General features: G+C 53.7%; 39 protein-coding genes (2 of these 39 cut by a window edge). 13 read left to right on the top strand and 26 right to left on the bottom strand.

Translation table 11 applies throughout. From position 1 onward, the window contains the following. The 7 genes from KR49_RS07860 to KR49_RS07830 all read right to left on the bottom strand — a co-directional run. On the bottom strand, positions 1–707 hold the 5' portion of the coding sequence (locus KR49_RS07860; RefSeq protein ID WP_043693790.1) for an alpha-E domain-containing protein. The gene continues 277 nt to the left of window position 1, outside the view; the window shows 707 of its 984 coding nt (coding positions 1–707); the start codon lies at positions 705–707; its stop codon lies beyond the left edge, outside the window. Next, positions 701–2,173 carry a circularly permuted type 2 ATP-grasp protein gene (locus tag KR49_RS07855; protein WP_043697113.1) on the bottom strand — a complete coding sequence of 491 codons (1,473 nt, stop codon included), beginning with the start codon at positions 2,171–2,173 and terminating at the stop codon, positions 701–703. The genes KR49_RS07860 and KR49_RS07855 overlap by 7 nt, the downstream gene beginning before the upstream one ends. A gap of 350 nt (positions 2,174–2,523) precedes the next feature. Continuing rightward, positions 2,524–3,273 (bottom strand): type 1 glutamine amidotransferase, encoded by a 750-nt coding sequence (locus KR49_RS07850; protein ID WP_043693787.1) that lies wholly within the window; start codon positions 3,271–3,273, stop codon positions 2,524–2,526. Beyond that, positions 3,270–4,979: an urease subunit alpha gene (gene ureC, locus KR49_RS07845; RefSeq protein WP_043693783.1), complete on the bottom strand. Its 1,710-nt coding sequence runs from the start codon at positions 4,977–4,979 to the stop codon at positions 3,270–3,272. Before ureC ends, KR49_RS07850 begins: the two co-directional genes overlap by 4 nt. 3 nt (positions 4,980–4,982) lie before the next feature. Then, positions 4,983–5,303, bottom strand: coding sequence for an urease subunit beta (locus KR49_RS07840; protein ID WP_043693780.1), 321 nt, complete (start codon positions 5,301–5,303; stop codon positions 4,983–4,985). Positions 5,304–5,314: 11 nt separating this feature from the next. Beyond that, positions 5,315–5,617 carry an urease subunit gamma gene (locus KR49_RS07835; RefSeq protein ID WP_043693777.1) on the bottom strand — a complete coding sequence of 101 codons (303 nt, stop codon included), beginning with the start codon at positions 5,615–5,617 and terminating at the stop codon, positions 5,315–5,317. 18 nt (positions 5,618–5,635) lie between these two features. Continuing rightward, complete coding sequence (locus KR49_RS07830) at positions 5,636–6,589, bottom strand: urease accessory protein UreD (RefSeq protein ID WP_043693774.1); 954 nt, start codon at positions 6,587–6,589, stop codon at positions 5,636–5,638. 100 nt (positions 6,590–6,689) lie between these two features. On the opposite strand from KR49_RS07830, the gene ureE reads away from it, so the two are divergent. The 8 genes from ureE to urtE all read left to right on the top strand — a co-directional run bounded on the left by ureE (position 6,690) and on the right by urtE (position 13,788). Next, positions 6,690–7,142, top strand: coding sequence for an urease accessory protein UreE (gene ureE / locus KR49_RS07825; RefSeq protein WP_043697111.1), 453 nt, complete (start codon positions 6,690–6,692; stop codon positions 7,140–7,142). Then, complete coding sequence (locus KR49_RS07820) at positions 7,139–7,810, top strand: urease accessory protein UreF (RefSeq protein ID WP_043693771.1); 672 nt, start codon at positions 7,139–7,141, stop codon at positions 7,808–7,810. Before ureE ends, KR49_RS07820 begins: the two co-directional genes overlap by 4 nt. Further along, positions 7,810–8,412, top strand: coding sequence for an urease accessory protein UreG (gene ureG, locus KR49_RS07815; protein ID WP_043693768.1), 603 nt, complete (start codon positions 7,810–7,812; stop codon positions 8,410–8,412). Before KR49_RS07820 ends, ureG begins: the two co-directional genes overlap by 1 nt. Positions 8,413–8,529: 117 nt before the next feature. Further along, positions 8,530–9,840, top strand: coding sequence for an urea ABC transporter substrate-binding protein (urtA, locus tag KR49_RS07810; protein ID WP_043693766.1), 1,311 nt, complete (start codon positions 8,530–8,532; stop codon positions 9,838–9,840). A 73-nt stretch (positions 9,841–9,913) separates the two neighbouring features. After that, positions 9,914–11,071, top strand: coding sequence for an urea ABC transporter permease subunit UrtB (gene urtB / locus KR49_RS07805; protein ID WP_043693762.1), 1,158 nt, complete (start codon positions 9,914–9,916; stop codon positions 11,069–11,071). Between the two features lie 20 nt (positions 11,072–11,091). Then, positions 11,092–12,213 (top strand): urea ABC transporter permease subunit UrtC, encoded by a 1,122-nt coding sequence (urtC, locus tag KR49_RS07800; protein ID WP_043693759.1) that lies wholly within the window; start codon positions 11,092–11,094, stop codon positions 12,211–12,213. Between the two features lie 50 nt (positions 12,214–12,263). After that, complete coding sequence (gene urtD, locus KR49_RS07795) at positions 12,264–13,007, top strand: urea ABC transporter ATP-binding protein UrtD (RefSeq protein ID WP_043693756.1); 744 nt, start codon at positions 12,264–12,266, stop codon at positions 13,005–13,007. Positions 13,008–13,041: 34 nt separating this feature from the next. Next, positions 13,042–13,788, top strand: coding sequence for an urea ABC transporter ATP-binding subunit UrtE (urtE, locus tag KR49_RS13335; RefSeq protein ID WP_071839716.1), 747 nt, complete (start codon positions 13,042–13,044; stop codon positions 13,786–13,788). Positions 13,789–13,856: 68 nt separating this feature from the next. Here urtE and KR49_RS13330 read toward each other — a convergent pair whose 3' ends face one another. The 5 genes from KR49_RS13330 to KR49_RS07765 all read right to left on the bottom strand — a co-directional run bounded on the left by KR49_RS13330 (position 13,857) and on the right by KR49_RS07765 (position 18,038). Beyond that, positions 13,857–14,141: an FmdB family zinc ribbon protein gene (locus tag KR49_RS13330; protein ID WP_043693753.1), complete on the bottom strand. Its 285-nt coding sequence runs from the start codon at positions 14,139–14,141 to the stop codon at positions 13,857–13,859. 39 nt (positions 14,142–14,180) lie between these two features. Beyond that, the gene (fmdA, locus tag KR49_RS07785) at positions 14,181–15,386 is read right to left on the bottom strand and encodes a formamidase (RefSeq protein WP_043693750.1); all 1,206 of its coding nucleotides are present in this window, start codon (positions 15,384–15,386) and stop codon (positions 14,181–14,183) included. A gap of 213 nt (positions 15,387–15,599) precedes the next feature. Beyond that, entirely contained in the window at positions 15,600–16,646 is a 1,047-nt protein-coding gene (locus KR49_RS07780; protein ID WP_052378211.1) for a formamidase, read from the bottom strand. A gap of 130 nt (positions 16,647–16,776) precedes the next feature. Beyond that, complete coding sequence (locus KR49_RS07775; protein WP_156957162.1) at positions 16,777–17,205, bottom strand: hypothetical protein; 429 nt, start codon at positions 17,203–17,205, stop codon at positions 16,777–16,779. Between the two features lie 590 nt (positions 17,206–17,795). Beyond that, positions 17,796–18,038 (bottom strand): DUF1830 domain-containing protein, encoded by a 243-nt coding sequence (locus KR49_RS07765; protein ID WP_043693743.1) that lies wholly within the window; start codon positions 18,036–18,038, stop codon positions 17,796–17,798. A 336-nt stretch (positions 18,039–18,374) separates the two neighbouring features. Here KR49_RS07765 and KR49_RS07760 point away from each other — a divergent pair, with 336 nt between their 5' ends. Next, complete coding sequence (locus tag KR49_RS07760) at positions 18,375–18,557, top strand: hypothetical protein (protein ID WP_043693740.1); 183 nt, start codon at positions 18,375–18,377, stop codon at positions 18,555–18,557. Between the two features lie 62 nt (positions 18,558–18,619). Here the strand turns inward: KR49_RS07760 and KR49_RS07755 are convergent, their stop codons facing one another. After that, the gene (locus tag KR49_RS07755) at positions 18,620–19,897 is read right to left on the bottom strand and encodes a glycosyl transferase (protein ID WP_043697103.1); all 1,278 of its coding nucleotides are present in this window, start codon (positions 19,895–19,897) and stop codon (positions 18,620–18,622) included. Positions 19,898–19,966: 69 nt separating this feature from the next. On the opposite strand from KR49_RS07755, the gene KR49_RS07750 reads away from it, so the two are divergent. Together KR49_RS07750 and yedP are read left to right on the top strand one after the other, a co-directional pair. Next, the gene (locus tag KR49_RS07750; protein ID WP_043693735.1) at positions 19,967–21,694 is read left to right on the top strand and encodes a sugar phosphorylase; all 1,728 of its coding nucleotides are present in this window, start codon (positions 19,967–19,969) and stop codon (positions 21,692–21,694) included. Then, the gene (gene yedP / locus KR49_RS07745) at positions 21,691–22,485 is read left to right on the top strand and encodes a mannosyl-3-phosphoglycerate phosphatase-related protein YedP (protein ID WP_043693732.1); all 795 of its coding nucleotides are present in this window, start codon (positions 21,691–21,693) and stop codon (positions 22,483–22,485) included. Before KR49_RS07750 ends, yedP begins: the two co-directional genes overlap by 4 nt. Before the next feature lie 45 nt (positions 22,486–22,530). Here the strand turns inward: yedP and KR49_RS07740 are convergent, their stop codons facing one another. Genes KR49_RS07740 through queC form a run of 3 tightly spaced genes read right to left on the bottom strand, consistent with a single transcriptional unit; the run spans position 22,531 to position 25,312 of the window. After that, complete coding sequence (locus KR49_RS07740) at positions 22,531–23,340, bottom strand: aminotransferase class IV (RefSeq protein ID WP_043693729.1); 810 nt, start codon at positions 23,338–23,340, stop codon at positions 22,531–22,533. Then, a complete protein-coding gene (locus KR49_RS07735) occupies positions 23,337–24,635 on the bottom strand; it encodes an anthranilate synthase component I family protein (RefSeq protein WP_043693726.1) in 1,299 nt (432 codons plus the stop codon). Before KR49_RS07735 ends, KR49_RS07740 begins: the two co-directional genes overlap by 4 nt. Further along, on the bottom strand, positions 24,632–25,312 hold the full coding sequence (queC, locus tag KR49_RS07730; RefSeq protein ID WP_043693723.1) for a 7-cyano-7-deazaguanine synthase QueC: 681 nt from the start codon (positions 25,310–25,312) through the stop codon (positions 24,632–24,634). Before queC ends, KR49_RS07735 begins: the two co-directional genes overlap by 4 nt. A gap of 197 nt (positions 25,313–25,509) precedes the next feature. On the opposite strand from queC, the gene KR49_RS07725 reads away from it, so the two are divergent. Both KR49_RS07725 and KR49_RS13920 read left to right on the top strand, forming a co-directional pair. Beyond that, a complete protein-coding gene (locus KR49_RS07725) occupies positions 25,510–25,785 on the top strand; it encodes a DUF6447 family protein (protein WP_043693720.1) in 276 nt (91 codons plus the stop codon). A 26-nt stretch (positions 25,786–25,811) separates the two neighbouring features. Further along, a complete protein-coding gene (locus KR49_RS13920; RefSeq protein ID WP_162176158.1) occupies positions 25,812–26,636 on the top strand; it encodes a hypothetical protein in 825 nt (274 codons plus the stop codon). A 6-nt stretch (positions 26,637–26,642) separates the two neighbouring features. Here KR49_RS13920 and KR49_RS13015 read toward each other — a convergent pair whose 3' ends face one another. The 10 genes from KR49_RS13015 to aspS all read right to left on the bottom strand — a co-directional run. Continuing rightward, a complete protein-coding gene (locus KR49_RS13015; protein ID WP_052378209.1) occupies positions 26,643–27,890 on the bottom strand; it encodes a peptidylprolyl isomerase in 1,248 nt (415 codons plus the stop codon). A gap of 21 nt (positions 27,891–27,911) precedes the next feature. Then, positions 27,912–36,095: a hypothetical protein gene (locus tag KR49_RS07715; RefSeq protein WP_156957160.1), complete on the bottom strand. Its 8,184-nt coding sequence runs from the start codon at positions 36,093–36,095 to the stop codon at positions 27,912–27,914. Between the two features lie 428 nt (positions 36,096–36,523). Then, positions 36,524–50,098: an Ig-like domain-containing protein gene (locus KR49_RS07710; RefSeq protein ID WP_043693714.1), complete on the bottom strand. Its 13,575-nt coding sequence runs from the start codon at positions 50,096–50,098 to the stop codon at positions 36,524–36,526. 228 nt (positions 50,099–50,326) lie between these two features. Continuing rightward, the gene (locus tag KR49_RS07705) at positions 50,327–51,691 is read right to left on the bottom strand and encodes a hypothetical protein (RefSeq protein WP_043693710.1); all 1,365 of its coding nucleotides are present in this window, start codon (positions 51,689–51,691) and stop codon (positions 50,327–50,329) included. Between the two features lie 79 nt (positions 51,692–51,770). After that, entirely contained in the window at positions 51,771–51,974 is a 204-nt protein-coding gene (locus KR49_RS07700) for a hypothetical protein (RefSeq protein WP_156957159.1), read from the bottom strand. 127 nt (positions 51,975–52,101) lie between these two features. Then, positions 52,102–52,716: a 7-carboxy-7-deazaguanine synthase QueE gene (locus KR49_RS07695; RefSeq protein ID WP_043693704.1), complete on the bottom strand. Its 615-nt coding sequence runs from the start codon at positions 52,714–52,716 to the stop codon at positions 52,102–52,104. Then, entirely contained in the window at positions 52,713–54,347 is a 1,635-nt protein-coding gene (locus KR49_RS07690) for a CTP synthase (protein WP_043693701.1), read from the bottom strand. The genes KR49_RS07695 and KR49_RS07690 overlap by 4 nt, the downstream gene beginning before the upstream one ends. A 70-nt stretch (positions 54,348–54,417) precedes the next feature. Further along, positions 54,418–54,894, bottom strand: coding sequence for a Dps family protein (locus KR49_RS07685; RefSeq protein WP_043693698.1), 477 nt, complete (start codon positions 54,892–54,894; stop codon positions 54,418–54,420). Between the two features lie 32 nt (positions 54,895–54,926). Then, a complete protein-coding gene (locus KR49_RS07680; RefSeq protein WP_043693694.1) occupies positions 54,927–56,060 on the bottom strand; it encodes an RpoD/SigA family RNA polymerase sigma factor in 1,134 nt (377 codons plus the stop codon). An 85-nt stretch (positions 56,061–56,145) separates the two neighbouring features. Next, positions 56,146–57,671 carry the 3' portion of an aspartate--tRNA ligase gene (aspS, locus tag KR49_RS07675; protein WP_043693691.1) on the bottom strand. Its footprint extends 304 nt past the window's final position, so the window shows 1,526 of its 1,830 coding nt (coding positions 305–1,830); its start codon lies off the right edge, out of view — the gene reads right to left on this strand; it ends in the stop codon at positions 56,146–56,148.

The following is a 57,671-nucleotide window of genomic DNA, read 5'->3' as shown; positions in this document are numbered from 1 at the left end:
GAACGGGGAAAGATCGGATCCAGCAACAGAAACCGAGCCACCGATGACGGTGTGATGGCCTGTTGCACGCTCTGGCGATACATCTGATAAGCGCCAGCTGTGCGCAGCAGAGAGATCCATTGCAGTTCATCCAGCACCCCCCCCACTTCCGTGGGCGCTGGCAGCAGCAGGAAATATTTCACGTCGAGGATGCGTGAGGTTTTGTCCGCCCGTTCGATCAGCCGGCCCAGTCGGCTGAACAGCCATGTCTGATCCCGGTTGAGGGTGACGTCGGTGATGCCGTAGAAGAGCTGACAACCTCTCCGGATGCTGCGCAGCTGCTCCTGATCCGGTTCTTGCCAGAGCGCTTCGCCGTCCTGCACGTTCCAGTAAAGATCGTTCAGCTGCTCCCACATTTCGGTGGTGATCACATCTCTGATCTGCCTTGCGTTTTCACGGGCATTGGCGATGCAACTGACGATGCTGTTCGGGTTGTCGCGATCCAGAAGCAGAAAGCTCACGACCTCTTTCGGAGATCCCTGGGAATACATCTGCTCGAAGCTGTCCCGATCACCAATGGCATCGACAAGGGGCAGCCAGGGTTCCGCGCTGCCGGGTGGGCAGTCCAGTGCCATGGCTTCACTCACTTCGAGGAACCGTGAGATGTTCTCGGCGCGTTCGATGTACCGGTTGATCCAGTACAGCGAATCAGCCACTCGGCTCAGCACGGCAATGCCTCCTGTCTCGGAGCAGATACAGGGTTCTCACTCACCACCCAGGTGTCCTTGCAGCCTCCACCCTGGGACGAATTCACCACCAGGGATCCCCGCTTCAGCGCCACGCGGGTCAGTCCTCCAGGACTGACCCAGTTGGTCTTGCCCCGCAGCACGTACGGACGCAGATCCACATGGCAGGGGTAGAGCTCTCCTTCGCTGAGGGACGGGACCGTGGACAGCTGAAGGGTGGGTTGGGCGATGAAATTGCGAGGGTGAGCTCTGATCTTCGCGGCGAAGCCATCGATCTCCCCAGCCGTGGCGTGAGGGCCGATCAGCATTCCGTAGCCACCAGCCTCGGCGACGGACTTCACCACCAGTTCGTTCAGATGTTCGAGCACGTAACGCAGATCGTCGTCCCTGGAGCACAGATAGGTAGGAACGTTGTCAATGATCGGCTCCTCATTGAGGTAGTAACGGATCATGGACGGCACGTAGGCGTAGATGAGCTTGTCATCGGCGACTCCGGTGCCGGGGGCATTGGCGATCGCAACCCGACCGGATCGCATCACATCGATCAGGCCCGGCACGCCGAGCATCGAATCACGACGGAAGACAGTGGGATCGAGAAAGTCATCGTCGATGCGGCGGTAGATGACATCGACAGGCTCCCGTCCAGCGGTGCTGCGCATCCAGACCCGACCGTCCTCACAGATCAGATCCCGGCCCTCCACCAGGGTGATCCCCATCTGCTGGGCCAGGTAGCTGTGCTCGAAGTACGCACTGTTGAACACTCCAGGGGTGAGCAGAACAACCCTCGGTGCATCGCTCCACGGAGCCAGATCCTGCAACGTGCGCAGCAGATGCGATGGGTAATCGTCGATCGGTTGCACGATGCGCCCTTCGAACAGGCTCGGGAACAACCGCTTCATCACGCGCCGGTTTTCCAGGAAGTAGGCCACTCCCGAGGGGCATCGCAGGTTGTCCTCCAGAACACGCCAAGTTCCCTCTCCGTCCCGGATCAGATCCAGCCCGGAGATGTGGCACCAGCGGTTGAGGGGAGTGGTGATGCCCTGCATCTGAGGGCGCCACCCCTGGGAACTTTCCACATCTTCACGAGGAATCACACCGTCCCGGAGGATCATCTGCGGGCCATAGACATCCTCAAGAAACTGATCGATGGCTTCCAGGCGTTGAAACAACCCTCGTTCCAGTACAGACCAGTCCTGGCGGTGGATCAGCCGGGGTAGAGGGTCGAAGGGCAGGATCCGCTCACCGCCCTGAAGCCCTGAGCCATTCAGGCGAAATGTGGCTCCAAGACGCCGCAGCAGGTTGCTGGCGGATGCGTGGCTGCGGTTCAGTTCCGCCAGTCCCATGGCGCCGAGGGACGACAGCAGCGGTTCGAGATCTTCCCGGGGTGCGGATTGTTCACGGCAGAAATATTCGTCGTACCCGTCGGTCGGTCGGTACTGGGTGAACATCGCCAGAACAATGGATGCACGCATCCAAAAACTCGACAGGGGGCGCATGGGTTGCCGTTGCTACACATTGCTCGACTTGGGTTCCAAAAGCGGGATCAGCATGTGATTTGCGTATCTCTGGTGACGTGAAGCCCCCCTCTGAATGCGGTCTTCGGCTGATCTCCCGTGGCGTTCCAGACAACGTGAATCCACCAGGAGAAAAAAGAAATCTGTATCCTCTTAAACTGTTTTTAATCTTCTGCTCAACTAAAAAAGATTTGAGGGATGAAACTGGCCTTTCTTCCTCGGAGGCTGTCTTCTCACACCAGCAGCCTCCAACACATCATTGATCCAGGCATCAACTGCTGATCTCAAAGCTCAGCCAGGAGTTGAGTTAGAGCATTGGAAAAGAGCCTTCGGCCACTGCGGTTCAGATCCGCACTTAGGCGTTTCCAGTCGTTCTGAAGTTGTTCTGGCCCATCCGCTCCCATGGCGTTCACCACATAGCTGCGATCAGCTCTGATCCAGTTCTCCAGGCTGGAACCGGAGACTTCCAGATGGCACTGCAAGCCGATGGCATGGTGTTTGACCCGGAACACCTGCTCCTTGCAGTGCAGTGAAGAACCCAGCAGTGTTGCTTCGGAGGGCAGGCGGATGCGATCGCCATGCCAATGCAGCACGGTCTCGCTGGGATGAAGCCCCTGCAGCAGCGGCTCCTCGCTTGGGTCAACAACCCAGTGGATGGCACCGAAGCCAACCTCCTTCAAGGGGTGCGCCGGGTGGCCCACCAGCAGCTGTTCAACGCTTCCCCCGGCCGCCATCGTCAGGAGTTGTGCGCCCAGGCAGATCCCCAGGACCGGTTGCTGGTGCTGATGCCAGGACGTCAGCCAGTCCAGTTCCCGTTGCAGCCAGTCCATGCCTGGCTGCAGGCGGTCGTTCACGCTCATGGGGCCTCCCAGCACCAAGGCGATGGTGTTGCGGCACCCATCCGGATCAGGGAAGTGATCTCCCAGAGATGGCCGACGGACGTCGATCTGCATTTGCCGTTCCCGGGCCAGATCGGCAATCAGGTCGGGACCTTCGTGGTCGACATGCTGCACCACCAGCAGGGTGGTGCTCAAAGCAGCAGATAGCGCTGCGCGAGGGGAAGCACCTCCGCGGGTTCGCAGGTGAGCAGTTCGCCGTCGGCGAACACTTCATAGGTCTGCGGGTCCACGCTCACATTGGGCAGGCTGGAATTGAGCTTCAGAGCGCTTTTGCCAACGCTGCGGGTGTCTTGGACGGCCAGGCAGGTCCGTTCCAGCCCGAGTTGGCTCTGGATGTCGGCATCCATCGCTGCCTGGCTGACGAAGGTGAGGCAGTTGTGGACCAGTGCCTTGCCGAACGCTCCGAACATCGGCCTGCCATGCACAGGGCCCGGGGTTGGGATCGAGGCGTTGGCATCACCCATCTGGGCCCACACGATGGAACCTCCCTTGAGCACCAGTTCAGGACGGATGCCGAAGAAACCAGGCTTCCAGAGCACCAGATCGGCGAGTTTGCCGGTTTCGACGGATCCAACCTCGCTGCTGATGCCGTGGGCCAGGGCTGGATTGATGGTCACTTTGGCGATGTAGCGCTTGAGCCGGTGGTTGTCGTTGCGATCGGAATCCTCCGGGAGCGCTCCCCGCTGCACCTTCATCTTGTGGGCCGTCTGGAAGGTTCGGGTGATCACTTCGCCAACGCGGCCCATGGCCTGGGAATCGCTGGCAATGATCGAGAAGGCACCCAGGTCGTGAAGGATGTCTTCGGCGGCAATCGTTTCGCGGCGGATGCGTGATTCGGCAAAGGCCACGTCCTCAGGGATCTTCGGATCCAGGTGGTGACACACCATCAGCATGTCGAGGTGCTCCTCGAGAGTGTTGCGGGTGTAGGGCCGGGTGGGGTTGGTGCTGCTGGGCAGCACGTTCGCTTCACCGCAGATCTTGATGATGTCGGGGGCATGACCACCGCCGGCACCTTCTGTATGGAACGTGTGGATGGTGCGACCCTTGATCGCGGCGATCGTGTCCTCAACGAAGCCCGCTTCGTTGAGGGTGTCGGTGTGGATGCAGACCTGCACATCCATCCGGTCCGCGACCGACAGACAGGCATCGATCGCTGCCGGTGTCGTGCCCCAGTCCTCATGCAGCTTGAGCCCGCAGGCCCCTGCCAGCACCTGCTCTTCCAGGGCCTCAGGTGTGCTGGCGTTGCCTTTGCCGAAGAAGCCCAGATTCACCGGCAGGCCTTCAGCGGCCTGCAGCATGCTGGCGATGTGGAAGGCGCCGGGGGTGCAGGTGGTGGCGTTGGTGCCGGTGGCAGGTCCGGTTCCGCCACCCATCAGGGTCGTCACACCACTGGCCAGGGCGGTTTCGATCTGCTGCGGGCAGATGAAGTGGATGTGGGTGTCGATGCCACCGGCGGTGAGGATGTGGCCCTCGCCGGCGATCGCTTCGGTGCCCGGTCCCACGATGATCGTCACCCCCTCCTGAGTGTCAGGGTTGCCGGCTTTGCCGATGCCCACGATCCGGCCGTCCTTCAGGCCCACGTCAGCCTTGACGATGCCCCACCAGTCGAGGATCAGGGCGTTGGTGATCACCGTGTCCACGGCGCCACTTGCCCGTGGGATCTGGGACTGGCCCATGCCGTCGCGGATGACTTTGCCGCCCCCGAATTTCACCTCATCGCCATAGACGGTGTAGTCCTTCTCGACTTCGAGGATCAGATCGGTGTCGGCGAGGCGGACCCGGTCGCCTGTGGTTGGTCCGTAGGTCTCGGCGTAGGTCTTGCGGGAGATGCGGAAAGGCATGGATCAGGCGTCAAGGGGTCCGTTGATCTGGCCGTTGAAGCCGACCACACGCCGTGCGCCGGCGAAGGGAATCAGGTTCACGTCCCGGCTGTCGCCGGGCTCGAACCGGATCGCTGTGCCAGCGGGGATGTCGAGCCGTTGCCCGCGAGCGGCGATCCGGTCGAATTGCAGAGCGGCGTTGGCTTCAGCGAAGTGGAAGTGGGAGCCCACCTGCACGGGGCGGTCGCCGCTGTTGGCGACGCTGATGGTGGTCACAGGGCGACCGGCGTTGAGTTCGATTTCGCCGGGTTCCGGAAGCAGTTCGCCGGGAATCAGGGGTGGCATCAGGGACGTCCTCAGCGAATGGGGTCGTGCAGGGTGACGAGCTTGGTGCCATCGGGGAAGACCGCCTCGATCTGCACTTCATGCACCAGCTCCGCGACACCGTCCATCACCTGATCACGGCTCAGCCAGGTGGTGCCCTCCTGCATCAGTTCCGCAACGCTTTTGCCGTCACGGGCGCCTTCCAGAACCAGGAAGCTCAGCCAGGCCGTCGCCTCAGGGTGATTGAGCTTGAGGCCGCGGTTGAGCCGTCGCTCAGCCAGCAGGGCCGCGGTCACGATCAGGAGCTTGTCCTTTTCCTGAGGACTGAGATGCATGGGAAGACTCGGTCATGCTCAGTGTGTCTCCGCAATGGCCTCAGCAGTGTTCTCCTTGAACATCAAGCTCTGCAACGGCTGGTCCTGCAAGGGCTGTTCTTGTAAAGGCCAGACCCGCGGGATGCGGGGAAGGGCGAGACCCCGCAATGCCCGTGTCCGAGCCCAGATGCGGCTGAACCAGAAGCGGGCATCCCGGCTCGAAGGACCGATGTAGCGGGCAACAAGCCCTTGATCCAGCGTGCTGCAGCGCATCGTGCCGATCAGGCCATGACGGTCGTCCCGTGCATCCTTCAGCAGCATGGAGATCGCTTCGGGACTGAGCGGCTTGGGTGCCGCCCATACCAGGGACCCGAACACCGGTGCACCGGCCAGTCCGTGGCAGTCCGTCAGGCTCGATCCACCGAGCTCCAGCCGATCCACCAGCTCCCAGCGCGGTGAATCGGCTCCATGGCGCTGAATCTCCAGGCATGAGCGCCAGCATCCCTGATTCAGCCGTTCCTCCGCGGCGGTCCGCCCCAGCCGCACGATCTCCGCACTGAGAAATGAGGCGTTCTCCGGCAGGCACACCCTCAACGATTGGTGAAACAGTGCATCGGCGTACAGCACCATTTCCTGAGGCAGCCATTCCAGATCGCTGTTGTCATCCAGGGTGCAGGTCACGCCCTGCCTGGACCAGGCTCCATCGGGATTCAGGCGGCTGCGGCCGACAGAGCCATAGACCTTCTGAGCAGCCACGCTGGTGATCAGGCTGCGGCTTTCAGCTTTCAGGTTCAAGTCGATGCTGAGCTGATCGCCGCCCACCAGGCCACCGGCGGTGTGAAGAAGGGGCAGTTCGCAGCGGCCGTCGTCCCCCGCCTCCGCCCGCAGCAGTTTGAACGGAGCACGGCAGCCACCCTGGTGACGGGTTCTGCCGCCGTCATTGGTTGTGAACTGCAGCCTGCAGTGGCCGTGCCAGGGCTCGAGTCGTTGCATGGTTGCCACGCTCCATGGCTGCTCTCGACATCTCTGTAGCAATCCATACCAAGCCATCCGCTGCTGCTGGGCAGGCTCCCAACCAATCGGGATGGGATGGGTGACGGAATCGGTGCTTGTGCTGGAGCAGCGCCTCGCTCCCAATTCCTTGAAGCCAGATCTGCGATTACCCCTGACGGCTGATGAAAGAACGGTGCTGCGAGGTCGTCGCCGCACGGTCTGCGGCCGGGAGGTGCTGCTGCAGTTGCCGCGGGACCAATCGCTCCAGCCCGGAGATCAACTCTGTGATGCTGATGGAATCACGCGGGTGGAGGTGACAGCGGCACCCGAGGCGTTGCTGCGGGTGCAGGCCGCGACTCCACTGGAGTTGATGCAGGCCGTTTACCACCTGGGCAATCGCCATGTTGCCCTCGAGCTTCATCAGCAGGAGCTGTTCTTGCTGGATGATTCCGTCCTCGCCGATCTGCTGAAGAGCCGAGGTCTCAAACTGAGTCGGTGCGTTCGGTCGTTCGCTCCGGAGGCGGGTGCTTATGGAGTGCATCAGCACGGATGACATCGCTTGCCCTGCTTCAGCTGGTGAGTCCGGCTTTACCGGTCGGAGGATTCAGTTATTCCGAGGGCCTGGAAGTGCAGATTCAGGCCGGCATGCTCGCGGACGAAAGGGCTCTCGAGGGCTGGCTGGAGGCAGAGCTGACCAGGGGCTCCCTGCGGCTGGAGGCAGCGTCGCTGGTGACTCTCGCCGATGACTGCTCGGCCTGGGTTCGGCGTGGGGATGCTGCGGCGCGCCAGCGTCTGTTGAATCTGGACGGCTGGCTCCTGGCGACGCGTGATGCCGCCGAGCTGCGCGCGCAGCATCGTCAGATGGGTCAGTCCTTGCTGCTGTTGTTGGCAGAGATGGGCCATTCCCTGCCGGCTCCTTTATCTCTGGCCTGGCCGGCGTCATGGGCCTGGGCCGCGAGGGCTTTGAAGCTCTCAGACAGAGAAATGGTGCAGGGTTACCTCTACAGCTGGGTAGCCAATCAGCTCAGTGCAGCGGTCAGGTTGTTGCCGTTGGGTCCGTCCCGGGCCCAGGTGCTGCAGCAAAGAGCGCTTCCCTTGATCGCCGATCAGGCTGAGCAGCTGCTTGATCGTGATCCTCGGACGTTGTGGAGTGGTGGTGTCGGTGTCGGGCAGGCGCAGCTCGCCCATGCTGAGCTCTATTCACGCCTGTTTCGAAGCTGATGAGCAGCAAGCTGCGTTTAGGAGTCGCCGGCCCGGTTGGTTCAGGAAAGACAGCGCTGGTGGAAGCGTTGTGCCGCCGCCTGCGTGATCAGCTTCAGCTCGCTGTCGTTACCAACGACATCTACACCCAGGAGGATGCCCAGTTTCTGACGCGGGCTGGTGCTCTGGAGCCTGAACGGATCCGAGGCGTTGAGACCGGCGGTTGCCCGCACACGGCGATCCGAGAGGACTGCTCGATCAACCGAGCTGCAGTGGCGGAGCTTGAGGCTCAGTTTCCGGGTCTTGATCTTGTGCTGGTGGAAAGCGGTGGTGACAACCTCGCCGCCAGTTTCAGTCCGGAACTGGTCGATCTCTGCATCTATGTCATCGATGTGGCTGCTGGAGACAAAATTCCACGGAAGGGAGGGCCTGGTATCACCCGTTCGGACCTTTTGGTGATCAACAAAATCGATCTGGCATCAATGGTGGGTGCAGATCTTGTGGTCATGGAGCATGACACCAAGCGGATGCGTGGTGATCGCCCCTGGTGTTTCACAAACCTTCAAACCGGAGAAGGCCTCGAGAGCGTGGAGGCATTTGTGTTGCAACAGCTACCGAATTAAGTCAACGAATCGCGGCAATTCCCAAAATGTTATTGTCGATACAAAGCGGGTCCAAGTCGGTTCATACGGTCCCATGGTCGCCCTCATGGCGGTCTCATCCACCGTGTGTCTTTCTTTATGAATTCAACGTTTACGAAGCGTCTGCTCGCTGCATTCGCGGCCACGACAGTGGGAGTCACGATGACCGCCTGTGGCGGTGGCAGCGATGATTCCGCTGGTGGTGGTGGTAGCGACTTTGATGGTGAAATCAAGGTTGGCATCCTTCATTCCCTGAGCGGAACGATGGCGATCTCCGAAACGACTCTGAAAGAAGTCGAGGAGATGGCGATCAAGGAAATCAATGAAGCCGGCGGTGTCAAGGTCGACGGCAAGAGCTACAAGATCACCTACACCTCCGAAGATGGTGCCTCGGATTGGCCCACCTTCGCAGAGAAGTCTCAGAAGCTGATCGACGCCGACAAGGTTGCCGTTGTGTTCGGCGGCTGGACATCGGCTAGTCGGAAAGCAATGCTTCCGGTTTATGAAGCCAAGGATCATTTCCTCTTCTACCCGATTCAGTACGAAGGCCAGGAGTGCTCCAAGAACATCTTCTACACCGGCGCTGTTCCGAACCAGCAAGCTGAGCCTGCAGTTGATTGGCTGTTTGAGCAGTTCGCCGACAAGTACGGCAAGAAGGTCTACCTGGTCGGTTCTGACTACGTTTATCCCAGAACTGCTAACACCATCATCAAAGAGCAGGTCAAGAGCCTGGGTGGTGAGACGGTCGGTGAGGACTACATCCCTCTCGGCAACACTGAGGTGGCGCCCATCATCGCCAAGATCAAGAAAGAGTTCCCTGATGGTGGAATCATCATCAACACTCTGAATGGCGATTCCAACGTTGCCCTGTTCAAGCAGTTCAAGGCAGCAGGAATCACTCCTGACAAGTACCCGATCATGTCCTTCTCCATCGCTGAGGAGGAGATCCGTCAGATTGGACCTGAGTATGTGGGCGGCACCTACGCAGCCTGGAACTACTTCATGTCCCTCGGTACTGAAGCCTCCAACACCTTCAACGCAGCATTCCTTGCTGAGTACGGTGACGATCGTGTGACGAACGATCCTATGGAGTCGGCTTACAACATGGTTTACCTCTGGAAGGCTGCTGTTGAGAAGGCCGGCACGTATGAGGATCTTGATGCAGTGCGGAACGCACTGATCGGCATCAAGCTTGATGCTCCTCAGGGTCCGATTGAGATGTATCCCAACCACCACATCTCGCAGACTGTGCGGATTGGTGAAGCCAAGGAGAATGGCCAGTTCGAGATTCTCTGGGATAGCAAGACTCCCGTTCCTCCCATTACCTGGAACCAGTACGTTCCTGAGACCAAGGGTTACAAGTGCGACTGGACGCTCGATCGTCCTGACGCCGGAAAGTTCAAGATGTGATCGTTACGTCTGAACTCATTTGAATAGTGGGCCACAATAAACTTGTGGCCCCTTTTTTTTACCCCATGTACTGATGGAATTAATTTTTTCACAGCTCCTTGATGGGCTCAGCATCGGGTCAGTACTGCTTCTCGCAGCGACAGGCCTGGCCATCGTTTTTGGTTTGATGGGAGTGATTAATCTCGCTCATGGCGAGTTGATGATGGTTGGAGCTTATGTGACTTTTGTCACACAAAATATGTTCAAGCCACTCGGCGAAGGCATTTTCCAACTTTATTATCTTTTTGCGCTCGTTTTTGCCTTCGTCATCACCGGCTTCGTTGGAGTTCTTCTGGAAAGAACATTAATACGACAGCTATATGGGCGACCTCTTGAAACATTGCTCGCTACGTGGGGTGTCAGCCTCGTTCTGATTCAATTCATTCGTAGTGTTTCAACAAGTATGGTTGTAGGGATATTAGTTGCCATCATTCTTGGTTATTGCTTTCAGCGTTTCTCGCCTACAAAACTCAAGAGCGCTTCGTTCTATCCCTATCTTTCAGGACTCGTCTGGGTTGTGGCATCAGTGATTGGTTTCGTTTCAATCACTGCGATGTCAGCTTCTAAACCACTTTCTAAAGCTTGGTTCGGGCCTCGAAATATTGATGTGACGGCCCCGAAATGGTTGCAAGGAAGCTGGGGTTCGATTGCGGGGATTGAGTTGCCGGGTATTCGAATCTTCATCATTATCCTCTCTGCTCTGCTGCTTGGTTTTGTGGCATGGTTTCTTACAAAGAGTGTCTGGGGATTACGCATCCGTGCGGTGACTCAAAATCGTCAGATGAGCAATTGCCTCGGTATTCCCACTGACAGCGTCGATAGCATCACCTTTGGCATTGGGTCTGGCCTGGCTGGTGTGGCTGGGAGTGCGATTACCTTGCTTGGCTCCGTGGGTCCCAATCTCGGTGCTGCCTATATCGTTTCCTGCTTCATGGTTATTGTTCTGGGAGGGGTGGGAAATCTTGTCGGCACTGTGATTGCTTCGATGATGCTTGGAATCATTCAATCCATCATTGGATCCGGCGCCATTCTGATTGCTTTCCCAGACATACCAGCTGCTCCTGCTGCTGTCATTGAGTTCTTCGCAACAACGAGTATGTCCTATGTGCTGATCTTTATCTTTATTATTTCGTTCCTTCAATTTAAGCCAACTGGGATGTTCCCTCAGAAGGGCCGATCCGTCGAATCCTGATCTTTGCGTTTTCATTTTCCATGAAAATTTTCAAAAAGCTGCTTCCCTGGCTTCTTCTAGCCTTCGCATTCTTTGTTCTACCGACGATTCTTTCACAGTTCCGCCTCAATCTTTTTGGAAGGTATTTTTCTCTAGCTATCGTTGCTTTAGGCATTGATCTTATCTGGGGATACACCGGACTTCTCAGCCTGGGTCAAGGTATCTTTTTTGCCTTGGGTGGTTATGCCATAGCCATGCATCTTCTGTTGGTGACCAATAATGATTTCACCACGGGAGCCAATGGACTACCAAAGTTCTTCGAGAATTACGGTGTTGATAACCTCCCATTTTTCTGGCAACCATTCTGGTCATTCCCCTGGACACTGATCGCTATTTGGTTGATTCCTGCTGTGGTAGCTGGTCTTGTTGGATATCTAATTTTTAGAAACCGCATCAAGGGAGTTTATTTCTCCATTATCACCCAAGCATCCTTGATGGTTTTTTACCATTTCTTCAATGGACAGCAGAAGCTCGTTAATGGAACAAATGGTCTTAAAACTAGCACCACTGAGATATTCGGAATGATTGTGGGCTCAGACGATGCTCAACTCATGTTTTATCGAATCACTCTTATAATTCTGCCGTTTGCCTACCTTCTTTGTAAGTTTCTGACCAGCGGACGTTTCGGTGATGCTTTGATCGGTATCAGAGACGATGAGGCGCGTTTGCGTTTCAGTGGTTTTAATCCAGTCCCATTCAAAGTCATTGTCTTTCTGGTTGCTGGCGCCTTAGCTGGTATCTCTGGGGCACTTTATACAGTTCAGTCAGGTATTGTTTCACCTCAATATATGGCCATTTCAATGTCCATTGAAATGGTGATTTGGGTTGCTGTTGGTGGTCGTGGAACATTGATCGGACCGATTATTGGTGCTGTTTTAGTCAATTATTTGCGAAGTCTGGTTAGTGAAGCGCTGCCTGAAGCCTGGTTGTTTGTGCAGGGTGGCTTGTTCATCTTTGTGGTTGTGTTGATGCCTGATGGCATTTATGGATGGTTTAAGAATGGCGGATTTACATCGATGATGGCAGCCTTTGGAATTGCAAAGAAATCTTCAACATACCCAAAGCTAGAAATGGATGAGGGTTATACGACTCAATCTCAATAATCTTTTCTTGGTCAACCTTCGCTTTCATGTCAACCAACACTGTTTAAGCTATGTCAACACCAATTCTTGAATTAAATGATGTCAGCGTTGATTTTGATGGTTTCTTTGCATTGACTGATCTCTCCATCTCTCTGGAGCATGGTGAACTAAGGTCAATCATTGGACCCAATGGCGCTGGTAAAACAACTTTTCTAGATGTCATCACTGGAAAGGTTAAGCCAACCAAAGGCTCAGTCTCCCTGAGAGGTTCCAGCATTATTGGTTTGTCGGAACAGAAGATTTCAAGGTTAGGTGTTGGTCGAAAGTTTCAGACACCTCGTGTGTTTGAAAATCTTTCGGTCTCCAGAAATCTTGAGTTGGCTGCTTCACCGAGCAAGATGCCATTCAGTCTGATGTTTGAAAAGCTGAATAATACGGCTAAAGATGAGGTCTATCGCTTGATGGATTATGTGGGCCTTGCTCCTTACGCCAAGGTCTTGGCCGGTTCCCTGTCTCATGGTCAAAAGCAATGGCTTGCGATCTCAATGCTTGTTGCTCAATCTCCAGACATCATTCTTCTGGATGAGCCAGTGGCCGGCTTGACCGATGAAGAGACGAACAAAACAGCTGAACTGATTAAATCCCTTGCAGGTGAACATACCGTGGTGGTCATTGAGCATGATATGGAGTTTATTCGTGATCTTGCCGCACCAGTCACTGTGTTGCATCAAGGGCAGTTGTTGACGGAAGGTTCACTCGACGAAGTGAAGTCTGATCCAAAAGTGATTGAGGTTTATCTCGGTCAATCCGAATAACGTCATTATTTAATTTGCCAATCTCTGAAGAACCATGGTACAAACTACAACCACCGCGCATCCCAGCTCCACAAAAACTATTCTTCGAGCTAGCGGCTTGAATGTGTATTACGGTGAGAGTCACATTCTCAGAAATGTTGACCTGCATATCCCTGAGGGGGAAATGATTTGTTTGATCGGTCGTAATGGAGTGGGAAAGACAACCTTTCTGAAGACGATCATTGGTCTTCTTGAGCAACGATCTGGTTCGATTGAATACGATGGAAAAATGTTGACAAATCAACCTCCCTATAAACGTGCCAGGGGAGGAATTGGTTATGTTTCTCAAGGTCGAGATATCATTCCCCGAATCACGGTTCGTGAGAATCTTCTGATTGGGATGGAATCACTCCCTGGTGGGATGGGACGAAATCGGCATATTGACCCGATTGTCTTTGAACTCTTTCCTATCCTGGAGCAGTTTTTGAATCGTCGTGGCGGTGATCTCAGTGGAGGTCAGCAGCAACAACTTGCCATTGCACGTGCACTGCTTGGTAAGCCAAAACTTCTTTTGTTAGACGAACCGACTGAAGGGATTCAGCCTTCGATCATTCTTGATATCGAACGTGCTGTCAAGCGCATCATTGATGAAACAGGCATCAGTGTTCTTCTTGTTGAGCAGCATCTTCATTTTGTTAAGCAGTCCAGTTTTTATTATGCAATGCAACGCGGTGGTATTGTTTCGAGTGGCCCGACGTCTCAATTGTCTGATCAAGTGATTGGAGAATTCCTTACAGTTTAATGAGTGCAAAAAAAGGGGGGATGCGATCATTATGATCACATCCCCCCTTTTTAATGTGCCGATTCTTTTCAGCAACCTCGATTCAACATCCAAGGACGTGAATCGTTTGTGCGTAGTCGAGGTTTGGTGGCCTCAGATGCGCGGGATGAGTTTTTCTTACTGATAAGTTTCGGTTCCTTTGCTTCTACTTTCAATCGAATTGAAGAGGATAACATCATGGGTGGATTGAAAACCCTCTTCCCTTCACTGCCACAGGTAGGACATTCTGTTTGGATGGCACGTTGATCAATAGATCGCCATACTTCATAGGTGTCACATTCACCAGATTGGCAGGAATATTCGTAGACAGGCATGTTGCTGGTATTAGTGAATAATGAATAAGTAGATAGTGTTTAACATGGAAGAATGTCCTTGTCGAAGATCGACGTTGGTATGGCGAGAGTGCAGCATGCGTTTGGAATATCGACGATTCCGCTGATTCGTCCTTCGACTGGGGCGCAGCTCAGCAAAAGGTAAGCCTGTTCACCTGTGTAGCCAAACTTTTTCAGGTATTCAATTGCGTTGAGGCAGGCTCTGCGATAGGCGATATGTACATCCATATAGTATTGCTTGCCTTCGAATTCATCGACTGAAATCCCTTCGAAAACCAGATAGTCAGAGTAGTGAGGTTCAACAGGGCTTGTCTTGAACATAGGATTGACCATCCCATATTTAGCCATTCCGCCTTTGATCAGCTCAACATGAAGATCGAGATATCCAGACATCTCGATGGCGCCACAGAATGAAATTTCACCATCACCTTGAGAAAAGTGAATGTCACCCATGGAGAGCTTCGCACCCTCGACATACACAGGGAAATAGATGCGTGTCCCTTTCGTCAGATTTTTGATGTCGCAGTTTCCTCCATGTTCGCGAGGAGGAACAGTTCGAGCTGCCTCGTTGGCAATCCTTTCGAAATCCCCAGAGGCAACGTTCCCGAGAATGGCACTGTTTGGATTCGGCAGAGCTGCCAGAACAGGTTCCGTTCCTGAGAGTCCAGCCCCGTAGGTTCTGCGGTCTGGAGCGGTCTGAACCAGCTCGGTTTCTCGGCGGTTCCACTCCTGAAGCAGCTCCATGGAGGGAGCACAGCCGATCAGGCCTGGGTGGGTGATGCCAGCGAAACGAACTCCGGGAATGTGGCGAGAGGACGTGTAGATCCCTTCCAGATCCCAGATTGCTTTGGCTGCTTTAGGAAAATGATCCGTCAGGAATCCTCCACCATTTTCTTTGGCGAAGATTCCAGTAAAGCCCCATTCATCTCCTTGAAGTGCTCCAACTTCGAGGATATCGACCACCAGGATATCTCCTGGCTGAGCACCATTGACCCAGATTGGTCCACTTAAGACATGAACAACCTCAAGATTGACATCAGCGATATCTTTCGGGTCGTCGTTATCTTTAATCTGACCATCGGTCCAATCTTTGCACTCAATGCGAAAGATGTCGCCTGGATTTACTGACGCGACCGCGGGAATATCAGGATGCCAACGATTATGTCCAGGCATTTCCTGTTGATCCATTGGCTTGGTGAGATCAACCTTGAAAAGGGTTTCGGGCATTGAGAATGAAAAGCCGACACCCTGTATTGAAGGCAATCAAAAAGGGCCAAAAAGTGACCCTTTATACGCAAAGCAAGATTGCGTCGTTTTGAAATTAAAACTTTGTTCTAGGTGCTACTTTTTAAGACGCTTGCTTATGATAACAAAGCTTATTTTTTTAAGTTAGCCGCACCTTGCTCCTGGCATGGAGTCAAGGTGCGGCAGTGACTTTGGTCAGCTTGCCGCTGCTGCGGGAATCGATTTTTTGACTCCGTTCTGTGGCATCGGTCCCAATTTGACCCCATCGGGGTAGTACTTCCAGCCATCGCGGATGCGCACTTTTTCGTCCCAAGGGAGTTTGTATTCTCCATTGGCAAGATCCTTGACCCACGTGAGGTAATTCTCTTTCTCTCCCCCGGGTTGACCGACATAAGCCCGGCATCCTAGGTTGAAGATGTTGTTTTCGAGGGCCCAGTTCTCTCTTGCTTTATCAACCAGTCGAGGGAACAGCTCAGCAGTAACGATTTCCCAAGGATTCCTGTGGCCCTGCTGGATTACATTTCCATCGTAATTGCAAACTGTTCCTTCGCCGAAGTAATAGAAGACGCCGTCATAACCAGCTAAGTTTACAGAAATCGTGTACATCAGATTCTGCCAAGCGTTGGTTCGGTTAGTCCAGATCCATTGATCATTCACCTGGGTTGAGTAACCAGAGATGCGGATATAAACGTTGGCTCCTTTGTAAGCAGCCTCCCGAGCGAGTTCTGGGAACATGCCGTCATGGCAGATGCACACTGCAAGCTTGGAGCCCTTGGGGCCGTCGCACACCGGCATTCCGTAGTTGCCTGGAGACCATGGCTCAATCGGCACCCATGGCTGGAGTTTTCTGTAGTGAAGAGCAATTTCACCATCTGAATTGATGATGATGGCCGAGTTGAATGGAGGCAGGCTTGGGTCGTCGTTCTGCTCCATAAGAGAGAAAACACCCCAAACATCATTCTCTTTGCAAGCCTGTTTGAAGCGATCAATCTCCGGAGAATCGATGCGTAGCAGCATCTCGTCGTAGGTCCAAATCGCTGTGTTTAAACCTTGAGTGGAGTATTCAGGCATCACAATCAGATCTGCCTCCGGGTAACCAGCCTTGGTTGACGCTACGGCTTTGCAAATCTGATCAACTTGTGTCTGGATATCCGCTGGACCTGTAATGACAGGCACAGGATATTGAATCATTGCAACCAGCAATGATTCATCCCACGAGCTGACGCTGCCGGTACTAGCCATTGAGCGAGAATGAGAACCATTCCCATATTCGGGTCAGAAGGAGGGTTGATCCGTATCAACCGCAACTGTTGGATCATGTTGTTGATCGAACCGTTCGGAGAGTTCGGGATGGCTGGCCCCCCTCAGTCGCTCAGTTGTCCTGGAAGTCGCCTTTGCGGCAGAGGTTCTGAGCTAGACGTTTGGCCCAGCCAGGCGCTGTTTCGCGTCCTTTGTCCTTGGCCTCTCCATCGAAGTAGAGCAGCAGTTGCCAATCCGTCTTGCCTCCTTCCACTCCGGGTTTCTCATCGTCCGACAACCAGCGACCGTAAATGTTGTCGTACTCAGGCCAGTTGGGCAGGTCAGGCATGCTGCAAACCGCATTCACTTCTGCCCTGATCCCTTCGGAACCATCGGTGATGACGCTGATGCCTCCATCGAACAGACCATTGGGTTCTCCGGGCTTGAAGGCGTCGGTCAGGCGCACCTCTGTGTCTCCCTCCACCACGAGTGTGTCACCGAGTTCGGCTTCATGGCTGGGAGTTTCCCTGGCTTGATTTGTGCATGCCTGCATGGCTGTCATGGACAGCGCCATCAGGCATGCCATCGCCCCATTCCGTAAGAGATCCTTCACGTGCATCCAGACAGTGTCCTGCCATTCATGTGACGTCGTCCACTCTGCTTGGCCGTCCTTCTGTGAAGACTCATTACCAGTTGCCATTTTGTTTCGGCGCGAACGACACGTGAGGACGAATTCTTGCCAAGCTCTGTCTGTATCAAACGCTACCAAACGTTCACCCTGATACAGGGCGCAGTGGTTCGCAGGTCATGGAACGGGGGCCTGTTCATCAACGAGAGGACGCCATGTCCAAACTTCAGTCTCAAAGCCAGAAAGTCCAAACATCTCAACTGCTCTACCGGCCCTCCGGGCGGAAGACGACAAAAGGCGAGATCATCCGGTCCAAGAAAACGGCTGAGCTTCTCCGTCTGACGCAGGACGGGATCCAGCAGTCTCAGCCTCCTCTTGCAACAGGATCAGCCAGTGTGAAGCCACTGCGGCGTGGTGGCTTCCTTCGCTCAAGGATGACTGCTGAGCTGCTCGGGGTGGATCTGATCGGCCGCTGACGATTCGGTCGGAGCGATACGGTCGGAGCCGGGTTGGGGGGTGACGCCTCAGCAGGCTCCGAGTGTCTCTTCGGCTGGTTCATCCTGCGTTGCATATTCCTTGACATCAGCTCTGACCTGAAGCATCTGGCCTTGGAGTGACATCCTCCAGATTTCGAGGCGAGCATTTTCAGGTGCTTCGAACCAGAACAATTCAGTCGGCAACACGACTTTCTCTCGATAGAACTGATCCTGGCCGACGCATTTCACGATCACCATTCGATCGGTGTCGTTGTGATAGACGCATTCCATTGTTAAGCCATCTTGAATGGTGGCATCTTGAAGAATTTTCGCCCCAACAAGTGTTGGATTGGTCACCGATTGGATCCTGTTTCCGATTTGGTTAAGACGGCTTGATACCAAAGTCGATTTTTCTGTAGTGTTTGTAACTTTCAGCGTTCCCGGTGTTGCTTTGCCTGTGTTCCTGAGGGTTGTTTGCGTGGTGCTGGATCAGTGGTGCCGGATGGCAGCAGGGTCTTGTTCGTTTGAGATCAGAGAAAACACACAGTTGCAGTTTTTCGTCTCAAATGAAACATTTGTTTTTGTGGCGCCCCGAGAAACTGATTCTGTCTTGTCATAGAGGCTGTGATGCAGAACTCAATCAGCATCTCCATGAGTCAATCCTTTGAAATGGAGCGCATCAACCGTGCCATTGATGAAACAGCTGATCCTGCCCAGCTGCAGACAATTGCCAAGCAACTGTTGCAAGCATGGTATTCGCAAAAAGCTGCGACGAATTGGGTGATCCGCCAGCACCAGCAAGGGATCTGACAGTTCTATGTTGATGGGAAGGCCTGGACAAAGGCCTTCCGAATTGATATCAGTAGCCTTTTTTAGGCCACCAATTCAGTAGATGTTGTTCTGGGCTTGTGATTGGGCCGCCTCAGGGTCTGTGCTCGCGTCGACGTCGCAGACATGGTTCGATCCGCTTGCCCGGCATCACTCAAATCAGCTTGTAGAGATGGGTTACAGCTTTTCAGTCGCGACCAGCTCGGCAATTGGTGGGCAATCGGTGATGCCATGAGATCTGACAATCCACTTCTCAGCAGTTCAGCAAAACGATGCACGGCCAGTTCCTCTCCGTGTCGGTCGTACGGCAGACGGTTGATGGCTGAATCGATGCCGAACTGTCGGACCCGATCTTCACCGACCCGTCGATAAAGCACCTCAAGGGTTGGTATTTGATCCATGGTCATCACGGATCCTTCGTGCTCCATCAATCCTCGCAGCACGGTGCCGAAGATCTCACCAGCCATGCGCTGGAGCCCTTCGCTGGGTTTGCTGCCAAGCTCCTTGTGTTTGTGATCAAACAGGCCGAGGTCCACCTGAGCGATGCGGGTCGGGGCCACATGGCGAAAGACCTCCGACAGAAGTCCCACCTCCAGCCCCCAATCGGATGGGATGCGGAGGTTCATGGCCAGATCGGTTGTGAAGGCAAATTCTCCTGCGAGTGGATAACGAAAGGACTGCAGATACCGCAGGTAGGGAAGCGGGCCGAAGATCTGCTCCAGGCTCACGAGCAGTGGGCCGACAAACAGCCTTGTTGCGCGTCCCTGCAGCGCCTGCGTTTCCAGCGAGAGCCTGCTGTAGAAGGCTTTCACATAAGCCACTCCATGGGAGCGATCCAGCAGCGGACGCAGCATGCGTTCCGGGTAAGCGGAACCGAAGGTGCGAATGTCGGCATCGAACAGACCCACCACTTCAGCGTCCTGACAGGCGACACCGAGTCCTTGCCAGACCGCCCAACCTTTGCCTGGCGGTCCGGTGACATCCAGTCCCAGCTCACCCATCGATTCAAGGAGCTGCTTGACCGCCGGTCCATTGGTCCAGTGCACTTGAACCGGGAAGGGCATGCCGGCGAAAAAGGCTTCCGCATGCGCCACATCCTCCGCCGCCGGCGCCGCCAGGGCGATCACAAGGCGGTTCAGACCCTTCAAGGTTGAGAGGGTGTCGCGGATCAGGCCAAGGGCGGGTCGGCTGAATTCCTCCATCAGGCAAGGAATCAGCAGCGTCGTGGGCCGTTGCGTCAGCTCTCGGTTGAACGCGACGGAATCGAGATTGCCAAGGCTGTAGTCATGAACCGTGGTGATCAGGCTTTGCTGAAAATCCATGCGGTGTTCAATGCGACAACGGTGGCTGAGGTCCTGGCCCATACCTGAACGGTGTTCAGGAGAAACAGAATGCAGCTCCCGCGCGACGAAACGCTGCAGGCACTGCTCCATGACCTCTACCTCGACGATTCTTCCGTTGATCCCGAGGTGCTGTCGTCGCAATTGCTGCAGATTCTGCGTGGTAGTGCAAACGATGGCGATTGCATTGCCGTCGATGAGCGCTGGTCAGGGGCTGATGCCGTTCTGATCACCTATGCGGATACGGTGACAGAGCAGGAGAAGCCCGGCCTTCAGAGCCTGCGGCTTCTGGTGAACCGTCACCTCAACCCCTTCGCATCTGTCATTCACGTGCTGCCTTTCCTGCAGTCCACCAGCGATGGCGGTTTCGCAGTGGCCAGTCATGACCAACTTGAGTCGCGTCATGGTGACTGGGGTGATCTCTCCGCGCTTGCCGGGGGGCGACGCCTGATGGCTGATCTGGTGCTGAATCACATCTCGGCGTCCCATCCCTGGGTTCAACAGTTTCTGTGCGATGACGAACCGGGTCGCTCCTGTGTTCTGGAAGCCTCTCCCTCCACCTGCTGGGACGCTGTGGTCCGGCCCCGCAGTTCTTCCCTGTTCACCCAGCTCTGTGGTCCCGCGGGAGTGCGTCAGGTCTGGACCACCTTCGGTCCTGACCAGGTCGATGTGGACTGGCGCAGTCCGGAGGTTCTGCTCGGGTTCACGCGATTGCTGGCACGGATGGTCCGCCACGGGGTGCGCTGGGTGCGACTCGATGCCGTCGGTTTCATCTGGAAGACCCCAGGCACCGGATGTATCCATCTGCCCCAGGCCCACCGGATCGTTGAGGTGATGAGGCATCTCATGGATGCGGCCTGCTCACACGGCGTGGTGGTGACGGAGACGAATGTGCCGGAGCAGGAGAACCTGTCGTATCTGATCAGTGGCCGGGAGGCTCATCTGGCCTACAACTTTCCCCTGCCACCCCTGTTGCTGGAATCAGCGATCAGCGGTCGTGCAGACCTGCTGAATGGATGGCTGAGCCGATGGCCTCAGCTCCCGGAAGCAACGGGTCTGTTCAATTTCACGGCCTGTCATGACGGGGTTGGGCTGAGGGCCCTCGAGGGGCTGATGCCTGAGAGACGTCTGCTGCAGCTGTTGATCGCCTGCGAACAGAGGGGTGGCTTGATCAGCCATCGTCGACTGACCAGCGGCGAAGAGGCGCCGTATGAAATCAACATCAGTTGGTGGAGCGCCATGGCGGATGGGGGAATCGATCCTGCTCACCACCAGCGGGCCCGGTTTCTGATGACTCAGCTGCTGATCCTTGCCCTGCCCGGAGTTCCGGCGTTCTACCTTCCCGCCCTGCTGGCTGCGCCCAATGATCTCGGACGCTTCCGTCGCACGGGTCACCGTCGGGATCTCAACCGACCTCAGTTCAAGGCCGAGGCTTTGGAGCGTCGTCTTCAGGATCCCGACAGTGATGCCACGGCGGTGACGACGATGCTTGCTCGGGCTCTGGACGTTCGCAAGACCCAGGCTGCGCTCCACCCGGACGCAGCGCTTGAGGTGCTCAGCACGGGCCGATCCGATCTTGTGGTTCTGCGCCGTTCCCGCCATGGTCAGGTCCTGCTGGCGATTCACAACCTCACTCCCTCCCGCCTGACGCTGGCGCTGGGGGGATTCGTCGACCCTGTGACAGGCCCCTGGGTCGATTGTCTCAACGGCTCGACTGAAGCGCTCAGCTCTCTGCTGCAGTTGGAGCCCTATGCCGTGCACTGGTTGATTCAGTCATGAGAGAACGCCTCAGTTCCCGGTGGTGGGTGGTGACGGATCTGGATGGCACCCTGCTGGACCATGCCTACGACTGGACTCCGGCCGAAACGGCCCTGAGATGGCTCCAGCAGCGTGGAATTCCTGTGATTCCCTGCACCAGCAAGACCGCGGAGGAGGTGCGTCAGTTCCGGGCAGCGGCTCAGCTGAAGGATCCCTACATCGTTGAGAACGGCGGTGCCATCCACGGTTCATCCGACACAGGTGAGGACTGGGAGGAGGCTCTTGGTCCCGGTTGGACAGCTTTGAAGCCACAGTTGTCTGAGCTGGCCGAGGAGCTCGGTGAACCGCTGCAAGCTCTCGATGAACTGACGGATGATCAGGGAGAGCGCCTGCTTGGACTCTCCGGCGAGCGATTGCAGCAGGCCCAGCGCCGTCGTTGGAGTGTCCCTTTCGTTCCCCCGTCCGTGCAGATTCAGCCTCGCCTCGAGGCTCTGGCGTCAGTCCGCGGTCTGGCAGTTGTGCGCGGTAACAGGATGTGTCACCTCCTCGGAGCCGACGTCAGCAAAGGCAGGGCGCTGAATGTTCTGCGGCAACGTGTCGGTGCACCCGGGGTGAAGGTGCTGGCCCTCGGGGATTCGCCCAATGATCTTCCTCTGCTGGAGGTGGCTGATCTTGCCGTTGTTGTTCCTGGCCCTGCAGGTCCTCATCCGGAGTTGAGTGTGAACGTGGCGAGCGGTCGCTTTCAACTGGCTCGGGATATTCATGGCGCTGGCTGGGCTGAATCGGTCCGGCGCCTGCTTCCGGAGGATTAGCACGAAATCGTCTCAATATCACCACGATATATTGATTATATCGTGCTAATTCAGCAGGCTCTGCCAAAAGCGTTCTGTGTCAGCCAGAGTTCGCGGCAGTCCGTTCAAGGCGATCACCGGTCGGCAGCTCAGGCTGTTGATCAGAACGGCCTCGTCGTCTGGGTTCAGGTCTGATCCAAGCTCCGCTTCCTTCACCAATCCCAGCGTCAGCGCCCGTCCCCTCATCACCCCCGGCAGGCATCCGCTGCTCAGTGGTGGCGTCAGCCAGGAACCGTTGCGCCTCACCATCAGATTGGCCACTGTGCCGCAGCACAACTGACCTCGGGTGTTCAGAAGCAGGGCGTCATCGCACCCTTGCAACGTGGCTTCCCGACGTGCCAGAACCGCCTGGCTGTAGGCAAAGGTTTTGCATCGACTGATCAGGCTGTCGGCGTTGCGTCGTTCCTGTTGACAGATGATCGCTGTCACAGCGCTGAATGTCGGTGCTCCGGACTCGAGAGTCATCCAGAATCGATGTTGTGCCGGTTGAGGCACATCGATTCCCCGCCGGCCTGATTCGCCACGGCTCCAGTTGAGTCGGAGGACAGCGCTTTGCCTCTGCAGACCACAGCGCTGGGTCGCTTCCTCGATCAGCGGTTGCAGATGGCTCCGCTCCGGGGGTGGTGCCATGCCAAGCAGGTTGGCGCTGATGCTCCATCGCTGCAGATGTTCCTCCAGCAGTCGAGGTTCACCACTCTCAATGAGCACAGTTTCGAAGAGGCCATCGGCGAGTTGCAGTCCACGGTCGTTGAGGGGCAGGCTCAGCTCATGCGGAGCCCCCCACTGCCCGTTCAGCCAGGCGATCGCTCGGGTCATGCAAGAGCCTCCAGCAGTGGTTGCAGTTTCCACATCAGCTCTTCCGCTTCGCCATCGGGGTCGGAGTCGGCGACGATGCCGCAACCGGCGTGGGCCCGCAGAGTGATGCCGTTTCGCATCAGCGATCGGATCAGAATGTTGCTGTCGAAACGTCCATCCCAATCAACGCGGATCAGTGACCCGCAATAGGGACCACGGCTGGTTGGTTCCAGTTCATGCAGGCGCTGACAGGCCCGCAGTTTCGGGGCACCGCTGATCGACCCCCCCGGCCAGCATGCCTGCAGCAGGTCGACCCAGCTCAGGTTCTGCCGCAGCTGGCCTTCCACCACGGAGGTGAGGTGGTGCACCGAGGCGTAACTCTCCAGCCCCACCAGTTGTGGCACCTCGATTGAGCCCGGAATGCAGACCCGGCCGAGATCATTGCGCAGCAGATCGACGATCATCACGTTCTCGGCTCTGTCCTTGTCGCTGGAGACCAGCTCCGCTGCCAGGTCGGCGTCCTGTTCCGGTTCTGGGTGGCGTGGTCGCGTGCCTTTGATCGGTCGTGTCTGGACCCGGCCCGCGGAGTCAACCTGCAGGAAACGTTCCGGTGAGGAGGAGAGCAGCGCTTCTCCGTTATCGGCGATCACCAGTCCGGCAAAAGGGGCAGGACAGCGTTGCCGAATCCTCTGGAACAGCTCCAGGGCTGAGCCATGGGCCGGCCAGGTGGTGCTGCAGCAGGCGGTGAGGTTGGCCTGGAAAAGGTCGCCGTCCGCGATCAGTCTGCGGATGTGCCGAACGCCATCGGCGAAACTCCGCGCATTGGTGTGGTGCGTCCAGGAACCAAGAGGGATGGCCGGACCACGATCGAACTCCGAGGTCTGGCAGGCGGCAAGCCCTTCTGCAAGCTCTTCCATGGCTTGAGGATCCGTGCCAACGACCCACAGTTCCCTGCGCCGGAGATCAAAATTCAGGACGGGGTCATGGCGGGCGATCCAGAGACTGGCCATGCCATCGCGCGACCAGGGGTTGCCGGGTTCACACCAGGCGGCAGCTTCGTAACTGAGCCATCCGGTCCAGTGACCTGGGCCGAGTTGATGCAGGGCTGCAAAGGGATCCCGGGCGTTGGCATCTCCCGGCAATCCCCGGCAGCAGATGATCTCCCGGGGGTTGCTGGCGATGGTGACCCTGTGCCCCAGTTCGCTCCCGTCACCATCGAGCCAGATCAGTCCCCTCTCTCCGTTCTCTACTGCCAGTTGCCGGGCCACCGCGACAGGCTCGCGCCAGGGCAGCTCCAACCTCTGGGTGGTGATCATGGTCGGTTGGCGCTGCAGAGATCAGCCCGGCCAGCCTCCCGCAGGGCGGCATCACGGATGCGACAGCTGTCGCAGACTCCGCAGGGTGTGCTGCCTCCGCTGTAACAGCTCCACGTTGCCTGGATCGGCACATTCAATCGAAGGGCTTCTTCCACAATTCGGGTTTTGCTCCAGTGCACCAACGGTGCCCACAGCTGTGTGCCATGTCCTTCCCGACCGGCTTTGCTGGCCAGATCCGCCAGATCCTGAAAGGCATGCAGGTAGTCGGGGCGGCAGTCGGGGTAGCCGGAGTAGTCGACGGCGTTCACGCCCAACACCAGCCGTTCGGCGCCTCGGGCCTCAGCGAGGCTGAGGCCGATCGCGATGAACACCGTGTTCCGTCCCGGTACATACGTCGGCGGGATCACACCATCTTGAACTCCATCGGTGGGAATGGTGATGGCGGCATCGGTCAGAGCTGACCCCCCCCAGGCGGCAAGGTTGACGGCAATGCGGTGGTGTTCTGCGAGGCCAAGGTGATCCGCAACTGCGGCAGAGGCCTCCAGCTCTCGGCGATGGCGTTGGCCGTAATCAAAGGACAATCCGATCACCCGGAATCCATCCTCTAATGCGAGGGCTGCTGCTGTGGCGGAGTCCAGTCCTCCCGAGAGCAGGGCGATAGCCGTTGCGGACGTCATCCTTTCATTCTGAAGTCTGGCGTGTCATCCAGCTGTATGGTCTTCCAGGAAGGGTTGACTGACATCGATTTCTGGTTCTGATTACGATCTTCCAAACAATTTTATGCCGCGTAAATAATGTACGGCTTTTGCGAATCGAGCTTTGATGTCCGAATTGAACATCAGTGCTAGCGTCCAAATGAAGCATTCATCTGACCATGTCTGAAGAACAGCAGGCCTCTCAGCAGTCTCAGGCCAAGATCAAGCTTGGAGATACAGAATACGATTTCTCCTCTCTTTCGGACCCAGCCAAACAGCTTGTTGCTGCTCTTCGTTCGTCGGAAGCTGAGATGAAGAGTCTGCGCAACCAGATGGCTTTGATGGACGTGGGTCGTCGTGCTCTTGTCGCTCAGCTTCGTCTTGCTGTTGAGAATCCTGAAGCATTCGCTAAGTTACAAAATACGGAATCCAGCTCTGACGGCGGTCAGGGCTGAACCCATCAGCATGCGGCTTTGACTGAATGGCAACTGACAACAATCATCCAGTCTGGGAATACAGAGTCATTCATTTGAATGTCTCTCCTCCAGCCGGGTCCTCGCATGCTAAGAGTGCCCGGCCTGTTTCTGATGGGCCCCCGCCTCCATCGGTGAAGCAGCCTCCAAAGCCCACTCCATCAGCTGAACCGCAGAAATCGGGTTCTCCAAACCCGATTTTCTCTCAGGCCTATCTTGAACAGGAGTTTCCAAGCTTCTACTCCCATCCACCTTCCTCTCGCCAGGGTGCTAGTGGAGGAGGAGGTCAGAGTTCTCATCCAGCACACCAGCTTCAGAGCTTTCTGAACACCAATGGTGAGCATGGTTGGGAATTGGTTGGATTTTATCCAGTCGGCCCATTGATGCTGATGATTTTCAGACGTCAGAAATTCGTTGAGGCCGAGAAGGTTCTGATCGATCCAAGTGAATCTTCCGCAACGTCGTCATCTCCGGATTTGGTTTCGAAAATTCTCGACCGACTGGAGCAACTTGAATCAGCTGTTGGTGCTGGAGCTGCAGCAAAACCAGAGGTAGAGGATTCACAGGATTCCAGTCAGCCAAGAATTCTTTCCAGTGATGAATTGCGTTCACTTGAGAAGTTGCCACCTCTCACAACGCAGCAAGCTGCTGAAGCCATTGGCTATAGATCAGTTGAAACATTGCAACGCTTTTTAAGACGCTATGGTTCGAAGCCAGGATTGGTAAAGGCAAACATCAGTGGTGCCGCTGTTGTCTTTCGCGGTAAATTGGTAGATCCTGAATCGGGGCGAGAGCAGGGGATGTGGTGTGTCTTGCCTGATGCGATGTCTTGATTGCAATCAGGTTTCCACAGGAGTTGTCAGCTGATTCAGGGAATTCAACAAGTCTGAAGGATTTGTATCTTCGGCGATTCCATTTAAATTCTGCTGTAAGGACAGGCCTGGGAATGTGCCAAAGGCGTGTCTCAGCATCAGTTTGCCGTCCTGAAGATCGATATTTCGATTCTGATCAATATCGATGATGCTTTCTGTTTGACTTGATAGGGCTATTGAATTGATCTGTTCGTCTTCTTTGGTGTTCAAATGGTTGCTTAGGATCAATGCATTATCCAGGAGTTGCTGGTAGCCCGTTAGGTTGTCATTTGTACTGTTGAAGACGGGTATCAGTTGTTCAAGGTGTTGGCCACTTAGCTTTTCTGTCGCTCGTAATGTGAGCCAATCCATAGAGCTTTGTTCGATTATGGTTTCCGACGAGATCAGAGTTTGGCCATTTTCTAGAGTCGCTTTAATGGGGGTCTGATCTGCATTGTCAATGCTTAGTTCAAAATCGATTTCCTTGCGCTGGTCGATAATTTCAATTGATTTGAATCTCACGGTGTCAGGTGCTGTAATTGTATTGTCGGTTAGAGATAAATAAGGCAGAGTGCTGAATACGCCACCTGCATTGGCAACTGGTGAGCTTGCTAATATGTCGACAAAGAGCAAGTCTGTTTCTGTCTTTGTCTTTCCAAAGACAGTAAAACCGCCATTCTGGTTGTCTAGATTGTTGCTGTTGTCGGCAAGATTGAAAAACCACTGGTTGGTGGCGCTATCGGGATCGTTGCCAATTTTGGCCATCGCAATCGTGCCTCGTGTATTGCTTCGCTCACTGCTGAATTCGTTCTGTACTGGCGAAAAGCTTTCAATGGTGGATGGACTTGTCTGGTTGTCAGACCATTGAAAGCCTCCTCCCTGAAGCACGAATCCTGCAATCAGACGATGAAGAATAACGTCTGTATATTTTCCCTCTTCAACGTAGCGTTCAAAGTTAGCGACAGTCTGCGGTGCCCCGGATATTTCGTCGTCAAGTAGAGAGACATCAATCCAGTCCTGAGTAAGGACGATCGGTAGTTGATCGCCAAGAACGGAATTGATGCGTTCAGCTAAATTATCACTAAGGAGAAAACGTGCAATTCGATGCCCGCCTTGAAATGTTTGGAGGTCGATGGAATGAATTTCACTGGAAGCCGATCGATAGATGATCGGCTTCCAGTGATCATTTTGAGTCAACCACTCATCAAAAATAGCCTGCAATTCCTGATATTCCAAAGCAGTTGATCTGTCCTCCCTTTATGTTGCCTGTTGATCTGAGATTAGACTATTCAGATTTTCGATAATGTCGGCGTGCGTGACTGTGTCGTTGCTGAAACCGTTTGAGAGAGATGTGCTTGGGAAGGTACCAGTGGCCTGACGCAGAATCAGTGCCAGATCACTCGTGTCGAACGTACCAGAGTTGTCAATGTCAAGCACCTTGTCTGGTGTTTGAATGCCAAGGTCAAGATATTTTCTCACGGAAGATTCCGTTGTGCGTTCTCCACTGGTCGACACCAGTTGATTCAGAACTGGATCAGTTTCAAGACTGCCTTCAAGATGACGGCGTGTGATAGCCAGTCCATCGGCGAGGGCATTGATGATGCCATCAGAGTCCACATCCAATTTCCAGAGTACTGTCTCAACTTCAACAGCTACACCATCTTCATTGATGACAGTGGTGGTGGTTGTGTCTGGAGCAGCGGCCGTCAAGCTGGCGAATGCCAAGCCACCTGGTGAGACGATCTCACCATTCACTTGCTTGTCATCATCGCCACGCCCACCATCTCTGACATAGAGAGCCATGACATCGTTTGTGCCATTTGAATCTGAGTCTTCAAGGAGTGCTCCGGTACCGGTTGTGCTGTCGTACGTAAAGATGAAAGCATCACCATTATTTGGTTTGCGATACCAGATCAGGTCTCGAGTCTCTTCAGGATCACTCAACTGAGCAATGATTTCATCACTGAGTTGAATACCAATTCGTTGTAGTCCGAGATCCTGTGTGGTGGAAGCGTGATTGGAGTTGAAGTTCTCTCCTTGTAGTGCGTTTCCTGGATTCCCTTCAGCAAGGAACCCAGAGAGTGTGCTGCTTCTCGATCTTGCAGAAACATCAACTGGTTGGCTGATCGGAGTGAGATCTTCCGCTTCGTCCTTCGTGTCGTTGCCCAGTTCTGAAATTTCTTTCGCTCCGAACTCTTCTGTAGAACCGGTACTGGTGAGTTCTGCAGGCTCGTTGTTGTTCAGTTCGGTGATGTTCTCAGACGAGACCTGATCGGAAACCGTTTCTGGAACGTCCTTCGTGACAACGACAGCGACTGTTGAACTGGTTGAGCTGCCATCCTCTGAGGTGAGGGAGCTCTTGAACGCGATTGGGTTTCCTGAGAGTTCCTGACCCATGGCACCCAATTCTTTTTCCAGCGCAGCTTTCAGCGTGTTGACTTCATCGGTCGTTGGTTCTGTTAGCTTGGCCAATCCCATTAAGTCGTTTTTATCAATCTTGACAGAATCAGACGAGTCACTGGTTTCTCCGAAGAAGCTGTCAAAAATATCATCATAAGAAACGATTCCTGTGCTAATTTCAGTTTGTGCCGCCTCCAAAGTGTCGTGGCTTTTTGCTATTAGGCTGTAACTCGTTGGATTGAAGGAATAGATATGGGGATTAACAGTGAATTGATAGGTCTTGGTACTTTCATATTCGGAGAGATCAAATAGCAGTGTTTCATCTGAGGGAGTGAACGTGAAGGAGCCATCGTCGTTGACTGTTTCTGTCCCCCAGTTCACGCTCCATTCTTCGTAATTTAATAAATTATTCAGGGCAACCAGGTTCACGTCTTCCGTGAAATCAGTGGCTCTGAGGGTGTAGATTTTTCCACCATTCAGCTTCAGTGTCCACCAGTCTTCTGGATCAAGTGAATTTAACTCACCTTCTGTCGGCACACCATCGACTGTGATCGAGCCGCTGGGTGAATCTTTCGTGTCTGTATCAACGTCAAGACTTACGGATGTATCCAGAGTTGCGCTTATTGCGACTGATGGAGCCTCAAGTCCTGGGGTTGGAGGTGTCCAGGAATTGATTTCGAGTCTGTAAGAACCTGCTTCGACATATTGGTTAAATGTTCCTGTCCAAGATTCATTCAACCATTGGCCGCCAAGGTCAAATAAATTCATGAATACATCACCTTCGAAATCTTCAGGTGTTGTCAGGCTAAAGGTGAGATTTCCTGCAACATCAACATTGAAAATCTTTTCTTTTCTATAGTTATCTAGGCTGACATTGAAGTCATGGCTGGTTGAATCTTCCGTGAATGTCTTTTCTGCTTCAAAGGTTGCAGCACTTGTGCTGATTTTTAATTGATAGTCTTGGCTGATTTCATTCCATGTTTCGCCATGTTCAACAATGAGTCTCCACTCGCCGGCAGGTAATTGGAAGCTGACATTCCGCTCATCATTTGTCGGGGATTCTTGCCAATCATCTTGTTTTGAATTGAATGAACCACCGACATAGTCAAATGTTCTTTCATTTTCCAAGACAAAATCAAGGTTTGCATCGCCGTCGTCGTCGAGTGTTTCTCCATTGACATCTGTCAGATCAATGGTGACTTTGGAAAACTCTTTTAGTTTGAATACGTATTCATCGATGAATTGAAAATTACTGCTCAAGCTGGAGACATTTCCGTTGTCTTGAATGTAAAGTCCATCATTGAATACAACATTGGTAAGATCATTCAGTAAGAACCATGAGTTGGCATCTTCAAAGCTGAAGTCAACAGAGTTATTCCACACTTCAAAATCACGAATCTTGCTGCTGTTTTTCAGACTGTCTTTCAATGAATTTCCTGAATATGTCAATTTGACGACATCAGTCGATGTGACAGCGCTGTCAAGTTGAAACTCGAGATCCCCCCACCGATTCAGGATGACACTGGTTGCTGTGATTTTTTTGGTTTTATTCTCACTGTCGGTTGCTTCAAGTGAGAAATTAGACGGATTTGGTAGATTCTCATTGCTGAGTTCAGCGTCTCCAATATAGATTCCGTTTGGATCTTCCAGTTGAAGGTGCATCATCTTGCCTGCTACATCGGCATACATGATGTGAGGCCCTTGTTCATCAGGTGATTCATTCTTCAGTGGTAAGAAGTAGAACGGTTCAGCAGCAACCCCATTGAGGTTCGTGAATGCGTTGTCTGCTTCTGTGCTGCTGTCAGAGAAAGTAGATAGGGACGGGTCATAGGTTGCCTCCACGAATGTTCCCGAAGGAACTGATTCACTCAGTGTGAAGACCAGTTTCTTTCCATCCACAGCAATGTCTTCTTCACTCAGTGTCAGACTGGTTTCAACACCACGTGCTGGGTCATAAGAATAGAATTGGAAGTCTGCTTTTTCAGGGACGGTTGCCTTTTCAGAATCGGTGGAGAAGTCAGCATCACCATAAAATTCAAGAGTGATTTTTTTGCCCTTCACCACGCTTGTCTCAGGATTGAGCATGATCTGCTCACTGAAATCAAAGCCCATTTGACTGAAAGCAGCCCAGTTATCGACTTTGACTTTTTCTCCAGCTTCAAGTCTTTGGCCATTGACGTCGACAAAGCCATGGCCGGCTTTGGTCAAGACACCTTCTTCATCATAAACATCATCACTTAGTTCGAAGGAGACTTTACTCTCCGGTGTCAGGATTATTTCGCCTTCTTCTTTCAAGGTAATGATGAGTTGGTGTCCCCATTCCACTCGAACGTCATATTTTTCAGGGTCAACAAGCTTTTTGTCGATCTTCAGTTTAATGTCGCCTGGCTTGTATGTTGATCCATTGGCCTCAATCTTGGCCAGTTCGTCCATCCCTACATAGTCCACTTGGATGCGTCGATTGGAATCTGAGTCCGGACCAAGAGGATCTGTCCATGCCCATTCAAAGCCGGGCTTGCGTAAACCGAAATTGTTGACCCATTCATAACTTTCTGTATGGAAGGAGCTGTTGTATGCCTCTTCTGCTTCCATGAATGCGAGGTCATTGCTTTCGTCAAAGACAACGTACCCCCACATATCAACCAAAGGCTTTTCGCCGTCTTCGGGAATATTGAAGTCAATGGTTGAACTTTTAAGAGTTCTGAATTCGTCACTTTCGTCAACGATATCTCCAAATGTCAGCACTTGATCTGCGAAGAGCTCAATCTCGTCAAGTGCTTTTATGGATTCCAGTTCTTGATCGGTAAAGCTAAGTCCTTGCCCATTCCGTGTTGCATGAGGACCTGTTCCCTCATCAGGGTCTCCACCATGGCCACTGACATTCCACGTGAAAATTTCGTCTCCAACAGTGATTTCTAAACCTGGGCCGTAATCCTTATCGGCTGGATCGCCATCGTGATCTTCGAAGTCGCCCTGAGGAGGCTCCTGACCTTCGCCGTTGTGATCTTCGAAGCCGCCTTGAGGAGGCTCCTGATCTTCGCCATCGTGATCTTCGAAGTCGCCTTGAGGAGGCTCCTGACCTTCGCCGTTGTGATCTTCGAAGTCGCCTTGAGGAGGCTGCTGCCCTTCGCCGTTGTCATCTTCGAAGTCGCCTTGAGGAGGCTCCTGACCTTCGCCGTTGTGATCTTCGAAGTCGCCTTGAGGAGGCTGCTGCCCTTCGCCATTGTGATCTTCGAAGTCGCCTTGAGGAGGCTGCTGCCCTTCGCCATTGTCATCTTCGAAGTCGCCTTGAGGAGGCTGCTGCCCTTCGCCGTTGTCATCTTCGAAGTCGCCTTGAGGAGGCTCCTGGCCTTCGCCATTGTCATCTTCGAAGTCGCCTTGAGGAGGCTGCTGCCCTTCGCCGTTGTGATCTTCGAAGTCGCCTTGAGGAGGCTGCTGCCCTTCGCCATCGTGATCTTCGAAGTCGCCTTGAGGAGGCTGCTGGCCTTCGCCATTGTCATCTTCGAAGTCGCCTTGAGGAGGCTCCTGGCCTTCGTCCTCGTGCTGAAGGGCTACTGCATCGAGATCGTCTGGATTATCGGTGTCATCATCTTCACTGTCATCAGAAAAAGGATCGACCTCAGTTACAACAGCTTCCAGCCCTTTGGATTCCGCATAAAGGTCGATCAGAGCCCTGAACTGTTGCCCATCAGTAATGGAGTTATGACCTGGGCTCGATACTGATCCGAAATCGAATGACTCATACAGTTCAAGACCGTCGAAGAAGCTTTCAAGCTTCTGCTGTAGATGGCCCGTAAGTAGTTCCGGTGTGAATGCTGTTTCTCCTTCCTCCAAGGCCAAGGGGATATGGATTTCAGATTCGTATTGAGGCCCATATGGATCTTTGAAACCTCCGCCTGACATCATAAACAGCTCTTCCTTTTCAAGATCACTGAGAGGAGATTCTTGATTAGAATCACCCCCGTAGATGTCAACCAATAGTGTGTAATGGCGATATTCTGAGTGGGTGTGGCCTGCTTCATTTTCTTTTGGAATCTCGATTTCAACATTCAGCAAAAGATCATCGCCACTATCAAATGCTTTTCCTTCTACTTTCAGTGTTTTGGCAGCAAGTCTTTGCTGATCCCAGGGAAGATGCCATGGTGTTTCAAAGAAGACATTCGGGAAGTAATCAGACCACTCTGGGTAATCAACCGAATCATCAATGGCAAGGACACCCAGACCATCCCCGTAGCGATCAATCGTGACAACATTAGTTTCTTCCCAGTTCTGCCAGGAGCGAGTGATCAGGCTGAAGCCATCGGGATCAGCCGCTACAGCAGTTCCTTCTTCATTTAGTTTTCCAAACCAGATTGAGTTATAAACTCTATCGAGTTCCCCATCTTGATGTTGTAGAGTCAAAGTAACACTGAAGTCACTCAGCCCTTCTCCATCTGTCAGAGCGGAAAGTTTGAGGCCAGGGTTGACCACTTCAGTACTTTCAGCACCACCACCCATCTCCGTGTTGCCACCAGTTCCTTCCTGATCTGGATTGAAGGGGCCTTCTTGCATCTCGTTCGGCGCATCCTCCTCTTCACCGGGAGGATTTTCGGTATCATCCTGATGGTTCGGTTGATTGCCAGTGATTGGGACTTCACCGGTATTATCAATTTCATCGTTGTGCGATGTTGATACATTCTGTACATCGTTCTGCTCTGTCTCTTCCTCTTGCATGACTAGCTGAGTGGTATGGATGTCTTGATGTTCTTCATTCATATCAGGCTCTCCCTCATTCATCATTCCGTTTTCATCATGTCCGATTGGTGGCTGGCCTTCTGGCATGTCATTCGGTCCTTCATCGCCACCCATCTCGTCATGCCCAACCCCATAACCAGGCATGAAGTGACTTTCGATGTATTTAGTCCATGTGACATCCGTTGCTTGCGCCCAAGCTGCTGCATCCGTGATTGAACCAATTAAGACCTCGAGGCTTTCTAATTGATGAATGTCCTCGAGGGTAATTTGAGAGGCGCCTGCTGGACCTATGGAAAGTGTGGCACTGGTCAGATCTTCATTGCCGATAACAACATCAAAAACAGACTTATCGAAAAACAGATAAGTTTCGTTTGCATTGATACTTTGTTCTGCATCTTGTTCGTCATTGCTTGCCAGTGCATCTGCTGGTATTGTTTCTTTGATCAGGTCGTCATATGACATTCGAATTTCCCATGATTCTGGAATCGCATAATCTGTGGATTCGAGAGACGGAATAGCGCCCTCCTGTTTCAATGAGATTTCAATCTCGCTAAATGCTGCTTTTACGTCATTGAGCTCAAGCTTTGTCCAGGTTGTGAACACATCTCCATCTGCAGCATCTGGATTCAAGGTTTCAACGACAAAATCTTCTGTGATGAGTGGGTCGAGACTTATAAAATCAATATCTCCTGCCATGTCCCAATCAATTCTGAATTGTGTTTCTGTCTTGCTGACTGCCATGCGAAGTCCATCATTTGCACCGTATGAGTTCTCAGACAAACTTTCGAGACGCTCGGAGATTTTGTCGTCATTGAACGAAACGACTTTCCCTGTTTTGTTTGTGAGATTAAAAATTGTTTCGCGTCCTGTCTCTTCGAGATTCGAAACTTTGTATGTCGCGAACGATTTGATTGAGTTAGGTAATCCCTCATGTTCGGCAAAGCCTAGTTCAACTCCATTATCGAGGCCAAGATTGGTTCCATTGAGAACTATTTGATTGTTGTTGATGTCAAAATATCCCTCAGCTTCTTCCATGCCATTAATTGAGTATTCGGCTTCTCCTATCCTGACGTCCAGTTGAAATGCATCAAGAGACCAGAAATCAGAAATTGGATAACTTTCAGCTAATAATGGTCCGACAACAACGTCGGTAGAACCCTCTGTCTCTCCCTCAATTTTGAAGTCAACTTCGAAGCTATAGCCTTCTTGAATTTCTTCACTGACAAAGACGAAGATGTAATCTTCTCTCATCCCTGGCATCATCCCTGAGTCGGGATACATGAGGCTGAATGGGTCAGTAAAGCTGGGTATATTGTTTTCAATAACTGTTCCGTCTTCATCTACTAGCTTGACCGTTCCTGTGAAATTGCCAAGATCATCAAAATGTTCAGATAGATCACCCATAAACGACAGTTCTGCCAAAGTTGCTTTATTAGCTTCGCTGTGTGCTGGTGCACCATTTGATCCATGGAAAAATTCACGGAAATTTGAGGAATCGTAGTCGTTGGTACCACTTAATTTGTTGGCGATAGAAACGAATGTCGACGAGTAGTTCTCTGCAATGTCAGGATTTCCTTGAGTCTCTGAGATTGTGTCTTCGTCATTCCCTTCGTTTCCGTCATCCACGTCATTTGCAAATTCATCGTTGTTTTCATCATCTATCTGATTGTTGAAAATGGCGTCTTCTTCTTCGTTGTCAGGGTGCTGTAGTGCGATGTCTTCAAAATTGTCACCATCTTCGCCGTCGTCTAGCTCAGCATCGGGAACCAGCTCGTCGTCTTCGGCCTGGTTGTCGTCGATATCTTCTTCTTCGCCGTCGTCTAGCTCAGCATCGGGATCCAGCTCGTCGTCTTCGGCCTGGTTGTCGTCGATATCTTCTTCTTCGCCGCCGTCTAGTTCAGCATCGGGATCCAGCTCGTCGTCTTCGGCCTGGTTGTCGTCGATATCTTCTTCGTCGCCGCCGTCTAGTTCAGCTTCCGGATCAAAGGGATCCCCTGGGCCATCACCATTCTCTCCATGGTCGGGCCCAAAGCCGTGATCTTCGTTTCCTGGTCCGTCCCCTCCCTCCGGTGGCTCCTCCTGTTCGTTGATGATCCCTGCCCAATTCTCTAATTCATCAATCATCCACATTCTGTGCTTGAGCAAATCGCTCCAGAACCACCCAAGAGCAGGTATCTCGCTGAGGCCACTGGTTTCCAGTTCACCATCGAGCCAAGCATTAACCACATATCCGTATGCGTCGAGACCGTGGAGCTTGCTCATGATGAGAAACCAAGGGTGATTTAGCATTTCCTGCATTCGAAGCATGCTTTGCTTCGGCAGGAGCTCATCCTTTTATGATAGATATTTTTTTCATATTTGTCGAGTCTGCTTGGTCATTGGTCATGCTCATTATTGGATTCTTGAGGCCCCCCATATCTTAATTTCTTGTTAAGGGGCCTAGTAAATCAGTCATTGAGAAATTCGTGTGTCCGCAGGAATCTATCTATTGAATTTGATCAATGAGTCTATTGCGGATGATGTTATTTCGATTGTTTTTCAGTGCCCTTTGAGCCGCGACAACCCGTGAATGTCAGTCTGATATCTTTTCTGTGCGCTTCTGGTTTGGGCATTAATTTGTTGCATATCTGATATGAGTTCTTTCGCCCTAAATCAATAAAAAACCGCCAGCTGGTGACTGACGGTTTTGTGGGGATGTCATTAGTGCCTTATGGTGGCACTAGATGTCAGAGTTGTTATAGGAAGTCGAAGCCAGAAACAATATCAGAACTTGAATTATTCTCTTCGCCCTGGAAGTTGACTTCTATTTTTCCTAATGATCCGTCAAGTTCTTGAAGGGCTTTAAAGCCATATTTATCACCATCAACGATCAGCTTGTCACGCTTGCCAAAGTTGTCAATTGTCAGCTTTTTCTTGATGTTTTCCAGTGAGTCGATTTGTATTTTGTCTTTTTGATTGTCGTCACCCATATTGAACTCGGCCTTTTTGACCTCACCCTCAATAACCACTTCGTCTTTACCGCTTCCAAGGTCAAAGCTTGCCTTTTTAACAGTTGCATCAGCTCCAATCACAATATCGTCTCCACCGGCACCGGTATCAACTGTCGAATTTTTGATGGTCCCACTCTCAAACGTTGCCTTGTCTTTGCCTTCCTGCATGGTGAAGGTCGCGTTGTTCAGTACCTTGGATGTACTGACCAAATTTGCAGTAACGCCTTCCTCGAAAACAAATGTCGAGTTTTTGATTTTGGATCCATCAATACTGAGGTCAGGCTTGTTGGCGACAATTTCAACATCTTCAACTTTCTCAGTGGCTTTCAATGTCAGGCGACCAGTGTTGTCTTCGGCGATTTCGACCTTGTCTGCTGTTTCAGGTTTGACTGTGACTTTTGAGCCACCGGTTGTTGTCGCGACCACACCCTTGTCTGTCGCTTGAACCGCAATATCTGAGGAGGTTTTGATATTGTTGACAGCGGCTTTAGCTGCTTCGGAAGCGTTGCTGGTTGGTGCTTTGATAGCAGCACCCTGAGGCGTTGTTCCAATGGCAGGTTCACCCGCACTTGTTGTGATAGGAGGTGTTTGATTGGAAGCACTGGGTGCAGATGGAGGTGTGCTTGTCTCTGCGGGCGTGCTCGGAGTCGAGGGAGTCGTTGGTGCAGTTGGCGTAGTTGGTGTAGTTGGCGGAGTGGGAATATCATTTTCAATGATCTTAGAAATCTCAACATTATTGAATGTATTGTTCTCGTCTTTGAAACTATTGGCGAGAATTGTAATTGTTGTATCGCCGGAAACGTTGTTTGCTGATGGTGTAAATGTTCCGTATCGGATCAACTGATCTGTTGAACTTGCATCTAGCAGAGTGAGCTCTCCACCTGTAACGCTGACGTGTTCGATCTTGAAGTCGGTTGGTACACTTTGAATGAATTGAATTGCGATCTGACTTGCGTCTAAATCAACATCGTTTAGGTCGTAGTTGATTGTTATCGTAGGAGGAACAAGTGTGTTGATATTGATGATTGCTTGCGTCTGTGCGCTGTTAACGTTCCCGGTCAGGTCGTTAAATTTAAATCTAGGTACTGTGATGACGCCGGCAGTTGTGCTGTTGGCTGCTGGGGTGAAGAGTGCAGTGTAAGTAAGGTTCTCGCCGGAGAATTGGCTTATCGATCCTCCGGTAACCAAAATATCTTCAATTTCGAAATTTTGGGGTGACTCTGACTGTATAGGCTCAGAGAATGTAAAGGTGATATTAGCAGTCTCGCCAATGGTGAGTTCTTGATCGTCTGCTGTGATAGCAACTGATGGAGGCGTTGTGTCCCTGGTGTCGACCGAGAGTGTTATTGATCGTTCAGTGTTGGCGTTCCCAGCAGCATCAGTGAATTTTTCGGCTTCAACAGTCAGAACACCATCAACATTGCTGTTGAGAGTTGGAGTAAAGGTCGCGGTGTAGGAGTTGCCGCTTCCGTTAAATCCGCTCAGAGTACCACCAGCCACGATTATATCTTCGACCGCAAAGTTTGTTGAGGCCTCTGAGAGGGTGAAGCTGATGTTGGCCGTTTCACCAATGCCGAGTGAGTCGACGTTCGAGGTGATCGTTACCGTTGGAGCAGTGACATCGGTATTCACCGACATTGTGATTGATCCAGCAGTGTTGGCATTCCCAGCCGCATCAGTGAATTTGCCCGCGTCGATGCTCACGACACCATCGGCAATGCTGTTATCCGCTGGTGTGAACGTTGCGGTGTACGTGGTTCCTGTGCCGCTGAAGCTGCTGAGAGTACCGCCGCTGACGGTGACATCATCTTCGGTGAAGTCAGCTGAATCCTCTGAAAGGGTGAAGGTGATGGTGGCTCTTTCATTGGCGGCCAGTGCGTCATTGCTGGTGGTGATCGCAACTGTCGGAGCTGTGGTGTCAGGAACGACAGTGTTCACCGTCATGCTCACGGATGCATCGTCGATGCTTGCATTGTCGGCGGCATCTTTGAATGCACCTGCAGCCACGGAAACAACACCAGTTGTGGTGCTTTCGGGGTCGGGGGTGAACATGGCGGCGTAGCTTGTGCCGCTTCCAGAGAAGTTGCTGATGGAACCACCGATGGGGGTGACATCGTCAACAGTGAAGTCTGTCGAGGCTTCAGACAAGGTGAAGGTGATGGTTGCTGTATCGCCAACACCCAGTTCAGCGCTGTTTGTTGTGATCGTCACCGTTGGGGGTGTCGTATCCCTGGTGTCAACAGTCATGGAGACTGAGCTAGCACTTGTATTGGCGTTGCCGGCAGCGTCCGTGAATTTGCTTGCGTCAACGGAAATAACACCTTCTGTGGTGCTTTCGGGGTCGGGGGTGAACATTGCTTCGTAGCTTGTGCCGCTTCCAGAGAAGTTGCTGATGGAACCACCGATGGGGGTGACATCGTCAACAGTGAAGTCTGTCGAGGCTTCAGACAAGGTGAAGGTGATGGTTGCTGTATCGCCAACACCCAGTTCAGCGCTGTTTGTTGTGATCGCGATTGTGGGTGGTGTTGTGTCTGGAGCGACAGCATCACCCAGTGTCACGACACCATCGATGACATCTGTTGTGGTGAGTGGGGTGTTCGATCCGTCAACAATTCCGTTGATCGAGACTGTCTCCTTGGTTAGATCGAAATCAAATATTGCGTCAGCGGTTCCGGCTGGAATTTTGAAGACAAGACTTCCAATTCTGATCGGGTTGTCTTCAGCAACGGCTGAGGCATCCGCCACCGGAATTCCGTTAGCACTTGCGCCACCTGCAACCCTGATAACACCGGACTCTCCATTCTCTGTTGCTGAGGCCGCAAGCGTCGTGAGCAGTGGATCATGATCTCCATTCATTTCGTAGCCAGGATCAACCAGCCACCCAACCATGTTGGATCCTCTCAGCCTTGAAACGTCGTTATCCGTGGGATAGTTGTTGAGCAGCTTGGAAATCTCAACTGCTGATCCATCCTCTACGAAATTGAGTACAGCGGCGTTGTAGCCAATCTCAATCTCAAAACCACTGATGTGAGTCGGGCCTGGGTCAAGGAAAACAATGTCAACCGGGAGGGTGACCGTTTGTACCGTCTCAGCGGATTCGACTGTCGCAGATCCGATCCTGACGATTGGGTCGATGGGATTGACGCCTGCACCGGCCAGCTGGGCGATGCTATCGCTCACGTAGTCGTTCACTTGCATGAATTCAGAGTTCTCTAGACCAACTATAGTTCGTAGCCCCTGAATTGCATCGCCAACACTCAGTGAACCGTTTCCATCTGTGTCACCGATGATTGTTGGATCAGTGTAGGAATAGCCAGTAAAGCCTTCATCCAGCCCGACGATGTTGCGCAGAACGCTGATGGCATCGCCAACTTTGATTTCTCCGTCGCCATCGTTGTCGCCCATGATGGCGATCTTCATCAGAGCAGATGACCCCATGATGTCCAGCGGCGCACCTGTGTCTTTACGGCCGGATGCCTCAACTCCGAACAGCTCTTCTGATCGGAATGTACTGTTCATCGGCACGCTGGCATCGATGCGGAACAGTTCACGATCGTCTTCGATAGCGGCCAGTTCAGAGGGTCCGGACAAAGTCACGCTCAAGCGACCAACGCTCTGCTCGAGATCCGTGGTGCTGATGCTCCAGCCTGCATCGGTGAGGTCACTCGCCAGCGTGATTGTGTTGCTGCCGGCAATGGTGAGTGAACCGGGTTCAAAGTGAAGTGTGACGCTTAACTCGCGCAGATCAGTGGTGTCGGTGATGTAAACGGGGATTCCGTCTCCACCTTCAAGATTCACCTCCTGGCCAGGAGCACGGGTGAAGCTTGGCAGGTAAACCAGCCTGCTTTCATTCGTCACGGTCTGGATGGTGGTTGATTCCACCGTGTCGTCGGTGGTCAGCTGCAAGCTTCCAGCGACAGTTCCGACCAGAGCATTGCCGGTGGAGGGATCCATGGCCAGGGAGCCATCGGCATTCAGACCCTGCAGGTGACCTTTGCGGATGCGGAAGTCGTATTGACCCGGTTGGGCCATCTCAGCGGGATCACTGGGGACGAAGGACAGACGGCTGGTGACCGCATCCTTATGCACTGAACCAGCAATCTCGGTTTCAGCTCCATCGACTGTGCGAACGAGGAAGACCGATTTGCTGTTGCCAGCGACCCTCAAGCCACCGATGTTCACGGGAATGTTGAGGTTGAATCCTGCGGTTGTACCGCTCTGCTCAGCTTCTGTGGTTTCCAGCACAGCCTGACGGATCTCGAACGCGTACTGGCCCATGTTGCGGCCGAGTTCGATGTAATCAGCTTCCGTGAGGGAGCCATCGAAGCCAGGTTGTGAACCAGCTGTGTCTGTTTTGGTGTCGAGCTTCAGTTTCTGATCCGTTGCGGCACCTTCTCCGGAGAGCATGGCGACGTAATCGCCGACGGCCAGCTGAATCACCAGTTGTTCAGTGAGTCCTTGTGCAGGATGCTCCAGGCTTGCGGACGACGTCAGCTCAGTGCCATCGGCTTTGAACAGTCGGATGTCGGGATCTGCCTGCTGGGTGGAATCACCCAGGATCTTGGTGCGGAGTTCATAGGACCCTGCCTGTTCGATCCGGAAGCGGAACAGGTCGATGTCGTCGGCACCGACGAAATCACTGCGAACAGGTGCATCATCATCCAGTCCCAGCTCTGCGCGGTAGAGGGCCGCGAACGGGTGTGTGTTCTCACCGCCATCGGCCCCGATTTCGCCCTCAAAGATCAGGCCTGTTGCAGGAACCGATGGGATGTCCAGTTCCACTGCTGTATTGTCCTCACCTGTAGTGATGCCAGTGGCTTCAAGGGAGTCGGCAATCAGATCGAGATCAAACGTGCTGCCCTGCAGGGTTGAGAGGTCTGATCCGTCGTAGCTGACGGAGTTGTTCAGAAAGCCTGTGAGGGTGCTGTTGCTTCGGCCGGTGACCGCTGCAGCCAGAGATGCTGCGATGGTGTAATCGCCCGTGCTCCCATACACGGAGTGACTGAGGTTTTCTGGGTTGACGATGTCATTCCCTGAACCCCGTACGGCAAGGAAATACTCGGTGCCGGGGTTGATGCTTGCACTGAAGTGGGCGTCACGGTTTTCATCGTTGGGGTCAGTGATGCTGACGTCACCTTGATTATCATTGCCATTGACGCGCAGGTATTCAGATCCAGCATCGTTCATCGTGTAAAGATCCAGAGCCACGTCGAGTCGCTCCGTGGCAGCAACACCTTTGGCTTCAACACTCAGAATTCGTGAGTTTGTGCTTGTTGCATTGCCTTCTCCATCGCGATCGAAGAAGATCCTGAAAAAGTCAATATCTGAAGGCCCCACCAGTAGGTCGTTGGTGGTGATGTCATCCCCGATTGTTCCTGAACCTGTGAAGCTGTTGCTGCTGAGATCAATATCGGTGATTGAAGTCGCGCCGATGTAACCATCGGCATCCAGTTCTAGGCTGCTGAAATTGGGTTGATAATCAATGTGTATCTGATAACTACCTTCATTGACAGTGTTGACTGAGCGGCCGTTGATTGAGGTCGGCTCATAGTCCTGTTGACCTTCTAGTTGGGATACCCCGATGTAATACGTCTGATCTTCAAGGACTTCTACGTTGAGATGACTTCCTTTGTGATCCGCCTCGGTGCTTTCAGTGACATTGCCAGCGATGTCCTGGGCATAGCTGCTCGCCGTGTCGCTGGCAATTTCTTCTCCCCGAGAGTTGAAGACACGAAGCATAGTTGCTTTTGTCTTCTCATTGGCATCTGCTACCGCGTCGACATCAATCAGTAATCTGCCATCTGTCGTTGCGTTCAGGGTGTAAAGGTCAACGTCGTCGACGAGAAGCACATTCCTTGTAGTGCCATCCTCTCGTTTGAGATCGGTTCCGAAGGATTCGCTCAGGGAAAGACTGTTGCCGGGCGTTAATTCAATAGTGTCGGCATTGATGAGTGTTCCGTTCGGGTCAGATTGAACGTTGGTATTGACGATCACGTGCAACTGCGTAATGCCTGTAGACCCGCGGAATCGATCCGTGGCAGCAGCAGCGTCGTAGCCATCTACTGTTCCATCAGGGCTACCGTCTGGTCCGGTTGTGTCAGCAGGAACAGCCTTATATTCCTCGTTGCCGTAGCCAGAAACCGCGACGGCGTAAATTCCTGGATCAAGGTTCAGATCAAGACGTGAATAAACATCATGGCCATAATCATCATTAACAGCCAGTTCGTTGCCATAAGTTTCACTGCTTGGATCGGCATCGAATAGTCTGAGGACTGTGTCAATCTCCGCATCGTAGAAACCATCCATGTCGGCATCCATATCGAAGGCTCCAATCACCCCGACATCGGTGTTGCCATCGGCAGCACGAATGCGGAAAGACGTGTCCCTTCTGTCTTTCCCGGGGTCAAAGGCCATGTCCTGCACAGGAGTGAATTTGACGGCAAACATGTTTGCGGTCGTCGTGTTATCTGCTGTTCCATCTGCCGTGACCTGATAGGAGGAATTGACGGCTGCAAGATATGAGGTATCAAATGTACCAATGGCATCTGAGATGGCGCTACCGTCGAACAGAACGATGTCTGCCAGATCAAAGTTGCTTACGTTCTCCCGATTGAAATCAAACAGGAGGTAATGTTGTGTATTTGCCTTCAACGTGTCGACCATATTCGTTGGGCTGCTGATTGCTGCTGTGAGTGTTCCCCCATTCACCTCATAAGCTTCCACATAAGCCATGGGACTTGCTTTCGGACTGGTGAGAATCGTGATGGGTGTCTTGACACCTGCACGATCTTCGCTGGGGATTTCGAACGTGATCATGTCGACATCTTTCTGGCCGACGGTGTACCAGTTGCTGGCAGCCTCACCAGTCACTGAATAGTCAATCGGATCTGTTCCGATCCAGACGGGGACATCGAAGCCGTTTTTGAAAGAAGCTGAATTGATGATGTCGAGCGCTCCTTCACCGGTGGTTGGGTCGGCTGCGAAGCGCGCCGTTGCCAAGGTGCCATTGCGATCCTGTGCTTCGACTTCTCGGAGGGGAGCTGTGGAGATGTTGAGTACGTAGCGGCCTGTATCGGCTTCGATAGCGTTCTCTTCGCGGAGAGGGTTGTAGCCGTCGTTGTCGTAACCGCTGACGCCGAGGTAGTACTCACCATCAGCAAGTCTGGCGTTGATCTTCGATTGGAAGGGGAGTGTGCCGGAGTCGTCGTCGTAGCCGATCTGCTCGCCAAAAGCATTGAATAAGCGCAGGATTGTGTCGACGGAAGGGTTGACTACTTCACCGGCATTATTTTTCAGGAAGCTCGTTTCGATGGTGACGCGGGCCCCTTTGGCCTGCACAGGATCAGCTCCATCGACCAATTCTCCCGAGTTGTCGATGGCTGCAAAGTTGACATCAGAAGTGTCAACTACAAATTTGTACAAGTCGATGTCTTCTGGTATCCATCCACCAAACAGGGTGTCATCAGGTGCATTCCCAGTCGTCATCAGACGATCACGTCCGATCCAGTTTCCAGCAAATCCATCCGAGTTGATTACATGCGTCGCTGATGTTCCGTTCAGGGCGTTTGTTGTGATTGCCGTTGTGTCGATGGTCAGCGAGCCGAGATTGTCAGCTTCATGTTTTGTGGTGTCTTGATCCGTTCCTCGATACTCGAGGTTTGCTTCTTGCTGGTTCAAGCTCAGGTCGTAATGCACCCCTTCGGTTGACCAATCCCAACGCATGTCGGTCCAACCGTAAAAATTATCGTTCAGTGTTGATGTATTGCCGAAATAGATGTCAAAACTGACCTCGTCGTAATCGACGACTTTTCCTGCTTCACTGCCCAATCCAGATTCACCGTAGCCGATCACATCACGGGCGTAGAGACCTGCTTGCGTGTCGCCAGCCTCTCTGTTGAGAAAATCTGCATCGAAGTATTCGTCAACGCCAACGAGACCGAGCGCGGAGTCATCCAGCGGGGCATTAGCAAACACGCTATCGATAATGTAGTAACCCTCGTTGTTGGCTGTGTATTTCAACTCACGTGATTCATCCACATCAGTTGTGCCGGCATCATCTGCTCTGCCATTCTGGATGGCTTTCCAGTTTCCGTATAGATTGTTGTTCTGCTCTTGGGTGCTTAATCCAAAGGATCCCTCGTGAGCAAATCCGTAACCTTTGTAGAAGTCTCCATCACCTGCTCCAAAGTAATAAGTGAACGTGTAATAGGCGTAATCGGTTGGGTTGGTACCAACGACGTCGGCCTGAAGTTCAGGAGAGAATGCGTATTTTTCATTGTTCTGGAAGAAGTTGTAAGCTTCACCGGTTTCTGACCCGAGTCCAGCATTGCCTCCTCCCAGAGTGTGGATAGCGAATGCAGCTCGGGCATTGGCATCCAGACTGCTGTCATCAGAACTCAGTTTGGTTCCGGCCGGTGTAACAACATTGCCATCCTCGTCCAGGATGTTGTGGGATACCTGGAAGTCGTAGTAGTCATCGATCAAGACTTTGTTATCAAGTTTCTCCACCTCATTGGCATCACGCTTCAGGGTTTGTACTGAGGTGATGGTGTAAATACCATAATCACCAACCACTTGCTGGTTCAGGCTGTAAAGAGGCGTCTCATCGACGACACGGGCATAGCCATGACCTGTGTAGAGCTCCGAATCAATGGAATTAGCCTGTGTCTGCGCGCTGTCACCGCTCAGGAAACCGGGAAGTGTCGTGGTTCTTTCGACTACATCATTGATGTCAACCTGGACGTCGATGGTTTTGGTGATCTGATCACCGATGGCGCCTTCTGGAACATCATCAGAGATCTCAACTTGAAATTGAAAGTGCGGCCTTGATTCGCTTGCAAGAGTTTCATAATCAGGATCGACCTTGAAACTCAGCAAACCTGTTGATGAATTAATTGTGAAGAAATTGGCATCGCCGGTATCAGCGCCAACCAGGTTGAAGCTGAAATCTGTAGTGCCGTCGTCATCAATCGCAGTCAGTTGTCCAACAGTGCGATTGCTTCCTTCATTGATGGAGAAATTGGTTGCTGAGCTGAGTTCAAACTCCTCATTGAGGTTGACTAGTGGGATGGTGAATTGTGTGTCTGCGGTTGATCCATCTTCAGATGTCGCCCGTACAGTGACTGTGACATCGGGATTGGCTTCGAAATTCAGTGCGTCTGGAACCTGAACAGTGATGACACCTGTGTTGGGATTGATTGCGAAGGTATCCGCAGGTGCATCGCCCTCTGCCACCACAAGGCTGTAGGTCACACCGTTGTTGCTTCCATCGGCATCGGTGCTTGAGGCCTGGATCCCTGTTGCAGTGCCGGAGATGGCATTTTCGTTAAGAGAATCACCAGTGCTGTTGATATCGATCGGTGCACTGACCGGAGATTCGTTGACATCGTTAACCCTGATGGTGAGTAGCTGAGCTTTGGATGTACCCGCACCGTTGCTGGCCGTGAGCTCGACGGAATAGACGTTGTCTGTATCGGTATCGGATGGAGCTTCGAAGTCTGGTGCTGCGATAAAGCTCAGGGAACCATTGCTGGCCTCAACGCTGAACAGATTCTGATCTGCCCCTCCAGAAATACTGTAAGTGTATGGACCCTGAGATTCGGGGTCAGTGATTGCCTGACCGCCCACAAAGTCATCCGTTGTGCTAACAGTTGTGGTTCCTTCGTCTACACTTCGGCTTGCAGAACTGTTGAAGTAAGGATCGGCTTCACGCACATTTTCCACACCGATTGTGAACTGACGGCTTGTTGTTGATCCATCAGATGATTCCGCGACGACTTCAATCGTGTGGCTTTCTGCTGTTTCAAAATCAATACCAGCGCCATTCTTGACCGTGACAACTCCGGTGTTGGGATGAATGGTGAAGAGAGCATCATCTGATCCATCACTCAGCGAATAGGTGATGGTGTTGTTGGTGGCATCTTGGTCGATTGCATTTGCTGTGATGTCAACCTCTGTGCCTGCTACAGATCCTTCGGCGACGACGCCATCAAACAATCCGTTGTTGATTTCGACGGTTTCACCCTGACGATCAGCCGGCTCGAGGAATTCGACGTCGTGTTGATCAACATCAGTAATCTGAACTTGAATGTAACGCCTCTTGCTAAGTGGAATGGCCTGACCATTCGCATCGAGCTCGTTTCCCGGACCACCGCTATCTCGAACTTCAATGGTGAGATCGAAAATCCAGTTTCCGTTTTGCTTCAGTGTTTCGTGATCAGGTGGAGTGATTAGGCTTAATTCTCCGGTCGCCTCATCGATCTGGAACAGTCCTGGTGTTGTATCGGTGGCTGAGCTGTCGTCAACGATGCTGAAACTAAGAGCATTCTGATCGGCTGCATCAGGGTCGTTGGCGAGCAACGTGGTAACTGCCGTGCTGCCTTCCGGAACGAGGTAGACGTGTTTTTCTGTCGGGTCCTGATTGATCGGAGAATCAAGAAATTCTGGTCGCTCGTTGATATCGCTGACATTGATCGTAATTTCCTGAATCACACCAATTTCTGTATCTGCACCATTGATCGTGGCGACTTCGTTTGAGCGAACATTGACTTTGTAGATATTGTCTGAATTGCTATCAGCCGCTTGCTCGTAATCCGGACTTTCTTTGAAGTTCAGGACTCCAAAGGTGTTGTTGCCAATTTGTATTGGATTGATAGTGAACAATTCTTGATCATCACCTCCTACAATGGTGAAGTTCTCGTTGCTTCCGCTCAGTTGGGCAGCGAGCGTCACGTTTTCATCAACGGCATAACTTGCTTTGGTGCTGTAACGGTAGACAAACCCATATTTCTGGATATCTAAATATGCATTTTCGACGAGATCTGCTTCGTTTTGATTTGTGAATCCTGAATCAAATGTTCCGTCGCTGCCGTCCTCACCAAAAGCATCTCCTTTTTCCGATCCCAGCCCTGATGTACCAAAGCCGTACACCTGAATGGCATTTCCGTGCTCGGTATCGACGTCGTTGTACGTTGTCAGTTCAACGCGGCCGACGTCACCTTCGGCGCCATTGACGATACTGTGAATTACATACATTCCTGTTCCAGTTGTTGCTGACCCTTCTGTGTCTGTCAGTGAAACATTGGAGATTGTGACACTGTTATTCTCATCTGGTGTCAGGCCTTCTGCATAGATTGAATCTACATCTGTTGCGTATCCATAGCCTTTGTATGAATCACCGTTGCTGTATGTGTAAGTGAAGTAATAGGTGATTTTATCTCCACCATCGGTTGGTGCTACAAACATTCTTTCAACCTGCTGAACGGCTGAGTAGACATTCATCCTTTTGTAGTTCTTGAATGTCGCCGTGACATTGTTATTTTCATCATCACCATCGAACACCTGAACAGCGGTGCGATCGAGGATGTCTGCCACTTCACGGGTGGACAGAAGACGGCCTCCGAAGGTGAGTGCAGCATCCTGGAGCAGAGCAACTGCTCCAGCGACCATTGGCGAAGCCATGGATGTGCCGGCTTTCGACCCGATTCCGTTTCCAGGCACTGTGGACGGGATCATCGCTCCTGGAGCGAACAGCATGCCGTCGTAAGTGCTCAGGCGTTGGGAGAAGGCTGTAATCCGGTCGGCTCCTGTTTCGAAGTCAATGGATCCTCCACCCGTCTGAACATTTTGGAGGGAGTTGTCTTTCCACACAGCTCCGACCGCCAGGGAACTTGCAATGGCGGGAGACATCAGGTTCTCCCTCAGTTCATTGCTGAGGTGGTTTGCGAAATAACTGTTGCCTGCTGCTGAAACAACAGTTATTCCGTGCTCTTCCAGCTCTTGAATGATCTCTCTGACCTGTTGAACTGATTCATCATTTTCTGGACGGGTGGCGAAGAAACCGCCTCCCAGAGACATGTTGACGGCAATAATGTTGTGCTCTGTCCGATTCTGAAGAACCCAGCGAAGAGCTTCATTGATATCAGCGGCATTCATTCCATAGGCGTCGCCGACGCGTAATCCAAGTACATCAACACCCGTTGCAACACCAATTTCTGGATCGCTGGAGCCAACGGTTCCAGCAACGTGAGTTCCGTGCCCCACATTGTCGATGAATTCCTCGGAGGCTGCTTGTAGCTCTGCGTCGGATATTATCTTGTCATTGTTTGTGTCAAGCAGAGTTATCTGACGGGTCGTGCCATTCCCTGCACTGCCGATGAAATCGACATATCCAACAAAATTATCTTTCAGTTTGTCGTGAGTTCCCTCGACCCCTGAATCGAGAACAGCAACGCTGAAATTTTTGTAGTTATCAATGTTTTCACCGTTTACCAGAGGGCGTTCACCATCGATTTCGGAGTAACGAGGGTCGTTGCGTAGCCCCGTTAAACCGATCAGATCAAAGGCTGGGTTGTTGACCACCAGCCGTTCAGCTGGTGCGTCGTCGTTAACGATGATGGTGGAGGCACTGAACTGACCGGACTGCAGCACCGAGTTTCCGGTCGGATTGCTCAGCTCAATGCTCAGTTGCTCGTCAGACTCAAAGATGCTGTCTTGGCTGATGGACAGGGTGACGGTTTTGGCGTCACCATCTCCATCGCCGAAGCTGACCGTACCGCTGGTGGCGCTCAACAGGTCATCACTGTTGATCACACCATCACCAGTGGTTTTGATGTTCCAGTTGACGGTGGCTTGGCCGGTCAGATCGCCTGTGCGGGCGATGTTGAACGTGATAACTCCGGCTGTGTCTGCTTCGGAAACGTGTGCTGCGCTGGCCGTGACCGCGATGCTGCTCAAAGCCTGCGTGGCTGTCTCCACAACGGCGAAGCCATTGCTTGCCACTCCGCCGTAGTTGGGTGCTGTCGTCGACAGGTAGACGTTGATCGGACTCTGACCTTCGGTGAACGTCTCTGATGCCGTGAAGCGGAGATCAAACAGCTTGATACCACTGTCGCTGAGAGCCTTTTCATCTCCTGGCCAGTCCAGCTCTCCGTTCCAAGTGGTGTTGGGATCGTCGTCGAACAATTCGTTCGCGACGATGTAATTGAAGGCAATCCCTGTATCTGTTGATGCGTTTCCATCGATCTCACCCGCGTCCAGTCCTGTAAAGGTTCTACCGCTTGATTCGAGCGAGCCGCGCAGATCAGATTCACTGAATGCCGTGGGTACCTGGAATAGATCTGTTCCCAGGTCTGCGTTGTAGCCATCAAAGGTCAGGGCTGAACTGTCGAAAGTCACCACAGCTCCAACGCCAGCCAGGTTCACGCTTGCTGGATCATTGTCGACATCGTCAGACGCAACGCGATAGTACACAGGTACTAGCAGGGACTTGGAATCGTCTGCAAGAACTGGTGTTACGAGGATCGATTGCGTCTTCGACATGACTTCCTGCTGAGGATTGACACACTCACCTAAGTCTAGCCAGCATTCATCTGCTTGTCAGTTAAATCTAAGGTTTGAAATGGTGCGTTAATGCTTTTTCACTCAAGAAATATGCAAAGCAGGCTTCTATCGACCTGTAATGATCAATATCTTTTAACCAAAGTTTCACTTGCTTTCCGACTAATACCATATCAAAGCCGTTCCTTGGGTGATCCAGATCACCGAAAGTCAGATGGTTTGGATGAATGCCAATCCTTCGGTCAGGGCATTCAGGGGTTGGTTGTTGTCTCCTCCGAAGCCGCCGACTGCTTTTCCTTGCTCTAGCCAGGCCTCGGGTTGTCCGGCGTTTGTGTCGCTTCCAACCAGCATATGGTTTTCGGAGGCGAGCCCCTGAATGCCCTGAATCAGAGCATCTCCAGGAAATGTTCCCAGAAGATGGCGTAGCAGAATGTGACCTTCCAGGGACGCTGTAGTTTCTCCATCGGCATTGAAGTCTGATTGCCAATTCGTAATTTCATCCGGCTCAGTGATCACATCAGCGACTGATTCCGGCGCTGTTTCACTCAGCTGGTTGATGCCGGCGTAGCGGATCACTGTTTCTGAGGCTCGCTCCCAGCGATCTACTTGTCGTACCTCCAGTGCCTGTGCTGCTTCATTGGTGAGTGTCAGGCTGTCACTGCCGTCACTGTGTAATTCCAGCACACTGGCATGACGGTCTATCGGATTGACTTGCGTTGTCCAGTCGGATTCATTTTCCCAGCGATATTGCCAGCTTCCAGCGTTGACCAGTTGATTGATCTGAAGTTGTGTTCCATTCTGATCAAGGGCAAGGATGGGTTCCGGTGGCTTCCCAGGAGCCTGTCCAATGACAAGATCACCGCTGCGTTCCTCTCGCAAGCGTTCATTGGCGGCGTCGGCCGTGAACAGCAGGGCATTGCCGTGTCGGTCGCCGATTAGCCAGTCCTCTCCCCTGTCATCCTCCAGTCCCCAGATGGCTGCCATTGCTGTGAGGTCAGCGTCGGAATAGAAGTCAGGCCATCCTTCGTCTGGCCGGGTGTACGACATTGTCGTCTCCGATGCATCCGGATCACCGAAGCGTTCTCCGGCGACGTCCCCATCGCTGTTGTCAAAAGGGTGTTCCAGGCCCATGACATGCCCGAGTTCGTGAACGATGGCAAAGTCGAGATAATCCTGGTCATTGGCCAGCACGGGAGCATTGATGACGATTTCCCACCAGGATCGACGTCGTCCCTCGTTGCTGAGTGCCAGGCCCAGTGTTGTTCCTGATCCGCCGACTTCGATTTCAGTGTCAAAGTAAATATTGATCTGACTGCCATTGGGTGTGTTGCTTTCGACGAAATCTAGATCAAGTTGTTGATCCAATTTCTGGAAAACATTCAAGATCCAGTTGTATCGTTCATCGTCGATTGCCATGGTGGTGATCCACTGAGGCCCGACGCTGCCGCCTCCGATGTAGGTGTCGCCACTCTCGTCATGGATATAAATGCGAACAACTTCGCTGTCGTCTCCAAAGATGCGTGCACTTGCTCCTGCTAATTCAGGGCTGATCAGTTCTGCAATCGATGGAATCATGGCACTTGTGTAGTCCTTGCGCAGAGCTGCTGAACTTGATCGTTGCGACACTCATCTCGACCCTAGCCGTCTTACGGGGTCAGGTGATCGGTTCCCTGTTCTGTTTCTCCATCAGTTCGTTCAGCAGGTTGACGATGCCCTGTTGAAAGCTTGTTCCATATCCACCATCGGCGAGCGCTGCCCGTATCGAGGCTTTGGACTCTGGCTGGACAAAGAAGGTGATGGCGGATCGACCCAGGCGGCTGGCCTGTACCTGGCTCATCGGTGAGTTCGAAGCTGTCATGGTTGTTCGACCTTTCAGGGTCTGAAGCGTGACCCCAGCCTCTTGGCATTAGCAGGCTTTTTGTACCCCCATTTGGGGGGTAAAAGCATGCTTTTTTTCCCCAATTGGGGGATCGGCCTCTTTCCCGCTACCGCAGTCCCAGCCATTTATGGGTCTGCAGTCCGAGCTTCCAGCGACGCTGGCACCGCACATGCTCAATGGACAGGCGTTGACCGTCTTCGCTTTGCCAACCCGGTTGCAGCAGAAGCACGGTTCCAGGACCCGTTTCTGAGGCCATCTCCTCAGCGAAGCTGAGATCGTCCTGTTCATGGACGATCACCTTGAGCTCGTCGCAACGCTGAAGCAGTTCTGTGCGCGGAGGAGAGTGGCGTTTGGGCGAGAGTGTGATCCAGTCCGGAGAGCCGCTGAGGCGGTCGACACCGCTGGTTTCCAGGTGTGTTTCGTTGCCATGTTCCGCGAGAGCGTCTGTCAGGCGTGACAGGTCGTGGTGAAGGGGTTCTCCTCCGGTGATCACCGTGAAGGCTGCGCCATTGCGTGCGGCTTCGACGGCTTCCTGTGCAAGGGCATCGATGCTCCGTCGAGGATGGTTCTCCAGAGGCCATGAATGCTTGGTGTCACACCAGGTGCAGCCCACCTTGCATCCAGCCAGTCGGATGAAGAAGGCACTGCGTCCGCAGTGATGCCCCTCACCCTGAAGAGAGTGGAAGGTCTCCACAACGGGAAGCGAATCCGGAGGACTCATCGCTGAGTCTTCAGTGCCTCCACTGGAGATGCTGGCAGGCGTTGTTGAGCTGCCTCAATCAGGCCTCGGAACAGTGGATGGGGCCGACCAGGGCGTGAAAGGAATTCCGGGTGGTACTGGCAGGCTGTGAAGAAGGGATGTCCTTTCAGTTCGATCAGTTCCACCAGGCGACCGTCCGGTGAGGTGCCGCTCACCACGTAACCGGATTCGAGGAACAGGTTGCGGTAAGCATTGTTGAACTCATAACGATGACGATGTCTCTCGTAGACCACTTCATCGTCGTAGAGGCGATGCGCCAGGGTTTCCGGTGCAATGCGGCATGGATAAACCCCGAGACGCATGGTGCCCCCCAAGTCCACAACATCCTGCTGTTCCGGCAACAGATGGATCACCGGGTGAGGGGTGCCGGCATCGAGTTCAGCGCTCGTCGCTTCCGTGAGGCCAGCCAGGTTCCTCGCCCACTCGATCACAGCGGTCTGCATGCCGAGACAGAGACCGAGGAAAGGCACCCGTTGTTCCCTGGCCCAGCGGATGGCAGCGATCTTGCCGTCGACTCCTCGATTACCGAAGCCTCCCGGCACCACCACCGCGTCCATGCCGCGCAGCAGTGCATCGGCACCCTCACTCTCAATCTGTTCGGCACAGACCCAGTGCAGGTCCAGGGAGGCGTCCTGGGTGAGGCAGGCATGCCGCAGGGCCTCCACAACTGAGAGGTAGGCATCGTTCAGCTGGATGTACTTGCCCACCAGCGCCACCTTCACCGCCGGGCCGGGGTTGCGGAGTTTGTGCACCAGCTGAGCCCAGCCGTCCATGTCGCTGTCGTGATCGGTGAGATCCAGCACGTCGAGCACTTCGCGACAGAGCCCCTCCACCTCAAGGTTGAGAGGAACGGCATAGATGCTGTCGGCATCCAGGGATGGGATCACGGCTCGTGTGGGGACGCCGCAGAAGCCTCCGATCTTGCGCTTCATCTCCTCACCGAGTTTTCGGTCGCTGCGGCAGACGAGCACATCGGGCTGGATGCCGATGGATCGCAGCTCCTTCACCGAGTGCTGCGTGGGTTTGGTCTTCAGCTCTCCGGAGGTTCCGATGAAGGGCAGCAGTGTGACGTGGATGTAGGCAAGGTCGCGGCGCCCCACATCCCCCCGGAATTCACGGATGGCTTCGAGAAAGGGGAGCGATTCGATGTCGCCAACCGTGCCTCCGATCTCCGTGATCACCACATCGGCATTGCTGTTCGCTGCCACCCGGTGGATGCGCTCGCGGATCTCCCCTGTGATGTGGGGGATCACCTGCACCGTCCCGCCGTTGTAGTCGCCTCGTCGTTCTTTGTTGATCACCGCCTGGTAGATCGATCCCGTGGTCACGCTGTTGAGGCGTGACATGGCGGTGTCGGTGAAGCGTTCGTAATGACCAAGGTCCAGATCGGTCTCGGCGCCGTCTTCGGTGACGAACACCTCACCGTGCTGGATCGGGCTCATCGTGCCCGGATCCACATTCAGGTAGGGATCCAGCTTGAGGATCGAGACGTTGTACCCGCGGGATTTCAGCAGTCGCCCCAGGCTTGCGGCCACGATCCCCTTGCCGATGCTGGAGACGACACCACCGGTGATGAAGACGAATTTGGCCATGACCTGCCTGGCGATTCTTTACGGTAGCTTTCGTCGCCCTTGGTCTCCAGAGCCCCAGGCAACGATCCGTTCAGTCCTCTAGCAGGCTGCGCAACATCCAGGCGGTTTTTTCGTGGATCTGCAGGCGCTGCGTGAGCAGATCAGCACTGGGCTGATCGTTGGCTTCATCAGCCACTGAAAACACGCTGCGGGCCGTTCGCGCCACTGCCTCGTGACCGTCTACCAGTTCGCGCACCATCTGCATCGCTGCTGGTGTGAGGCTGGACGAATCCTCAAGCGAGGCCAAGGCGCTGAGGGTGCTGCCGAATGGTGCCGGTACTCCGAGGGCCCGAATCCGTTCTGCGATCTCGTCGAGGGCAGTCCACAGCTCCGTGTACTGCTCCATGAACATCAGATGGAGCGTGTTGAACATCGGTCCAGTGACGTTCCAGTGGAAGCCGTGCGTTTTGCCGTAAAGCACATAGGTATCGGCCAGCACCCGACTCAGACCTTCGGAAATCTGTTGACGTTGCTGGGCGCTGATGCCGATGTCGATGGAAGCGCCCATGGTTGCTGGTGTGATGACGATGGGATTGTGGATCAGGAATCCAAGCCCTGGATGTAATCGCGAACCTTGCTGCGGCGCTGGGGCTGCCTCAGTTTCAGCAGGGCACGGGTTTCGATCTGGCGCACTCTCTCCCTGGAGAGTTTGAGCTGCTCCCCGATCTGGGCCAGGGTCTGGGGCGTGTCGTCCTCCAGTCCGAAGCGTCGACGCAGCACAGCGGCCTCCCGGCTGGTGAGTTCATCCAGCAGGTGCTCCAGGTCGTTGTGCAGTTCATCGTGGGTGAGGGTCTGTTCCGGAGTGGCCTTGCCGTCTTCGATGAGATCCCCCAGTTGCGTGTCCTGATCGCGACCGACACGGGTGTCGAGTGAGACCGATCGGGGCACCCGCGCCAGGGTCTGCCGCACGGTGTCTTCCGAGAGACCCAGTTCACGGGCCAGATCGGAGATTGAGGCAATCCTCCCCTCGTTGCTGGCGATTTCCTGCTGTACCCGTTTGATGCGGTTCAATTTCTCGGTGACGTGCACCGGCAGTCGGATGGTGCGGCTCTGGGTCGCGATCGCCCGGGTGATGCCCTGACGGATCCACCAGTAGGCATAGGTGCTGAAGCGGAAGCCACGGGTGGGATCAAACTTTTCCACCGCCCGTTCCAGGCCGAGGGTGCCTTCCTGCACCAGATCCAGCAGTTCCATGCCCCGTTGTTGATATTTCTTGGCGACGGCCACCACCAGGCGAAGATTGGCCTGGATCATGTGGTCCTTGGCCCGTCTCCCCTCACGCAGTGCCGTTCTGAGCGTTTTCGGCTCCAGAGAGGCCTGCTGCGCCCAGGCGGAATAGCCGGTCTCGAGCCTGTTCTGCAGTTCCTGAAGACTGATCCCTGCGGCCCTGGCCCACTCCTGTCGAGTCGGCCAGTGGCTGTGTTGATTCGCTTCGCGTCGCTGCAGTTCCTCCAGGCGATGCAGCTCGCTGATGGCGGGATCGTGCTCGGCAAGATCCTTCTGCTGGTGCAGCAGCGTTTCACGCTGTTGCACCAGGCGCGCCAGGGTCACCTCCTCCTCATTGGTCAGCAGATCAACGCGGCCGATGTCCTGCAGGTACAGCCGCAGCAGATCCGTCGTGCTGCGGCTGCGGCGTTCACGGGTTTCCCCTGTCCGTCGGGGTTGGCGGGGCAACAGCGCAAAGCAGAGGTATCCGACTTCACTGTTCCCTCTGGATTCTTCCGGTGCGAGAAAAGCGCCGAATCCCTTCGGGATCTGCTCAGGCTTCTGTGTCGGGATCCACCCAGGTGCTGGCGACGTGCAGCTCCTCCAGCTGCTTGTCGGCCACGCCGCCGGGGGCGCTGGTCATCAGGCAACGGGCCTGTTGGGTCTTGGGGAAGGCGATGGTGTCGCGGATCGATTCCTCACCGGCCAGCAGCATCACCATGCGGTCCACTCCGAAGGCCAGGCCGCCGTGAGGTGGGGCGCCCACATCGAGAGCATCCATCAGGAAGCCGAACTGCTCCTGGGCTGCCTCCAAGGGCAGACCGACGGTCTGCAGCACCTGGCGCTGCAAGGCGGAGTCGTGGATGCGCAGGGAGCCACCGCCCAGTTCCAGACCATTGAGCACCAGGTCGTAGGCCTGGGCACGGGCTGAGGGCAGAGTGCTTGCCCATTGGGTCGGATCACTGCCGAGATCCTGGATGTTCGGTGCGCAGAAGGGGTGGTGCAGCGCTTCGTAGCGGTTTTCGTCGCTGTTGAATTCGAACATCGGGAAGTCCACCACCCAGAGGAAGTTCCACTGGTCGTTGTCGCGCTCGGCCTTGACCATCCCCAGCTCCTTGGCCAGGTACTGGCGCACGCGGTCGAGCGCCTTGTTCACCATGGCGGTGTCTCCGGCTCCGAACAGCAGCAGCGTTCCGGGTTCCGCGCCAGTGCGGCTGAGCAGCTCCTGCTTCTGCTCGTCGCTGAGGTTGTCCTTGATGGCGCCGATGGTGTCGATCTCGCCGCCATCCCGCACGCGGATGAAGGCCAGGCCACCGGCTCCGGCTTTCTGGGCTTCGCTGAACACGTCGCCGCCGGGCTTGATCCGCACATTGGAGAGGGCGTCGTTGCCGCCGGGGACGGCGATGCATTTCACCGATCCACCGGATTGGACGGCACCGCTGAACACCTTGAAGCCCATGTCCTTGACGATGTCGCTCACGTTGGTGAGCTCCATGCCGTAACGGGTGTCGGGTCGGTCGGTGCCGTAGCGCTCCATGGCGTCATGCCAGGTCATGCGCGGGAATGGCCTCGGCAGTTCGATGCCCTTCACACCCTTCCAGATGGAGCAGATCAGGGATTCGTTCAGCTCCAGGATCTGCTCCTGGTCCATGAAGCTCATCTCGATGTCCAGCTGGGTGAATTCCGGCTGGCGATCGGCGCGCAGGTCTTCGTCGCGGAAGCAGCGAGCCACCTGGTAGTACCGCTCGATGCCGCCCACCATCAGCAGCTGCTTGAACAGCTGGGGTGACTGGGGCAGAGCGAACCATTCGCCACCGCAGACGCGGCTGGGCAGCACGTAATCGCGGGCGCCTTCCGGGGTGGAGCGTGTGAGCACCGGGGTTTCCACCTCAATGAAGCCCTCGCTCTCGAGAAAGCGGCGGGCCGCCTGGATCGTCTGGGCCCGCAGACGCAGGTTGTCGTTCATGCGCTTGCGGCGCAGATCCAGGTAGCGATGGCGCAGCCGCAACTCCTCGCGGGTGTTTTCCTCGTCGTGCACCGACACCGGAAAAGGCAGATTGCCCTTCACGCTGTTCAGCA

Source organism: Synechococcus sp. KORDI-49, assembly GCF_000737575.1.
In the GTDB taxonomy this organism is placed as follows: domain Bacteria; phylum Cyanobacteriota; class Cyanobacteriia; order PCC-6307; family Cyanobiaceae; genus Parasynechococcus.
Note: the sequence above shows the minus strand (reverse complement) of the source record. Positions and strands in the feature narration are given on the sequence as shown.

Excerpts from the sequence above, each read along its gene's own strand:
- KR49_RS07690 (WP_043693701.1), bottom strand. The coding sequence starts at position 54,347 with ATGGCCAAATTCGTCTTCATCACCGGTGGTGTCGTCTCCAGCATCGGC.
- urtD (WP_043693756.1), top strand. The coding sequence starts at position 12,264 with ATGTCAACACCAATTCTTGAATTAAATGATGTCAGCGTTGATTTTGAT.
- KR49_RS07840 (WP_043693780.1), bottom strand. The coding sequence starts at position 5,303 with ATGCCACCCCTGATTCCCGGCGAACTGCTTCCGGAACCCGGCGAAATC.
- KR49_RS07780 (WP_052378211.1), bottom strand. The coding sequence starts at position 16,646 with ATGGCTAGTACCGGCAGCGTCAGCTCGTGGGATGAATCATTGCTGGTT.
- ureG (WP_043693768.1), top strand. The coding sequence starts at position 7,810 with ATGAGCAGCAAGCTGCGTTTAGGAGTCGCCGGCCCGGTTGGTTCAGGA.
- KR49_RS07740 (WP_043693729.1), bottom strand. The coding sequence starts at position 23,340 with ATGACCCGAGCGATCGCCTGGCTGAACGGGCAGTGGGGGGCTCCGCAT.
- fmdA (WP_043693750.1), bottom strand. The coding sequence starts at position 15,386 with ATGCCCGAAACCCTTTTCAAGGTTGATCTCACCAAGCCAATGGATCAA.
- KR49_RS07835 (WP_043693777.1), bottom strand. The coding sequence starts at position 5,617 with ATGCATCTCAGTCCTCAGGAAAAGGACAAGCTCCTGATCGTGACCGCG.
- KR49_RS07830 (WP_043693774.1), bottom strand. The coding sequence starts at position 6,589 with ATGCAACGACTCGAGCCCTGGCACGGCCACTGCAGGCTGCAGTTCACA.
- KR49_RS07735 (WP_043693726.1), bottom strand. The coding sequence starts at position 24,635 with ATGATCACCACCCAGAGGTTGGAGCTGCCCTGGCGCGAGCCTGTCGCG.
- KR49_RS07775 (WP_156957162.1), bottom strand. The coding sequence starts at position 17,205 with ATGACAGCCATGCAGGCATGCACAAATCAAGCCAGGGAAACTCCCAGC.
- ureC (WP_043693783.1), bottom strand. The coding sequence starts at position 4,979 with ATGCCTTTCCGCATCTCCCGCAAGACCTACGCCGAGACCTACGGACCA.
- urtB (WP_043693762.1), top strand. The coding sequence starts at position 9,914 with ATGGAATTAATTTTTTCACAGCTCCTTGATGGGCTCAGCATCGGGTCA.
- KR49_RS07855 (WP_043697113.1), bottom strand. The coding sequence starts at position 2,173 with ATGTTCACCCAGTACCGACCGACCGACGGGTACGACGAATATTTCTGC.
- KR49_RS07750 (WP_043693735.1), top strand. The coding sequence starts at position 19,967 with ATGCAGCTCCCGCGCGACGAAACGCTGCAGGCACTGCTCCATGACCTC.
- KR49_RS07765 (WP_043693743.1), bottom strand. The coding sequence starts at position 18,038 with ATGGAATGCGTCTATCACAACGACACCGATCGAATGGTGATCGTGAAA.
- urtC (WP_043693759.1), top strand. The coding sequence starts at position 11,092 with ATGAAAATTTTCAAAAAGCTGCTTCCCTGGCTTCTTCTAGCCTTCGCA.
- KR49_RS07705 (WP_043693710.1), bottom strand. The coding sequence starts at position 51,691 with ATGATTCCATCGATTGCAGAACTGATCAGCCCTGAATTAGCAGGAGCA.
- KR49_RS07725 (WP_043693720.1), top strand. The coding sequence starts at position 25,510 with ATGTCTGAAGAACAGCAGGCCTCTCAGCAGTCTCAGGCCAAGATCAAG.
- KR49_RS07760 (WP_043693740.1), top strand. The coding sequence starts at position 18,375 with ATGCAGAACTCAATCAGCATCTCCATGAGTCAATCCTTTGAAATGGAG.
- urtE (WP_071839716.1), top strand. The coding sequence starts at position 13,042 with ATGGTACAAACTACAACCACCGCGCATCCCAGCTCCACAAAAACTATT.
- KR49_RS07755 (WP_043697103.1), bottom strand. The coding sequence starts at position 19,897 with ATGGATTTTCAGCAAAGCCTGATCACCACGGTTCATGACTACAGCCTT.
- yedP (WP_043693732.1), top strand. The coding sequence starts at position 21,691 with ATGAGAGAACGCCTCAGTTCCCGGTGGTGGGTGGTGACGGATCTGGAT.
- KR49_RS13330 (WP_043693753.1), bottom strand. The coding sequence starts at position 14,141 with ATGCCTGTCTACGAATATTCCTGCCAATCTGGTGAATGTGACACCTAT.
- urtA (WP_043693766.1), top strand. The coding sequence starts at position 8,530 with ATGAATTCAACGTTTACGAAGCGTCTGCTCGCTGCATTCGCGGCCACG.
- KR49_RS07695 (WP_043693704.1), bottom strand. The coding sequence starts at position 52,716 with ATGAGTCCTCCGGATTCGCTTCCCGTTGTGGAGACCTTCCACTCTCTT.
- queC (WP_043693723.1), bottom strand. The coding sequence starts at position 25,312 with ATGACGTCCGCAACGGCTATCGCCCTGCTCTCGGGAGGACTGGACTCC.
- KR49_RS07820 (WP_043693771.1), top strand. The coding sequence starts at position 7,139 with ATGACATCGCTTGCCCTGCTTCAGCTGGTGAGTCCGGCTTTACCGGTC.
- KR49_RS07710 (WP_043693714.1), bottom strand. The coding sequence starts at position 50,098 with ATGTCGAAGACGCAATCGATCCTCGTAACACCAGTTCTTGCAGACGAT.
- KR49_RS07700 (WP_156957159.1), bottom strand. The coding sequence starts at position 51,974 with ATGACAGCTTCGAACTCACCGATGAGCCAGGTACAGGCCAGCCGCCTG.
- KR49_RS07685 (WP_043693698.1), bottom strand. The coding sequence starts at position 54,894 with ATGGGCGCTTCCATCGACATCGGCATCAGCGCCCAGCAACGTCAACAG.
- KR49_RS07715 (WP_156957160.1), bottom strand. The coding sequence starts at position 36,095 with ATGCTTCGAATGCAGGAAATGCTAAATCACCCTTGGTTTCTCATCATG.
- KR49_RS13920 (WP_162176158.1), top strand. The coding sequence starts at position 25,812 with ATGGCAACTGACAACAATCATCCAGTCTGGGAATACAGAGTCATTCAT.